Source organism: Pigmentiphaga sp. NML080357, assembly GCF_002188465.1.
Lineage (GTDB): Bacteria > Pseudomonadota > Gammaproteobacteria > Burkholderiales > Burkholderiaceae_B > Pigmentiphaga.
Genome location: NZ_NINW01000029.1, coordinates 224,971 through 282,641, shown reverse-complemented (window position 1 = coordinate 282,641; position 57,671 = coordinate 224,971). Strand labels below are relative to the sequence as shown.

At 60.6% G+C, this 57,671-nt stretch carries 52 protein-coding genes (1 of these 52 running past the window's edge); 41 read left to right on the top strand and 11 right to left on the bottom strand.

Annotated elements, in window-relative coordinates; genetic code table 11:
* Positions 1-140: 140 nt before the first annotated feature.
* The 16 genes from glmM (at position 141) to CDO44_RS12960 (ending at position 19,901) form a co-directional block, all read left to right on the top strand.
* On the top strand, positions 141-1,484 hold the full coding sequence (glmM, locus tag CDO44_RS13020) for a phosphoglucosamine mutase (protein WP_087780624.1): 1,344 nt from the start codon (positions 141-143) through the stop codon (positions 1,482-1,484).
* Between the two features lie 497 nt (positions 1,485-1,981).
* Positions 1,982-3,976 carry a nucleoside-diphosphate sugar epimerase/dehydratase gene (locus CDO44_RS13015; protein WP_233146166.1) on the top strand — a complete coding sequence of 665 codons (1,995 nt, stop codon included), beginning with the start codon at positions 1,982-1,984 and terminating at the stop codon, positions 3,974-3,976.
* A gap of 54 nt (positions 3,977-4,030) precedes the next feature.
* The gene (locus CDO44_RS13010) at positions 4,031-4,627 is read left to right on the top strand and encodes a sugar transferase (protein ID WP_087780623.1); all 597 of its coding nucleotides are present in this window, start codon (positions 4,031-4,033) and stop codon (positions 4,625-4,627) included.
* Entirely contained in the window at positions 4,624-5,259 is a 636-nt protein-coding gene (locus tag CDO44_RS13005) for an acetyltransferase (RefSeq protein WP_087780622.1), read from the top strand. Before CDO44_RS13010 ends, CDO44_RS13005 begins: the two co-directional genes overlap by 4 nt.
* The gene (locus CDO44_RS13000; protein WP_087780621.1) at positions 5,259-6,437 is read left to right on the top strand and encodes a DegT/DnrJ/EryC1/StrS aminotransferase family protein; all 1,179 of its coding nucleotides are present in this window, start codon (positions 5,259-5,261) and stop codon (positions 6,435-6,437) included. Before CDO44_RS13005 ends, CDO44_RS13000 begins: the two co-directional genes overlap by 1 nt.
* 16 nt (positions 6,438-6,453) lie before the next feature.
* The gene (locus CDO44_RS12995) at positions 6,454-7,707 is read left to right on the top strand and encodes a glycosyltransferase family 4 protein (RefSeq protein ID WP_087780620.1); all 1,254 of its coding nucleotides are present in this window, start codon (positions 6,454-6,456) and stop codon (positions 7,705-7,707) included.
* A complete protein-coding gene (gene wecB / locus CDO44_RS12990) occupies positions 7,704-8,834 on the top strand; it encodes a non-hydrolyzing UDP-N-acetylglucosamine 2-epimerase (protein ID WP_087780619.1) in 1,131 nt (376 codons plus the stop codon). Before CDO44_RS12995 ends, wecB begins: the two co-directional genes overlap by 4 nt.
* A 21-nt stretch (positions 8,835-8,855) precedes the next feature.
* On the top strand, positions 8,856-10,142 hold the full coding sequence (gene wecC, locus CDO44_RS12985) for a UDP-N-acetyl-D-mannosamine dehydrogenase (RefSeq protein WP_087780618.1): 1,287 nt from the start codon (positions 8,856-8,858) through the stop codon (positions 10,140-10,142).
* Between the two features lie 119 nt (positions 10,143-10,261).
* A complete protein-coding gene (locus CDO44_RS12980; protein WP_087780617.1) occupies positions 10,262-12,397 on the top strand; it encodes a bi-domain-containing oxidoreductase in 2,136 nt (711 codons plus the stop codon).
* On the top strand, positions 12,394-14,238 hold the full coding sequence (locus tag CDO44_RS12975) for a heparinase II/III-family protein (RefSeq protein WP_087780616.1): 1,845 nt from the start codon (positions 12,394-12,396) through the stop codon (positions 14,236-14,238). The genes CDO44_RS12980 and CDO44_RS12975 overlap by 4 nt, the downstream gene beginning before the upstream one ends.
* Positions 14,235-14,906, top strand: a complete 672-nt coding sequence (locus CDO44_RS27450; protein ID WP_144389517.1) for a hypothetical protein — start codon at positions 14,235-14,237, stop codon at positions 14,904-14,906. The genes CDO44_RS12975 and CDO44_RS27450 overlap by 4 nt, the downstream gene beginning before the upstream one ends.
* Positions 14,907-14,968: 62 nt before the next feature.
* Positions 14,969-16,174: a hypothetical protein gene (locus tag CDO44_RS27445; RefSeq protein ID WP_144389516.1), complete on the top strand. Its 1,206-nt coding sequence runs from the start codon at positions 14,969-14,971 to the stop codon at positions 16,172-16,174.
* Complete coding sequence (locus CDO44_RS27440; protein WP_144389515.1) at positions 16,161-17,285, top strand: glycosyltransferase; 1,125 nt, start codon at positions 16,161-16,163, stop codon at positions 17,283-17,285. Before CDO44_RS27445 ends, CDO44_RS27440 begins: the two co-directional genes overlap by 14 nt.
* Positions 17,286-17,377: 92 nt before the next feature.
* Positions 17,378-18,541, top strand: a complete 1,164-nt coding sequence (locus CDO44_RS12970; protein WP_369824636.1) for an N-acetyl sugar amidotransferase — start codon at positions 17,378-17,380, stop codon at positions 18,539-18,541.
* Positions 18,542-18,543: 2 nt separating this feature from the next.
* Positions 18,544-19,158: an imidazole glycerol phosphate synthase subunit HisH gene (hisH, locus tag CDO44_RS12965; protein WP_087780615.1), complete on the top strand. Its 615-nt coding sequence runs from the start codon at positions 18,544-18,546 to the stop codon at positions 19,156-19,158.
* Positions 19,158-19,901, top strand: a complete 744-nt coding sequence (locus CDO44_RS12960) for an AglZ/HisF2 family acetamidino modification protein (protein ID WP_233146163.1) — start codon at positions 19,158-19,160, stop codon at positions 19,899-19,901. Before hisH ends, CDO44_RS12960 begins: the two co-directional genes overlap by 1 nt.
* 115 nt (positions 19,902-20,016) lie before the next feature.
* On the opposite strand, the gene CDO44_RS12955 is transcribed toward CDO44_RS12960, so the two are convergent.
* The 7 genes from CDO44_RS12955 to CDO44_RS12935 form a co-directional block, all read right to left on the bottom strand.
* A protein-coding gene (locus tag CDO44_RS12955) for an IS3 family transposase (RefSeq protein WP_087780614.1) occupies positions 20,017-21,104 on the bottom strand; the annotation gives its coding sequence in 2 pieces (ribosomal slippage) (positions 20,017-20,852 and positions 20,852-21,104; 1,089 coding nt in all).
* 136 nt (positions 21,105-21,240) lie between these two features.
* Positions 21,241-22,140, bottom strand: a complete 900-nt coding sequence (locus CDO44_RS27435; RefSeq protein ID WP_144389514.1) for a hypothetical protein — start codon at positions 22,138-22,140, stop codon at positions 21,241-21,243.
* 19 nt (positions 22,141-22,159) lie between these two features.
* Positions 22,160-23,293 carry an O-antigen ligase gene (locus CDO44_RS27430; RefSeq protein WP_144389513.1) on the bottom strand — a complete coding sequence of 378 codons (1,134 nt, stop codon included), beginning with the start codon at positions 23,291-23,293 and terminating at the stop codon, positions 22,160-22,162.
* Between the two features lie 216 nt (positions 23,294-23,509).
* Positions 23,510-25,759 (bottom strand): polysaccharide biosynthesis tyrosine autokinase, encoded by a 2,250-nt coding sequence (locus CDO44_RS12950; RefSeq protein ID WP_087780613.1) that lies wholly within the window; start codon positions 25,757-25,759, stop codon positions 23,510-23,512.
* Positions 25,760-25,773: 14 nt separating this feature from the next.
* Positions 25,774-26,922, bottom strand: coding sequence for a polysaccharide biosynthesis/export family protein (locus CDO44_RS12945; RefSeq protein WP_087780612.1), 1,149 nt, complete (start codon positions 26,920-26,922; stop codon positions 25,774-25,776).
* A gap of 50 nt (positions 26,923-26,972) precedes the next feature.
* Positions 26,973-27,422: a low molecular weight protein-tyrosine-phosphatase gene (locus tag CDO44_RS12940; protein WP_255407798.1), complete on the bottom strand. Its 450-nt coding sequence runs from the start codon at positions 27,420-27,422 to the stop codon at positions 26,973-26,975.
* A gap of 86 nt (positions 27,423-27,508) precedes the next feature.
* Positions 27,509-28,960 carry a capsule assembly Wzi family protein gene (locus tag CDO44_RS12935; protein WP_158213278.1) on the bottom strand — a complete coding sequence of 484 codons (1,452 nt, stop codon included), beginning with the start codon at positions 28,958-28,960 and terminating at the stop codon, positions 27,509-27,511.
* Positions 28,961-29,390: 430 nt separating this feature from the next.
* Here CDO44_RS12935 and galU point away from each other — a divergent pair, with 430 nt between their 5' ends.
* The 8 genes from galU (at position 29,391) to CDO44_RS12895 (ending at position 35,620) form a co-directional block, all read left to right on the top strand.
* Positions 29,391-30,233, top strand: coding sequence for a UTP--glucose-1-phosphate uridylyltransferase GalU (gene galU, locus CDO44_RS12930; RefSeq protein ID WP_087780609.1), 843 nt, complete (start codon positions 29,391-29,393; stop codon positions 30,231-30,233).
* A 191-nt stretch (positions 30,234-30,424) separates the two neighbouring features.
* Entirely contained in the window at positions 30,425-31,603 is a 1,179-nt protein-coding gene (gene lptG, locus CDO44_RS12925) for an LPS export ABC transporter permease LptG (RefSeq protein ID WP_087780608.1), read from the top strand.
* Between the two features lie 9 nt (positions 31,604-31,612).
* Complete coding sequence (locus CDO44_RS12920; RefSeq protein WP_087780648.1) at positions 31,613-32,434, top strand: symmetrical bis(5'-nucleosyl)-tetraphosphatase; 822 nt, start codon at positions 31,613-31,615, stop codon at positions 32,432-32,434.
* 24 nt (positions 32,435-32,458) lie between these two features.
* A complete protein-coding gene (gene rfbC, locus CDO44_RS12915; protein WP_087780647.1) occupies positions 32,459-33,028 on the top strand; it encodes a dTDP-4-dehydrorhamnose 3,5-epimerase in 570 nt (189 codons plus the stop codon).
* Positions 33,025-33,906: a dTDP-4-dehydrorhamnose reductase gene (rfbD, locus tag CDO44_RS12910; RefSeq protein WP_087780607.1), complete on the top strand. Its 882-nt coding sequence runs from the start codon at positions 33,025-33,027 to the stop codon at positions 33,904-33,906. Before rfbC ends, rfbD begins: the two co-directional genes overlap by 4 nt.
* Positions 33,903-34,907: a dTDP-glucose 4,6-dehydratase gene (rfbB, locus tag CDO44_RS12905; protein WP_198951358.1), complete on the top strand. Its 1,005-nt coding sequence runs from the start codon at positions 33,903-33,905 to the stop codon at positions 34,905-34,907. Before rfbD ends, rfbB begins: the two co-directional genes overlap by 4 nt.
* Before the next feature lie 81 nt (positions 34,908-34,988).
* The gene (locus CDO44_RS12900) at positions 34,989-35,237 is read left to right on the top strand and encodes a type II toxin-antitoxin system Phd/YefM family antitoxin (protein ID WP_087780605.1); all 249 of its coding nucleotides are present in this window, start codon (positions 34,989-34,991) and stop codon (positions 35,235-35,237) included.
* Positions 35,234-35,620, top strand: coding sequence for a type II toxin-antitoxin system VapC family toxin (locus tag CDO44_RS12895; protein WP_087780604.1), 387 nt, complete (start codon positions 35,234-35,236; stop codon positions 35,618-35,620). Before CDO44_RS12900 ends, CDO44_RS12895 begins: the two co-directional genes overlap by 4 nt.
* A gap of 55 nt (positions 35,621-35,675) precedes the next feature.
* On the opposite strand, the gene CDO44_RS12890 is transcribed toward CDO44_RS12895, so the two are convergent.
* From CDO44_RS12890 to CDO44_RS12875, 4 genes are read right to left on the bottom strand one after another with little or no spacing between them, the layout of a single operon-like run.
* Complete coding sequence (locus CDO44_RS12890; RefSeq protein ID WP_087780603.1) at positions 35,676-37,049, bottom strand: amidohydrolase family protein; 1,374 nt, start codon at positions 37,047-37,049, stop codon at positions 35,676-35,678.
* Positions 37,031-37,786: an aspartate/glutamate racemase family protein gene (locus CDO44_RS12885; RefSeq protein WP_087780602.1), complete on the bottom strand. Its 756-nt coding sequence runs from the start codon at positions 37,784-37,786 to the stop codon at positions 37,031-37,033. The genes CDO44_RS12890 and CDO44_RS12885 overlap by 19 nt, the downstream gene beginning before the upstream one ends.
* The gene (locus CDO44_RS12880) at positions 37,783-38,754 is read right to left on the bottom strand and encodes a tripartite tricarboxylate transporter substrate binding protein (RefSeq protein WP_158213277.1); all 972 of its coding nucleotides are present in this window, start codon (positions 38,752-38,754) and stop codon (positions 37,783-37,785) included. Before CDO44_RS12880 ends, CDO44_RS12885 begins: the two co-directional genes overlap by 4 nt.
* A gap of 29 nt (positions 38,755-38,783) precedes the next feature.
* Entirely contained in the window at positions 38,784-40,679 is a 1,896-nt protein-coding gene (locus CDO44_RS12875; protein WP_158213276.1) for a CocE/NonD family hydrolase, read from the bottom strand.
* A 111-nt stretch (positions 40,680-40,790) separates the two neighbouring features.
* Between CDO44_RS12875 and CDO44_RS12870 the strand changes: the two genes are divergently transcribed.
* The 17 genes from CDO44_RS12870 to CDO44_RS12790 all read left to right on the top strand — a co-directional run.
* Positions 40,791-41,603, top strand: coding sequence for an IclR family transcriptional regulator (locus CDO44_RS12870; RefSeq protein ID WP_087780599.1), 813 nt, complete (start codon positions 40,791-40,793; stop codon positions 41,601-41,603).
* A gap of 41 nt (positions 41,604-41,644) precedes the next feature.
* Positions 41,645-42,388: a FadR/GntR family transcriptional regulator gene (locus tag CDO44_RS12865; RefSeq protein WP_087780598.1), complete on the top strand. Its 744-nt coding sequence runs from the start codon at positions 41,645-41,647 to the stop codon at positions 42,386-42,388.
* A gap of 325 nt (positions 42,389-42,713) precedes the next feature.
* On the top strand, positions 42,714-44,030 hold the full coding sequence (locus CDO44_RS12860; protein WP_087780597.1) for a Rieske 2Fe-2S domain-containing protein: 1,317 nt from the start codon (positions 42,714-42,716) through the stop codon (positions 44,028-44,030).
* 63 nt (positions 44,031-44,093) lie between these two features.
* Positions 44,094-45,062 (top strand): tripartite tricarboxylate transporter substrate binding protein, encoded by a 969-nt coding sequence (locus tag CDO44_RS12855; protein WP_087780596.1) that lies wholly within the window; start codon positions 44,094-44,096, stop codon positions 45,060-45,062.
* 37 nt (positions 45,063-45,099) lie between these two features.
* Entirely contained in the window at positions 45,100-46,386 is a 1,287-nt protein-coding gene (locus tag CDO44_RS12850; RefSeq protein WP_087780595.1) for a CaiB/BaiF CoA-transferase family protein, read from the top strand.
* Positions 46,383-47,564, top strand: coding sequence for an acetyl-CoA acetyltransferase (locus CDO44_RS12845; RefSeq protein WP_087780594.1), 1,182 nt, complete (start codon positions 46,383-46,385; stop codon positions 47,562-47,564). The genes CDO44_RS12850 and CDO44_RS12845 overlap by 4 nt, the downstream gene beginning before the upstream one ends.
* A complete protein-coding gene (locus CDO44_RS12840; protein ID WP_087780593.1) occupies positions 47,561-48,028 on the top strand; it encodes a Zn-ribbon domain-containing OB-fold protein in 468 nt (155 codons plus the stop codon). Before CDO44_RS12845 ends, CDO44_RS12840 begins: the two co-directional genes overlap by 4 nt.
* 30 nt (positions 48,029-48,058) lie before the next feature.
* Positions 48,059-49,177: a CaiB/BaiF CoA-transferase family protein gene (locus CDO44_RS12835; RefSeq protein WP_087780592.1), complete on the top strand. Its 1,119-nt coding sequence runs from the start codon at positions 48,059-48,061 to the stop codon at positions 49,175-49,177.
* 63 nt (positions 49,178-49,240) lie between these two features.
* Positions 49,241-49,930 carry a nitroreductase gene (locus tag CDO44_RS12830; RefSeq protein WP_087780591.1) on the top strand — a complete coding sequence of 230 codons (690 nt, stop codon included), beginning with the start codon at positions 49,241-49,243 and terminating at the stop codon, positions 49,928-49,930.
* A gap of 245 nt (positions 49,931-50,175) precedes the next feature.
* The gene (locus CDO44_RS12825) at positions 50,176-50,964 is read left to right on the top strand and encodes an enoyl-CoA hydratase/isomerase family protein (RefSeq protein ID WP_198951357.1); all 789 of its coding nucleotides are present in this window, start codon (positions 50,176-50,178) and stop codon (positions 50,962-50,964) included.
* A 10-nt stretch (positions 50,965-50,974) separates the two neighbouring features.
* Positions 50,975-52,144, top strand: coding sequence for a thiolase family protein (locus CDO44_RS12820; protein ID WP_198951356.1), 1,170 nt, complete (start codon positions 50,975-50,977; stop codon positions 52,142-52,144).
* Position 52,145: 1 nt separating this feature from the next.
* Entirely contained in the window at positions 52,146-52,565 is a 420-nt protein-coding gene (locus tag CDO44_RS12815) for a Zn-ribbon domain-containing OB-fold protein (RefSeq protein WP_087780588.1), read from the top strand.
* 3 nt (positions 52,566-52,568) lie between these two features.
* Positions 52,569-54,119, top strand: a complete 1,551-nt coding sequence (locus CDO44_RS12810; protein ID WP_087780587.1) for a class I adenylate-forming enzyme family protein — start codon at positions 52,569-52,571, stop codon at positions 54,117-54,119.
* The gene (locus tag CDO44_RS12805) at positions 54,116-55,276 is read left to right on the top strand and encodes an acyl-CoA dehydrogenase family protein (protein ID WP_087780586.1); all 1,161 of its coding nucleotides are present in this window, start codon (positions 54,116-54,118) and stop codon (positions 55,274-55,276) included. Before CDO44_RS12810 ends, CDO44_RS12805 begins: the two co-directional genes overlap by 4 nt.
* A 101-nt stretch (positions 55,277-55,377) precedes the next feature.
* Entirely contained in the window at positions 55,378-56,058 is a 681-nt protein-coding gene (locus CDO44_RS12800) for a TetR/AcrR family transcriptional regulator (RefSeq protein WP_087780585.1), read from the top strand.
* A 186-nt stretch (positions 56,059-56,244) separates the two neighbouring features.
* Entirely contained in the window at positions 56,245-57,219 is a 975-nt protein-coding gene (locus CDO44_RS12795; protein WP_087780584.1) for a tripartite tricarboxylate transporter substrate binding protein, read from the top strand.
* 29 nt (positions 57,220-57,248) lie between these two features.
* Positions 57,249-57,671, top strand: the beginning of a protein-coding gene (locus CDO44_RS12790; protein ID WP_087780583.1) for a CaiB/BaiF CoA-transferase family protein. Its footprint extends 717 nt past the window's final position; 423 of the gene's 1,140 nt are visible here — the first part of the coding sequence; the start codon lies at positions 57,249-57,251; the stop codon falls past the right edge of the window.

Below are 57,671 nucleotides of genomic sequence, written 5' to 3'. Positions count from 1 at the left end.
CAAAAGCCGTATTGGGGAATCATGGCGGCCTCCCGAAGTTTGCGGTACTCCCGATCGCGGGATTACCCAGGGAGTCCCTGCTTCCCCGGCGCTGGGCAAGCGACTGAAGCATGAAGCAATAAGAACGCACGGAAAAAATCATGGCTGCAGCACAAACGAAGTATTTCGGCACCGATGGCATACGGGGCAAAGTAGGCGGGGCGGTCATCAACCCCGCGTTCGCCCTGCGCCTCGGCCACGCCGCCGGCCAGGTCCTCCTGGTCAAGGCCCCGCGCGGGATCCGGCCCTCGGTCCTGATCGGCAAAGACACCCGCATCTCCGGCTACATGCTCGAATCCGCGCTGGAAGCCGGGCTCTCCTCCGCCGGCGTGGACGTCGTCCTCGCCGGGCCGGTCCCCACTCCCGCAGTCGCCTACCTGACACGAGCGCTGCGGATGTCCGCCGGCATCGTCATCAGCGCCTCGCACAATCCCTTCGACGACAACGGCATCAAGTTCTTCTCGGCCCAGGGCAGCAAATTCCCCGACGAAATCGAGCAGGCCATCGAAGCGGCACTCGACCAGCCGATGGGGTGCACCCCCTCCGAAGGGCTGGGCCGGGTCAAGCGCCTGGATGACGCCGCCGGCCGCTACATCGAATTCTGCAAGGCCAGCTTCCCCCCGGAAATGGACCTGAACGGCCTGAAGATCGTGGTCGACGCGGCCCACGGCGCCGCCTATCACATCGCCCCCAACGTCTTCCGGGAGCTCGGCGCCACGGTCATCGCCATCGGCTGCGAGCCCAACGGCTTCAACATCAACGAAAAAGTCGGCGCCACCCACCCCGAGACCCTGGCCGAGAAGGTCCGCGAACACCGCGCCGACCTGGGCGTCGCCCTGGACGGCGACGCCGACCGGCTGCAGATGGTCGACGCCAGCGGCCGCATGTACAACGGCGACGAACTGCTCTACGTGATCGTGCGCGACCGCATGACGCAAGGCCCGGTGGCCGGCGTCGCCGGCACCGTCATGACCAACTACGCCTTCGAGCGCCGGATGGCCGAGCTGGACATTCCCTTCGTCCGCACCCCGGTGGGCGACAAGAACGTCATGCAGGCGCTGCAGGAAAAAGGCTGGCTGTTCGGCGGCGAAAGCTCCGGCCACATCCTTTGCCTGGACCGCCACTCGACCGGCGACGGCGTCATCGCCGCCTTGCAGGTCATGGCGGCCATGCGGCGCAGCGGCAAGGGCCTGCCGGCGCTGACGTCGGAACTGCGGCTGCTGCCGCAGAAACTGGTGAACGTGAAGCTGCAGCCGGACCTGGAATGGGAATCGCATCCCGGGCTGGCCGAGGCCTACCGCGAGGTGTCCGCCACGCTGCAAGGCCGGGGCCGGGTACTGATCCGGCCTTCGGGAACCGAACCCAAGCTGCGGCTGATGGTCGAGGCCGACGAGGAAGTGCTCGCGGCCAGGTGCGTCAACCGGCTGGCGACCAGCCTGGCCTAGCGCCCCATCTCTCCACGGCCCGGGAAAAACCGTAACGGTCGTCCCGGGCCGGCAAATCCGGACTCGAAGAATCCTGGACAGGACCAACCTCGAGGACTTAACGAAATTCGCCCGCTGAATTTGAAACCGCAACGAAGATATCCACGATTCCCGGCAGAAGATCTCTTCGTTTGGTATTTCAAAAACCTGGGGATAACCGTGTCATCCGTGCACAAACCGATGCAATCTTTCTTTCGCCGCGAGTTCAAGCCACGTCATGACATGGTAATCTTTCAGACCGTCTCGAATTCTTCGGAAAGGCAGCACCTCGGCTTTCCGCAATCCCTCGAACAGGGGATTGATCCAATTCGGCGCATTGAACAGAATACCGCCGTCGCACTACCGAGTGCCAACTGTCTTCATTTGCCGGGCAGTCGATGGGGAACGAGTCACGAAGGTGCGTAAAACCCTTCACAACCAGACTCGAAGCTCCAGAATCGAATTGGTACAAGGTAAAAATGCTGAATAAAGCGCGTGATTTTCTTCTTTCGCTGTCCAGGCCGCAAAAAATCGCGGTCATGGTCATCGCCGACGTCATCGCCCTTCCCGCTTGCCTGATCGCGGCATTCTATCTGCGGCTGGGCGATGCGGTCATCCTGCAAAAATACGGAATCAACGCGCCCATTATCATGGCGCTCGCGGCCATTCCGGTTTTCTACCTATGCGGGCTGTATCGCAACGTGGTGCGGTACATGGATATTTCCATGCTCCGGTCCACCGGCATCGGCCTGGCCATCCTGGCCATCAGCACCTACGTGGGCTGCGTACTGTTCAACATCCAGGCTCCGCCGCGCAGCAGCCTGCTGATCTACTGGTTCATCGCGTTCTCGTACGTCGTCATCTCGCGCTTCGGCGCGCGCAGCCTGCTGCGCACGCCGCTGCGCAAGCACATCAAGGCGCCGCGGGTCGCCGTCTACGGCGCCGGGGAAGCGGGCTTCCAACTGGTCAACGCCATGCGGACCAGCCATGCCTATACGCCCATCTGCTTCTTCGACGACGACAAGCGCCTGGCCAACAAGCACGTGGCCGGCCTGCGCGTGTTTCCGCTCAGCCGGCTGGACGAGATCCTGCACAAGCATGACGTCCAGCAAATCGTCCTTGCCATACCGTCGGCCTCGCCCGAACGGCGCCGTACCATCGTCAACCGCTTGTCGCACCTGAGCATCCCCGTCCGCACCCTGCCCACCATGGCCGAAATGGTGGAAGGCAAGGTCCTGGAAAGCGCCATCCGCGAGATCCAGGTGGAGGATCTGCTGGGCCGCAAGCCCGTGCCGCCGCGGCGCGACCTGTTTTCCAAGTGCGTGGCGGGCAAGTCGGTACTGGTGACGGGCGCCGGCGGCTCCATCGGCAGCGAACTCTGCCGCCAAATCGAATCGCAAAAGCCGGATCAGCTCATCCTGCTCGACCATTCGGAGTATGCGCTGTACGCCATCGAGCACGAACTGCGCGAGCGCTTTCCCGGCACGCGCGTGTCGGCCTACATGGGCAGCGTCTGCGACAACGACCTCCTGAGCCGCATCGTCCGCGAACACCGCGTCGATACCATTTACCACGCGGCGGCGTACAAGCACGTTCCGCTGGTGGAAAACAATATGGCGGCCGGCATACGCAATAATGTGCTGGGCACCTGGTCCGTCGCCATGGCGGCGGCCCAGCACAATATCGAAACCTGCGTCCTCATCTCCACCGACAAGGCCGTGCGGCCGCCCAACGTCATGGGCGCCAGCAAACGCTGCGCGGAACTGATTTTCCAGGCCTTCGCCCTGCGGCCGAACAACCGGACCGTATTCAGCATGGTGCGCTTCGGCAACGTGCTGGGCTCCTCCGGCTCGGTGGTGCCGCTATTCCGCAACCAGATCCAGCGGGGCGGCCCCATTACCGTCACGCACGCGGACGTCACCCGCTATTTCATGCTGATTCCCGAGGCGGCGCAGCTCGTCATCCAGGCCGGCGCCATGGCGCGCGGCGGCGAAGTCTTCGTGCTGGACATGGGGGAACCGGTCAAGATCATCGACCTGGCCCGGACCATGATCCAGATGTCGGGGCTGACGGAAAAAACGCCGCAAAACCCCAACGGGGACATCGCCATCAACGTAGTGGGCCTGCGCCCCGGCGAAAAACTCTATGAAGAGCTATTGATCGGCGGCGACACCATACCCAGCGAGCACCCGCGCATTCTTTGCTCCCGCGAACATTATCTGACCCTGGGCCAGCTCGAACCCCTGCTCGAAGCGCTTTATGCCGCTTGCGACAACGGATCGAGCCTGGAAATCCGCATGGCCTTGCAGAAGCTGGTACCGGAATACACCCCGTACTCGCCTCTTGCCGACCGGCCAGCCACCCAATCGGGACCGATGCCTGCCAGGCAGGGAATGCAGGGGGAAAAAGCGCGCGTCGCCCCTTCCTACAAGCGCGGGGAAGACCGGGATATCGCCGTCGGCCACGCCGCGTAAACGGGTACTACTGTTTCCCTTACCAGATCGCCTTCGTTTTGCAAGCATCGCTTCATGGTCAAAAGAGTGTTCGACATCGTCGTAGCGGCGATCACCCTCCTCGTATTGAGCCCGGTCATCCTGGCGCTGTGCGTCGCCATCCGGCGCAAACTCGGGGCGCCGGTATTCTTCCGGCAAACCCGCCCCGGCCTGAACGGCAAACCGTTCCAGATGATCAAGTTCCGTTCGATGCGGGATGCGCTCGGGCCCGACGGACAGCCGCTTCCCGATGAATTGCGGTTGACGCCATTCGGCAAGCTGCTGCGCAGCACCAGCCTGGACGAACTGCCCGAGTTGTGGAACGTCCTGCGGGGCGACATGAGCCTGGTCGGCCCGCGCCCGCTGCTGATGGAATACCTGCCGCTATACGACCAGCACCAATTCCGCCGCCACGAGGTCCGCCCCGGCGTGACCGGCTGGGCCCAGGTAAACGGCCGCAATGCCTTGTCGTGGCAACAGAAATTCGAGCTCGACGTCTGGTACGTCGACCACCGCTCGCTATGGCTGGACCTGAAAATCCTGTGGATGACGGTACGCAAAGTCCTTGTCCGCGAAGGCATCAGCGCCGAAGGACAGGCCACCATGGAACGCTTCCGCGGCAACAACCCATGAAACGGCTCGCCATACTGGGCGCAGGCGGCCACGGCCGCGTGGTTGCCGACGCAGCGGAAGCCAGCGGCGAATGGCGGGAAATCGTCTTTTTCGACGACGCCTGGCCCGAGCGCAAGCACAGCGGCCCGTGGGCCATCGTGGGGAACCAGGCCGCCCTGCTCGGGCAATGCGGGGAATTCGACGGCGTCGTGGTCGGCATAGGCGCCAATCGCGTACGCCTGGCCAACAGCCAGGCCCTGTCGGAGGCCGGCGCGCGCCTGGCCACGATCATTCATCCCCGTGCCACAATCAGCCGCCACGCTAGCGTCGAAGCCGGCAGCGTCGTATTCGCCGGCGCGGTGGTCAATATCGGCGCGCATATCGGGCGCGCCTGCATTATCAATACCGCCGCCACCGTGGACCACGATTGCCAGCTGGCCGACGGCGTGCACGTAAGCCCCGGCGCCAACCTCGCCGGCGGCGTGACGGTCGGCACCTGCAGCTGGATAGGCGCCAACGCCGGCGTGCGTCAACAAATTTCCATAGGCGCCCATGCCGTCATCGGCGTGGGCGCGGTCGTGGTCAGCGCCCAACCCGACGGCGTCACCGCGGCGGGTAATCCGGCAAGAGATTTGAACAGGACAACACCATAATGTTGAATACTGCGTTTTCCCCGTGGCCTTCTTTCAGCGAAGAAGAAGCGGAAGCCGTCAAGCGGGTACTGCTGTCCAACAAGGTCAACTACTGGACAGGACAGGAATGCCGGGAATTCGAAAAGGAATTCGCGGCGTGGTGCCATACGGAATATGCGATCGCGCTGGCCAACGGCACGGTGGCGCTGGACCTGGCCTTGAAGGCGCTGGGTATCGGGCCGGGCGACGATGTCATCGTCACGCCGCGCACCTTCCTGGCCTCGGCCTCGTCGATCGTCAATGCCGGCGCGCGCCCCATCTTCGCCGACGTGGACCTGGACAGCCAGAACATTACCGCCGAAACCATACGCGCAGTCCTCACCCCGAATACCCGTGCGGTCATCTGCGTGCATTTGGCGGGTTGGCCCTGCGAGATGGATCCGATCATGGAGCTGGCCAAGGAAAAAGGCTTCTACGTGATCGAAGATTGCGCCCAGGCACACGGCGCCAAATACAAGGGCCGACCGGTGGGCGGCATCGGGCACATCGGCGCGTGGTCGTTCTGCCAGGACAAGATCATGACCACCGGCGGCGAAGGCGGCATGGTGACCACCAACGACCGCGCCTTGTGGTCAAAGATGTGGTCCTACAAAGACCATGGAAAATCCTGGGAGGCGGTCTACGAGCGCCAGCATCCGCCCGGGTTCCGCTGGGTGCACGATTCGTTCGGAACGAATTGGCGGATGATCGAGATGCAGGCTGTTATCGGCAGAATACAGCTCCGCCGGATGGCGGACTGGACGGCTCAGCGCCAAACCAATGCGAAACGGATCAGCGACGCAGCGCGGCCCTATGCTTGCGTCCGCATTCCCGAACCGCCGTCCCATATCGAACACGCGGCTTACAAGCATTATCTGTTCGTCCGGCCGGAACGGCTGGCCGAAGGTTGGACACGAGACCGTATCGTCCACGCGCTGACCGAGCGCGGCGTTCCTTGCTATCAAGGGTCCTGCTCGGAGGTTTATCTGGAAAAGGCCTTCGACGGCACCGACTACCGCCCCGGACGCCGCCTGCCCCACGCCGTGGAGCTGGGCGAGACAAGCCTGATGTTCCTCGTTCATCCCACGCTTACGCCCGCGGAAATGGACCAAACCTGCAAGGCCTTGTCCGACGTCCTGTCGCAAGCGACCCGCACTTGAACCGCCGCCGCGCCAGATGAAAGTTCTTTACTTCCACCAGCATTTTTCCACCCCCAAGGGAGCCGCCGGTATACGGTCGTACGAAATGGCCAAGCGCCTGATCGAACGCGGCCATGAAGTCTGCATGGTGTGCGGCAGCTACAAAGGCGGCACGACTGGATTGACTGGGCCGTTCGTACGCGGCAAGCGCAGAGGCATGATTCAACCCGGCCTGGAAGTGATCGAGTTCGACCTTTCCTATGGCAACTCGGACGGATTCATCAAGCGCACCGCCACATTCCTCCGCTTTGCGTTGCGGAGCGCGGCTCTGGCTCTGACCGAGCGCTATGACTTGGTGTTTGCCACCACGACGCCGCTTACCGCCGGCATTCCCGGTATCCTGGCTCGCTGGCTGCGAGGCAAACCGTTCGTATTCGAAGTACGAGACCTGTGGCCAGAATTACCCAAGGCCATGGGCGTGATCCGCAACCCGGTCGTCCTGTCCGGCATGTCCATACTCGAATGGGCAAGCTACAAATCCGCACATCGATTGATCGGCCTATCGCCAGGAATCGTGGATGGCATCGCCCATCGGGGCGTACAACGCTCGAATATCGCCTTGATCCCAAATGGCTGCGACATCGATATATTCGGGGCTGAGTCGGAACCATGGCGCCCGGACGGCGTAGCACAGACCGACCTGCTTGCCGTTTTTGCGGGTACCCATGGAAAGGCGAACGGGCTGGACGCAGTCCTTGATGCCGCTGCAGAACTGCAAAAACGGGGGCGCCAAGATATCAAGATCCTGCTTGTAGGCCAGGGCGCCATGAAGCCGGGACTAATACAGAAAGCCGCTTCGCTCCAGTTGAACAACGTCATTTTCCATGACCCCGTCAACAAAGCGCGCTTAGCCGGCTTAATGGCGGCAACCGATGTCGGCCTTCAAACCTTGGCTAACGTACCTGCGTTCTACTACGGAACCTCGCCCAATAAGTTTTTTGACTACCTGGCCGCCGGGTTGCCGGTTCTGAACAACTATCCGGGCTGGCTGGCCGAAGTAATCAAGGAGCATCGATGCGGATTCGCAGTGCCTCCGGACAATCCTCAAGCGTTTGCCAATGCACTCGTACAGGCCGCTGACAACCGTGCTGAACTATCGCAAATGGGGCAGCGAGCCCTGGCGCTTGCCAAAGCACAATTCGACCGCCGGCTTCTCAGCAACCAATTCGCAGACTGGCTCGAATACGGAAAAATTAGCGAAATCGATCAAAGTAGGGAGTTCGTCAAGTGAAAACGCTATGCGTCTTTGGCACGCGTCCAGAGGCTATCAAAATGGCCCCGCTCGTCCAGGCCCTCGCCAAAGACAGCCGATTTGACGCCAAAGTGTGCGTAACCGGCCAGCACAGGGAAATGCTCGATCAAGTCCTTGATCTTTTTGGGATCAAGCCCGACTACGATTTGAACATCATGAAGGCCGGGCAGGATCTGACCGACGTCAGCACCGCTATACTTCAAGGCATGAAGAGCGTGCTGTCCGGATTTAAGCCGGACGTCGTATTAGTCCATGGAGATACCGCGACAACGCTTGCAGTCAGCCTGGCCTCCTATTACCAGCAAATTCCGGTCGGACATGTCGAAGCGGGGCTACGTACCGGCAATCTCTATTCGCCTTGGCCAGAAGAAGGGAATAGAAAGCTGACAGGCGCCTTGGCGCGGTTCCATTTTGCACCTACCAACACCTCGCGAAAGAATCTTTTGAGAGAAGGCGTCGATGAAAGTACAGTTTACGTCACGGGCAATACAGTCATTGATGCGTTGCTAGAGGTCGTAGACAAGCTGCAGCACGACGACGCGTTGCAGCGGACTTTCAATTCACAATTCTCGTTCCTTGACCACTATCCTAGGCTCGTCCTTGTGACTGGACACCGCAGAGAGAGCTTTGGCGGCGGATTCGAACGCATCTGCACAGCACTGGCCCGGATTGCAAAGGAATTCCCTGAAGTGGGCATTCTGTACCCTGTACACCTGAATCCCAATGTTCGCGAGCCCGTGAACAGGCTGCTCTCCGGCATCTCGAATGTTCACCTTATCGAACCGCTCGAGTATCTTCCCTTTGTGTACCTGATGCATCGCTCGACCCTGATTTTGACGGACTCTGGCGGCATCCAGGAGGAAGCGCCGTCGCTGGGCAAGCCGGTGCTCGTCATGCGCGATACGACCGAACGCCCCGAAGCGGTCGAGGCAGGAACTGTACGCCTTGTTGGCACCAACGCGGACACCATCGTGGGTCAAGTCAGTGAACTGCTGCAGGACAAGCAAGCCTACGATCGCATGGCATACGCACATAACCCCTATGGGGACGGCAAGGCTTGTGCGCGCATCGTCGATGCATTGCTTGGGCAGACAACCCAAGCTTAATCTAGGAATGCAGGAAATCGTATGAACTTCGAAACCATTTCAGTCATCGGCCTGGGCTATATCGGGCTGCCCACCGCAGCAGTATTTGCTTCCCACAAGAAGAAGGTCATCGGTGTAGACGTTAACGAGAAGGCCGTCAACACAATTAACCAAGGCGAAATCCATATCGTTGAACCTGATTTGGATATCGTCGTGCGAGCCGCAGTAACAGACGGCTATTTGAGCGCTACCGGTCGGCCTCAACCCGCTGACGCATTCCTGATCGCTGTTCCCACTCCCTTCAAGGCAGACCATGAACCCGACCTGGCCTACATCGAGGCAGCGAGCAAAGCTATAGCGCCTGTCTTGAGAAAAGGAAACCTTGTCGTTCTGGAATCGACGTCGCCAGTCGGAGCCACCGAACAGATGGCGCAGTGGCTTGGAGAAGCACGCCCCGATCTTACTTTTCCTCAAACCCACGGAGAAGACTCCGATATCCGTGTCGCGCACTGCCCCGAACGAGTGCTTCCTGGCCATGTGCTGCGAGAGTTGGTGTCCAATGACCGGGTCATCGGCGGCATGACGCCGAAGTGCTCGTCCGCGGCATGCGATCTCTACAAGATATTCGTAGCTGGCGAATGCGTCATTACCGACGCACGCACTGCGGAAATGTGCAAGCTTACCGAAAACAGTTTCCGCGATGTAAACATTGCATTTGCAAATGAACTTTCGATCATCTGCGAAAAGCTAGGCATTAATGTTTGGGAGCTCATCCGGCTGGCCAACCGGCATCCCCGCGTAAATATTCTCCAACCAGGCCCCGGCGTGGGTGGCCACTGCATCGCGGTCGACCCCTGGTTCATCGTCAGCACAACGCCCGCGGAAGCCCGCTTGATCCGCACGGCTCGCGAAGTTAACGATAGCAAGCCGCATTGGGTACTGGACAAGGTCAAATGCGCCGTTCTTGAACACCTGAACAGCCATACATCGAAAACTGTTAAGGATGTGACCATCGCGTGCCTGGGGTTGGCATTTAAACCCGATATCGACGATCTACGTGAAAGTCCTGCGGTGGAGATCTGCCGCGAGCTGGTCGCTCAACATCCCGGCACAGTACTTGCCGTCGAACCAAATGTCGAAGAGCTCCCTCCGAAGCTACGCGAGTCTCTCAAACTAGTAGAAACCGAAGTGGCTTTGCAACAAGCTGACGTCGTCGTCCTTCTCGTGGACCACAAGCAGTTCAAGGCCATTCCAGTATCGGCACTGGACGGACGCCAGTTTGTCGACACACGCGGCGTATGGACTGGCAATTTGCCTGCGGTGCGCTGAAACTCGTCAGCGACGATATTTTAATAATCCAGGAGCCTGAATGAGGTGACTCATCAGGCTCGTTCTATTCGAACGGCTCAGTGCGTTCGAGTAAAACGCTTCCCGATCAAGGACGGTTAATGAAACAAGTTCTCCAGGACATGGCCAATGGAGGCACCACCGTGGCAACGGCGCCAGCCCCAACAGTCTCCCGTGAGAGCCTTCTGATTGCTACCCGAGTGTCACTAATCTCGGCCGGTACCGAGCGCATGCTCGTGGGCTTTGGAAAAGCCTCCTATCTCGAAAAAGCCAAACAACAACCCGACAAAGTCAAGATGGTCCTTGAGAAGATCAAGACCGATGGCTTGATGACCACCATCGAAGCAGTACGTTCCAAGCTCGCGCAGCCGCTGCCTCTGGGCTACTGCAATGTCGGCATTGTGACTGACATAGGCTCGGGGGTGGAGGGATTCAAAACTGGAGACCGAGTCGTCTCCAATGGTCCTCACGCGGATGTCGTCCGCGTCTCCAAGAACCTGTGTGCATTGATCCCTGATTCAGTCGATGACGAATCAGCGTCGTTTGTAGTCGTCGGCAGCATAGGACTGCAAGGCATACGTTTGGCGCAACCAACACTTGGCGAGGCTTTTGTCGTCACTGGAGTAGGTCTCATCGGGTTGATTACGGTCCAGCTTCTACGCGCTCACGGCTGCCGAGTCCTGGCTATCGATTTTGATGATCGGAAGCTCGAATTGGCCCGGCAATTTGGGGCGGAAACGTGCAACCCCGGCAGGGGCGAAGACCCTGTTGCAGCTGGCCTTGCTTTCAGCCGCGGTAATGGCGTAGATGGAGTAATCATCACTGCCTCGACAAAGACCACCGATCCCGTAACTCAAGCGGCAAGGATGAGCCGCAAGAGGGGCCGTATCATCATGGTCGGTGTCACGGGGCTAGAGCTCAACCGGGCGGATTTTTACGAAAAAGAACTGACCTTCCAAGTTTCTTGCTCGTATGGCCCTGGACGGTACGACCCCAACTATGAAGAAAAAGGGCAAGATTATCCATTTGGCTTTGTTCGCTGGACAGAAAAGCGCAACTTCGAAGCCATTCTCGATATGCTTGCTAGCGGACAATTGAACGTCAAGCCGCTGATATCCCATCGCTTCTCGTTCGATGACGCACCTCGAGCTTATGAAACACTGACGGAGGACAAGAGCGGCCTAGGGATCCTTTTAAAATACACTTCCGAAGATTCCTCTCGCTTAATCAAGCAGGTCCAACTCACACCAAACCTCACATTCAATACCAGCGAACCCGTGCTAGGATGTATCGGCGCAGGTAATTATGCGTCTCGAATGTTGATCCCAGCGTTCAAAGCAGCGGGAGCGCAATTCCACACCATCGTCACATCGGGCGGCGTCAATGGCGTAATCCATGGCCAAAAAGCGGGATTCGCAGAAGCATCGACCGATATTGATCAAATGCTTCGCAGTGCGACGATCAATACGATAGCGATTGTCACCCGACACGACACTCACGCCTCTTTCGTCAAACTTGCGCTTGAAGCTGGGAAACATGTCTTCGTCGAAAAACCCCTTGCTATTAACCATGACGAATTACAAGAAGTAGAGGACGCTTATAGGCTAGCACACGCATCGAGACAAAGTCCTCAGTTGATGGTCGGTTTCAATCGCCGATTCTCACCTCATGTCCAAAAGATGAAATCACTGCTTCAATCGGTGAAAGAGCCCAAGTCTTTTATAATGACCATGAACGCTGGAGCGATTCCCCCTGATCATTGGACGCAGGATAATTCAATCGGCGGTGGTCGAATTATTGGGGAGGCGTGCCATTTCATCGATTTGATGCGATTTCTTGCGGAAAGCCCGATCGTTTCAGTTCAAGCCAGGCGCATGGGGAACGCTCCAGGCATCAATATTACGGAAGATAAAGCATCTATCACACTGGGCTTTGCAGACGGCTCGTTTGGAACGATTCTTTACCTTGCCAATGGCGCAGCCAGCTTCCCGAAAGAACGCGTGGAGGTATTTGTGGCGGGCCGCGTTCTACAATTGGACAATTTCCGCAAACTAACCGGTTTTGGCTGGCCTGGTTTCAAGAAAATGGGTTTATGGAAGCAAGACAAAGGGCAGACAGCCTGCGCTGAGGCCTTCCTCAATGGAATTAGGAGCGGAACTCCTGCAATTCCCTCGGAGCAAATTTTCGAAATCGCCCGTGTAACAATTGACGCAGCCGAGATTCTTCGTAAACAATGAAACTGCAGTCATACATAGGCACGGCACTTGCGCTCGGTCCAGTCAGTATATTTCGAGCTCTCCGATATCGTTTCGGTTTAAAAGCCGGAATCAATCCTGTCAGACGCCTAAAAGCCACATCAACACAAGGCCCATATTTCCGCATTCCTTCAGAAATCAATCTGAAGCTTACTTCTAATAGTAATTGGCGTACCCACGCGTATGCCTTTGGCCATATCCCTATTGCAATTTCCGATAAGGCACCAAACTGGCATACAAACGTTCTTAGCGGCCAAAAGGTTCATGAGCCCATGCGGCCGTGGTGGAAAATATCCGATTTCGATCCTTCCATCGGAGATATCAAAGGAGTGTGGGAACTCTCTAGATTTGACTGGGTCCTCGCCTTCGCACAGCAAGCCTCGACTGGAGAAGAAGCGTCGCTGGAACGTCTGAACCACTGGCTAGAAGACTGGTGTCAGCAGAACCCCCCGTACCATGGGCCGAACTGGAAGTGCGGGCAGGAAGCCTCTATTCGTGTCATGCATCTCGCAATGGCAGCCTTAATACTTCGCCAAGCAGACAGCCCTCTCCCCTCTCTTCTCTCGTTGATAGGCCAGCATCTTGACCGCATTGCCCCCACGATTACCTACGCCATAGCGCAAGACAATAACCATGGAACATCTGAGGCAGCGGCTCTTTTCATCGGCGGCAGTTGGTTGGCCGTCAATGGAGACAGACGTGGGCTGCGACTCCAACGAATTGGAAGGAAATGGCTAGAAAATCGTGCCATCCGCTTGATTGAGGCAGACGGCACATTCAGTCAATATTCAGTGACATATCATCGCGTCATGTTGGATACATACAGCATGGTAGAGCTATGGCGGCAACATCAAAATCTTCCTTCCTTTTCTCCGAAGCTGTATGAAAAGCTATGTAGAGCCACGGAATGGCTATACACAATCACTAACCCCACGAACGGAGACGCTCCGAACATCGGAGCGAACGACGGCGCTCGCCTTCTTCCTTTAACAGATACAGATTATCGAGATTTTCGCCCAACCTTGCATTTGGCGGGCAAACTATTCAGCGGTGCTTCGGGATACTCTCCGCCCACTCCCTCTGAGGATCCTTTCTGCTGGCTCATATCAGCTTCGCACTGTACAAAATCTGGTAGCAATCCAGGGCCGCCTAAATCAAAATTATTTGACAATGGCGGCTTTGCTGTGCTCCATGCAAAAAACGCAATGGCAGTATTACGATACCCTCGTTTCCGCTTTCGCCCAAGCCACGCGGATTGCTTACATATTGATTTGTGGGTAGGAGAGGAAAACCTCTTACGGGACGGAGGCACTTATAGCTATAACACGGCCAATGAATGGCTATCCTATTTCCCTGGAACAGCGAGCCACAACACCGTCCAATTCGATGGCAGGGATCAGATGCCAAAGTTGAGCCGTTTTCTCTTCGGAAATTGGATTCGGACCAAGCATATAGACCCATTCGTCGTGGACAAAGACGTACTTTCTTTCGGCGCAGAATATAATGACGAATATGGTGCGAGTCACCGCAGAAGCTTGAAACTTAGCGACAAGGATCTGTATGTTGAAGATCAAATAGCAGGTTTCAAGGAAAGTGCGGTATTACGTTGGCGCCTTACACCTCACCGAACATGGCGTTTACAAGACAATATGGTCACGGACGGCGTGCATTGTCTTACCATAACAAGCACGACTCACATTTCGTCTATAACATTGAAACACGGGACAGAATCTAGATATTATGGCTCCAAATCTGATCTATCTGTGCTCGAGGTGGAGGTCCGTTCAAATTGTAGAATAACTAGCCACTATAGTTGGCGATGATTCGGCTTGACGGCATCTGGCCGACCTATTTGGTCTTCGCAACGGTTTCTATCGTCTTTGGTCTTTTTTTGCTGTTCATTGGAACCGGAATAAAAATAATAAATAGAAAGATGTTGGTTGCTATCTTTGGTGCCGCTGCTCTTTATGTGTTTATGACAGGACAGTATCAAGGTGAAGGCCAAGGTTTAGGCGAGGTTATGTTTCTTTCTTTACGCCGAATTTTCTTTGCCCAACAATGGGCTGGTTTGGAAGCTTTTCGATATATTTATGATCGGCCGATCGTATGGTTCCATGAGTGGGCGGAGTCTATTGCCGGGATCTTGCCCGGGAATCGTGGTAGTACCCTTGCGAACGAGATTCATAACGTGATGTTTGGCTCGTTCGGGGGTACGGCCCCACCGACCGTTTTCGGATCTGCATATTACAACGGCGGATTCCTTGGCATAGTATTGTTCTTCTCCGCCGCGGGGTTTTTGTATACGGGGATTTATGCTCGTTTCTTGTCTGGACCACGTACAGCATCTCGCGCGATGACCTATGGCGCTATATTTTTCTATTTGACTACTTATTTTGTGGGGTCGCCGAAATATCTTTTTGATAATGGCGTAATTACCCTTTTGGTGTTGTTGCTAATCTATAGATTCACTCGGCGAGTGAGGCTAGCCTAGGAGCGATCTGTGGGAAAAGAAATTTTTTCCGCAAATTTTAAAACGCTAGCTAAGCGGCGATAATGATAAAAAAATTAATACCTCTTTTAATTTATGGTTTTGGCATTGTCTCTCTAACGGGAGTGGATGTTGTAGTTACCAAATTCTTTGGTGTACAAGATATTTCCGATTGGGCGGAGGTGCGATCTCTAATAGGTTTGGCCAGCATCTTGTGCTTGGTTGGGCAAGAGCAGGTCTTCATGCGCAGTCCGCAATCTTCAGCTCGAATTTTTAAGGCGTTATCTCTACAAATCCCACTGTTAGCTACAATTGTAGGGTGGGGTATATGGGCGTTAGGTTATGTAAGTAGTTGGATTTACGGGATATTCCTCGTTGCTGGAGCAGCGGTGGCACTGGCGGTGTCTCAGTATTTTCGGTCTCATCGCCTACTTATTCAATCCCAAATCGCGCAACAAGGGTGGAGAGTTCTGGCGCTCGTGGCATTTGGTTTCATGGCAATAACCGGAGTGCGAGTCCCAGTCGACCCATTAGTGACTGGTCTGGTCGTCGGGGTCGCTATTACGCTCGGGCTCTTGACTATGCGTCACGCTCCCTCATCGTTAAGCCGTCAAGATCCTGAACCGTCTCGAGCCTTGTACGCTATAGGCGTGCGATTTATGGCTACGTCGCTATTTTTGGCGTCGGCTATTTATGCAGAGCAGCTATTGGTTAACGGCGTAGGAACCGCTGAAGAGGGAGCAAGCTATTTTGCACATGCTACCTATTTCCTGTTCCCTGCTTCTGCCGTGAATGGCTATTTAGGTTTCGTAATCGGGCCTTGGATTCGCGATCATCATGACAAAGCGATTGCCCTCACCGAACACAAAAAGTGGCTGATTGGTGCGGCGTCGGTTGTATACGCGCTCGCAGCCAACATAATAGGCTGGATTGCTTGGAAAGTGGTTAGCCCAAGCGTCGGTTCAGTCGATGTTGTTTTGCAGGGTCTATTTTTTTGTACCTGCGTGGCTACGACTTTGTATACCTTTCCTAGCGCTTATAACGGAATTTTTGGACAGCCGCGTCAGCATGATTTCTTGATACTTGCTCAAGTGCTCTCCCTTATTGCAGCGGGCGGGCTTTTCAGCGTCTTGTATGGTTTCGCGAATCTACCTCTAACGCATGCGGTGGCCATCGCTAGTTCTGTCAATTGGATCGGACGAGTGGGAAGTGGCTTTTGGATGGTTCGCATAATTTCCTCATATCGCAGGTCTAATCATGACTTCGGATGAAATAATATTCCTCGCTCCGCTCCCTGCATTTCGAAAGCGCACTCGATTAGCCAAAATGGTTAAGGTTTTTCATGGTAGAGGGCTTCGATCTACCTTGCTTGGTTGGGAGCGGCGGTCCGGGGAGTTGGAAGTGCTTCGCTGGGAAGGAGACGGTGTTTCCGAACACACGATACTCCGCGGCGGGGGTTACGTATCGGCCAAAGCACGGGCGATGTATCCGCTATGGATGATAGTAGTTTTTTTTACTGTGTTGAGGCTTGGCAAAGGAAAGACACTTTTTTGCTTAGGTTGGGAAACCGCATTTCCCGCAAGGGTCGCCGCTATGTTTACCAAGGCGAGGATTGTTTTCGATGACGCTGATCGTTTTTCAATGTTAATTCGGCTGCCTCGTTTGTTGAAACAACTGCTAGTCGGGTTGGAGAAGTGGACGTCGCGAAAATCATTTCTGCATGTGGTTCCAGGTTGGTCGCGCTATGAATGGCGGGTTCCTAGTATGTTGCTGCTCAGGAATACGCCGCTACGGGAAGATTTTGAAGCGGCTCGTATTGCCGCTCCTCCACGTTTGGATGTCGATCTAGTCATTTACGTGAATGGCTGGATAAACTGGGATACAGGGTCACCTATTTTCTTGAAGGCGCTCGATCGGTTGTGCGAGATGAAAGTGAATGTTGTCATGCACATTGCAGGTCGAGTCGTTTCAGAATCTGGTGAAGCTCTAATCCGGCATCCCAATGTCATTTTTCACGGAGAACTGAAGCAGCGGGAGGCTCTGGCTCTGTATCCAGCAAGCGACATTGTTCTGACTTACTACGATCCGGTTGTAGCAATCAATCCACATGCGGAGTCGAACAAATGGGGCGATTGTATTTATTTTGGCACCCCTTTCATAGTAAACGAGGAAGTTGAAACAGCGAAACATTTTGCGGAAGCCAAAGCGGCATGGCAAGTGCCTTATCAAGACGCCGATGGCTTAGCTTCGCTGCTGAAGAAAATATCGGAGCGTCGGGATTTGCTTGATTCAGCGCGCCGAGCGTTGCATACATTTCGAGATGCATATCCTCCCTACGATGTGCAGTTGAGCGAAATTTTGACTAGGTTGGGCATAAAGTGAAACAGATACTGTAGAATCTTTCTACTGGACAAACTGAGTTAGTTGAAGCGCCTGTCCCAGTCGTAAAATCCAGGCTGCTTTGAACGTGATGAATGATCCATTTTGACTACATTAAGATGAACAAGAGACCGTATCAGATTTGCAAAAACTGTGTAATGGACACGAGTGACTCCCAAATTACATTCGATGCAGAGGGAGTGTGTGACCATTGCCACGGTTTTAAAAGCGACGTCCTACCGACTTGGGATACAGGTTCTAATGGAAGAGCAAAGCTCAACGCCATCATAGAAAAAATAAAGATCTCGTCGAAAGAGAAAGAGTTCGATTGCATTCTCGGACTATCCGGCGGTTTGGATAGCTCGTACATGCTACACCTCCTCGTGACGGAGTTTGGGCTTCGGCCGCTGGTATTTCACGTCGACGGAGGGTGGAATACCGATCTTGCTACCAATAATATTCAAATGCTTGTGGAAAAACTCGGGCTTGATCTATATACCGAGGTCATTAACTGGAACGAAATGCGAGACTTTCAACTCGCGTTCTTCAAATCCGGTGTCCCGCATCTGGATATTCCTCAAGATCACGCATTTATTGCGACTCTCTATCATTTTGCAAATAAACACGGCATTAAGTACATCATGAACGGTGGTAATTACGCCACTGAATGTGTGCGTAACCCCCTTGAGTGGTTGTATTATGGAACTGATTTGGCACAGATCAGAGATATTCACGGAAAATTCGGATCTATACCTCTAGATAAATATCCGCTGAGTTCGATCTTCTTTCATAAGATCTATCTGCGTTACATAAAAAATGTCAAAGTGATCCGCCCGCTTAATTGTCTTCCATACAGCAAGAAATTGGCAATTGATACCCTATCCCAGAAGTACGGGTGGAGGGCATATCCTCAAAAGCACTTCGAAAGCCGTTTTACTCGGTTTTTTGAAGCGTATTGGCTGCCAACTAGATTTGGCTTTGATACACGTCGAGTTCAGTATTCCTCGCTTATTCTGACCAATCAGATGAGTAGAGACGATGCATTGGAGCAATTAAAGAAGCCGGCCTATGATCCCCGTACTATTGACGAGGAATTTGAATATATAGCGACCAAGCTAGGTATTACTGTTGATGAGTTACGTACTTATCATCAGATGCCTCTGAAAAGCTACAAAGACTATCGTAACCAACAATGGATTTTTGATTTGGGCGCCAAGACATTAAAAGCTCTTGGAATTGAGCGATCCATCAAGCGCTAATCATGATAGCAATAATAGATTACGGATCTGGAAATGTGGCAGCGATTGCCACGATCTTAAAGCAGGCAAAGATTCCGCATCAAATTACCCGAAATCACAAGGAGTTGCAGACAGCCACTCGGTATATCTTGCCCGGCGTTGGGGCCTTTGACGCGACGATGAAGGAGCTTGAATCCTCAGGAACAGTCGAGGTTCTCAACGAAGAAGTTCTCGGGAAGGGAAAGAAAATCCTCGGTATATGCGTCGGCATGCAAATTTTGGCAGAGTCCAGCGAAGAGGGTAGTCGATCTGGACTGGGGTGGATTGGGGGGCGAGTTCGTCGTATCGATGAACGCTCTATAGAAAGGCCACCGCGTCTGCCTCATATGGGGTGGAATTCTATTGATGTTAAAGGTGATAGCTCTTTGTTCCATGGGGTAGATGCTAAAGTCGGCTTTTATTTTCTTCATAGCTATTACTTCGATGCATCAGATCCGTCGGTCGTCGCCGCTACCGTAACGCATGGGTCAAACATGACGTGTGCGGTAGCGAAGACGAACGTGTATGGCGTTCAATTCCACCCCGAGAAGAGCCACGATAACGGGGTACGCCTATTGTGCAACTTTGCGGAAATGTAATGATGCTGCGTCCTCGAATAATTCCAAGCTTGTTGATACGCAATGGGGGGTTAGTCAAGACACGAAAGTTCGGCGATGAAAAATATGTCGGCGACCCAATTAACGCCGTTAAAATTTTTAACGAAAAGCGGGTCGATGAACTAATGATTTGTGACATCGACGCCACTGTAAATAAACGGGCGCCCGATATGAAGCTACTACGGAATATAGCCGTAGAGAGCCGGATGCCTCTTTGTTATGGTGGTGGGGTCACCTCTGCAAGAGAGGCTGTCGAAATTATTTCGCTTGGCTTTGAAAAGGTATCCGTAAGTGCTGCTGCTATTCAGCGTCCGCAACTGATAAGAGAAATGGCCGATTCAATTGGCAGCCAGAGTGTTGTTGTGACGTTTGACGTGAAGAAGACGGGGTTCTTCGGTGATGTGGCAATCCATACGCATAACGGCACAAAAAAGCATACAAAAAAATTGATGGAAGCGTTAGTCGAGGCGGAGAGTTTGGGGGCTGGCGAAATCGTATTGAATTCGATAGAACGCGATGGAACGATGGGCGGATACGATATTGACCTTGCACGACGAGTCCGTGAGGCGGTAACAATTCCGCTCACCATGCTTGGCGGTGCTGGAAGTACGGATCACATGCGCCAGTTAATCGATGCAATCGGAGTGTGCGGCGCAGCTGCCGGAAGCATGTTTGTTTTTAAGGGCATTTATCGCGCAGTCCTTATTACGTACGCTCGTCCCTAAAACACTACCGGATCGGACGGATGCATCTTCAGCTCGATGCCGACCGACGATCGGCTTAATAAATATGGCAAAATGGTAATCCCCCCGTTTTAAGCGATTGTCAGAAGTAGACACGCTATGCGGCCATGGCCAGCCGCTGTTTTGGGGTGATGCCGCCCAATGCCATGTTTGGGCGTTCGTGATTGTAGGACCACATCCACTGGGTGGCAGCCTGTTGAACGTGCTCCAGGTCGTCCCAGTGATACTGGGAGAGCCACTCATAGCGGGCTGTCCTGTTGAACCGCTCGACGTAGGCGTTCTGCTGCGGCTTGCCAGGTTGAATGTATTCAAGCTTGATGCCCCACGTTTTTGCCCACTGCACGATGGCTGCGCTCAGGTACTCCGGACCGTTGTCGCAACGGATGGCAGACGGCTTGCCGCGCCAGCCGATGATCTGTTTGAGTGTGCGGATCACGCGCGCCGATGGCAATGAGAAGTCGACCTCGATACCCAGCGCCTCGCGGTTGAAGTCGTCGATCACGTTCAGCACCCGGATGCTGCGCCCGTCGGCGAGCTGGTCCTGCATGAAGTCCATCGACCATACCTGGTTGACGCCGGTGGGCACGCTCAAGGGCTCCGGTGCCTGCCGAACCAGCCGCTTGCGCGGCCTGATGCGCAGGTTCAGTTCGAGCTCGCGGTAGATCCGGTACACGCGCTTGTGGTTCCAGCCAAAGCCCCGGACGTTGCGCAGGTACAAAAAGCACAGGCCAAACCCCCAGGTGCGGTGATTGTCTGTCAGGCGCAGCAGCCAGTTGGCGATCTCCTCGTTCTCGGCGTGCGTCTTGGCAACATATCGATAGCAGGTCTGGCTGATACACATCACCTCGCACGCCAGGCGCACCGAGATCCCTTGCTCGCGCACCATCGTCTGGGCCATCTCGCGTCGGCAAGATGGCCTCACCACTTTTTTTCGAGGGCCTCCGCGCGCAGTTCCGCCTTGAGCTTCTCCTCGACGTACATCTTGCGCAGCCGGGCGTTCTCGGCCTCCAGCTCCTTCATGCGCGCCATCAGCGACACGTCCATGCCGCCGTACTTGGAGCGCCACTTGTAGAACGTGGCCGTGCTGATGCCCAGTTCCCGGCAAAGCTCGGGCACCGCCAGACCCGCCTCCACTCGCTTGAGCGCCTCGATGATCTGGCTGTCCGTGAACCTCGACTTCTTCATTCTGTAGAACTCCTCAATGAGAAAATTCTACTTCTGACTGCATCGCTTTTGCGGGGGGATTACCAAACTTTTGCAAAACTAAGTTCAGAAGAAACACCATTCAGGCTAAAGATGAAAATACCTATATCGTCAGCTTCTATTTGGCGTTATTTTGCTGGAGCTTTTGCAAGACTTCCTGCCCCATCACTTTGCTGTTCTCCACGCACTTCTCACGACGAGCCGACGAGCAAATGCGGGGTCTCGACCAGGCATACCACGAATTTTCCTTACCGAAGAACCCCGGATAAAACTCTAGTCCATCTACCTGTCCCGTCTTAAACAAATCCATTTGAAGATCTAGAGCTTCCCGAAAAAGTTCGAGCTCTTCGTTATCGGAGCAATTTCGTCTTTCCGATTGAGAGCATCTAAGGTAATCGACACGATCATAGTGATAAACACCGGCATAGATCTTCGCATTTGGAAAAAGCTTCCTTAACCTATTTAGGTAATTTGTATAGGTTTTATAATTAGCCCGGTGGTGGAGGTAAAATGCGATTCGATCAATTTTTCCTCGAACCTCATTTGGCAAAATTGCCGACTCTTTCTCCAGTCGGTTAATTTGATCCTCGTAAATCGTTAACCCAAATAGTAGTCCCGAGTTATTGCTTTTTGCTTTATTGACCAGCTCTGTCAAATAGGCTGCGCGATTCGATACAGGCACTTTAGTAATAAAAGCGAGAAAATCGTCAATTCCTACTTCCTTTAAAACGGGGAAGCGAGACGCAATCTCCGCATATTCGGCCGCATTGTCTAGATTTTTCTCCGCGGATCGATAATCAGTAAACGATATTGCTATTGCTTTGATAGACGGCTTAATTTCAAATTTCTTTATGCAGACTTCTGGGGCTTCCGCGCAAGTATATCTCAAGCCACCGACATATGGCGCAGCACTTTCCGAGACACTTAATCCCCATGAGGTTATTCGCGCATCTGAAGCCAAAGCGGGCATGACTACGATTAAATAAGATATTACCAAACCTTGAAAAAATCGTATCATCAGTACACCTTTCTTTAACTCAAGCAATCTTGTTAAGATGGGTTTTTCGTGGACCCCACATCTCGCTAAGTGCTGTTTGTCTTCTCGATAGGACGAAACCCAGCGCTGCAGTCAGATAAAGCTCCTTTGCGCTTGCCATATCGCCGCTAAACATTGAATTCACAAACGCATATATGAACAGCGCATAGAGAATTTGCGTCTCAATAGATATGAACTTTATTCTCACCAACCTTTTCCAGCAATAAACCAATCCAATTACCGCTACTCCACCTGCTAGCCAGCCAAGCTCAACCACAGTTTCCAGGATGAGATTATGTGGGTAATCAAAATACCCGAGAGTACTAAACCCACCAACCCCTATACCTGAGGGTTCGGCAAATATCGCTTCCAACGCAAGTTGATATAAGCCTAGGCGCCCACTGTCCTCCAAACTCCACACTCTATCAACCCATTCGGAGGCGAACAAGGCAGTCCCTAGCGCGGCAAGCCCCAAGGCTCCGCCAATTAATAATAGCCTTCCATTAAATAGATAGCCCCCACGTCTTCGCCCTAAAATTGATAAGACCAGGGCAATAAGAAGCGCTAAAAATGGTCCTCGCGACCCTGTAGCGAATACAACGAGCAGTGAAATACCGCCACATGCTGCGGTTAGCCAAAAAGGAACCTTCTTATTAATGTAAAGAAGTGTGAAATACACGACCACAAAACCCGCAGCGCGAGCTAACCATATTGGGTTTCCGTCGTCCCCGAGAATTAATCTCTCTTGACTTAGACTACCAAGCTGTGTAGCCGCAGCGGCCACCACGACAAGGCTAATAAATATATAGATTCGAAAGAAAAAACGGAGGTGTCGTTCTGAGCGAATAAGAATGATAGGAAGTAAGACACAAAATGCAAAAATTATTAGTACTTTATTTGCTTTAATAGAACTGTAGGCTGTAGAGATAGGTACTGCAGGAGCGGTATAAATGAAAAAGCCAAAAGCTGCTGTAGCCGCCAACGCCCAAAATATCTCATAAGAGGCGCGAACCAATAAAATTGGCATCATTGCAAACATGGCCGCCAAAATCGCTACCACCCACTGAGATTGAGTTGGTAACGCCAAGCCGGGAATAGCAAGCAAATTTCCGCTCATAAGGAAAAATGCAAGCATAGAAATTCCGGCGAAACGAATATAAATCATCTAAAGCTAGCAGCCAATATATCTACGAAAATCTTCTGGATATAAAGATCTTGAGACGTTTACAGCAATGGCATTAGGAGAATCTCAACACCAATTTTCTACTTTTGAGAACTTACAATCTATGCTTCAGACTTCAAATTCTCTTTGTTGGTAATTCCCAGCATCTGACACGAAATCACTATCGAATCAAGCTTTACCACCATACCCGTAGTAGTAACGATACGCATATCCGTATCCGACACGACGGCGTTTAATTCCGTTAAAGATAATACCTTTGACATGCCCACCAGCAGACTCTAGTTTGCGGATGGCATCCTTAATTTCCGCAACCGTACTTACTTCAGACCGAACGACTAAAAATACCGTTGCAGCGTGGCGAGCTACGGCAAGCGTATCGCCTACCGGAAGAATAGGGGCTGAATCCAATAAAATATGGTCGTACATCGGCTGAATTTGCTCAAGGAGTTGTGCAAACCTATCTGTCAACAACAACTCTCCCGGATTAGGCGGAGTTTGGCCGGACGGTAGGACGTCCAATCCATTCACTAACGCCGCGTCTTTTAATAGAACTTGATCAAGCGTATTTTGGCCAGCCAAAAAATTAGATAAACCGGGCCGCGACTCATAGCCAAAATACGTTCCCAATTGCGGGCGGCGCATATCAGTTTCGATTAACAGTACACGTTTACCTGCTGAGGCTAAAAGTGCGCTGAGGTTTGCAGAGACAAAGCTCTTCCCTAACGCAGATGTAGCCCCGGTAATCACGATATTCTTGTTGCTAGCGCCCAGTGTTGCAAATGAAAGACCAGTTCTTAACGAACGAAGACTTTCAATCGCCGGGTCGTCTGGTTGAAGAACGGCTAACAATTGGCTACGACCGGCAATAACTGCTTGACGACCGCGATCATCGCGCTTACTTGAGTCGAGTTTTTCCTGGGACAAACTTTCGGGGATACTTGCGAATGAGACAAGCCCTGTCGCCCGTTCCACTTCTGAAACCTCACGGACGGTAGGTCTCAGCATATGAACAACAAATGCGGCTATTCCACCGAGCAATAGGCCTAGCATCGCCGCCACGGCAACTACCAAGGCTTTCTTTGGCGCTACAGGCTTGGTGTCGCGCACAGCAAAGTCTATGATGCGTACATTTCCGACAGTTCCAGCTTTAGCCACCTTCAATTGCTGCGCATTATTCAGCAGAGCAACATAGAGCTCATTGCTGACCTCGGCATCCCTCTGTAACCTTAGAAGATCACGCTGTGCAGCCGGCAGACGGTTGACCTGATCGTCAATAGAGGAACTCTCCCGATTTATAGCCGAAAGTTGTGCCTCAATAGCCTTTAGCTCAGGATGCTCGGGTCGATACCGCTGACGCAACTCATCTCGCTTTAATTGAAGTTGCATCCGTTCTTTTTCTGCTTCCACTGCCTGCTGCAGTAGTGTATCTGTCGACTTTTCAACGTTAATCGTATTGGTTTTAGTGCGAAATGCATTAAGAGCATCTTCAGCACGAATTACACTCTGTTTGATTTCAGGTAATTGTTGCTCCAGGAACCGTAGGCTCTGGTCCGCTTCCGCGCTACGTCGCTCAACATTTTGGGTGAGATAGGCCCGTGCAAGGGCATTAACTAAATTTCGCGCAAAATCGACGTCTTCATTAGTGTAGCTAACTCTGATTACGCTGCTTTGCTTTCCAACCTCGCCTACAGTAAGGTCTTGAAGAATATCTCGATAAACATCAACTAAAGCTTTGCGAATGACTCGAAATTCAGTACCAGGGCGAGCCTCAATATTTTTTATTTGAACGCTAGCCGCCTTTCCCCCAATCTCAAAATCGAGTTTTTTATTCGCAGGCCCCGATCCTAACAAATTGCCATCTTCATCTTCAACTTCATATCCAGCTTCCGTGGCTCGGACCGTAAAAACCGTACCATAGCTAGTTTCGGGAATTGCGAACTCTTCCAATACTAATCTTTCACCGCCCCACGCATAGCTATCGAACCCTAGAACTGGCGCTGAAACTCCAGTACCTTCATGACGGCGAGCCCACCAAGCACCGATAAAGGGAAAGCGCTTTGGCTCTACCTTTATATCGGCACGAGTCGCAGCAATAGCTTTCGTAATTACTTCTCTCGACCTGAGAATTTCGACTTCACCACTAACCGGATTGGAGCTAGTCCCTAGCGCACTCGCAATATCCTCAAGGCCTCCCAGAAGCGCACTAGGTTTTTTGTCCTCTACTTGGATGAGAGCATCAGCTTGGTAAATTGGTGTGGCTAGAATCGCGTAAGCAATGCCAATTCCTAAGGCAATAACAAAAAACGCCAGAATAAGCCATATATGCTGCAAGCATGTATCGATCAAATCGGAGAGGTTAATTCGATCCGATTCAATCGAATCACTATCTCGCATTATCGGATTATTCATCACCGTCATAGTAGGACCATTTTTTAGTTCTGCACCGTAGCGCGAATTACCGTCGCCGACGGAATAATATTGTTCACCACGCGACCGAAGCGTGCTACTCCAGCGGGATCAACGTAAACTATGTCTCGAGATTGCAAATCGAAACGATCAGCTAACACGAGGGCATCGGGAGCAGCGGCGTTCAAGTGCCAAATTTGAGGCCTCCCGTTTGCGCCCGAACGTATCACATATAGCTGACCCGCATTAGCGCTGAGGGGATTAAAACCTCCCGAGTCGGAAACCGCTTCTGCGAGACTGAGGCGACCACGAGGCATTACCAGTGATTGAGGTTTAGTAACTTCGCCCAACACGAAAACCTTGTTATATCGATTTTCGGGAACGGTTAGAATATCGCCAGGCTGAAGGCGTAAATTTTGAGAGATATCGCCCTGATAGTACAACGCGTAGAGATCGACAGGAGTCGACTTTCCGTCCCTCATTAAAGTAGCGCTGCGGAGATCGGCTTCAGGTTTTAACCCACCTCCTTGGCCAATCAAATCGGTAATGGTGAGCGGAACGTCTGTAATGGGCACTACACCGGGTTTCTCCACTTGTCCCATTACAAAGGCGCGTTTACCCCGATAAGTTAAGACTGAAACATCAACTTGCGGCTCAACCAGAACGGCCGAGAGCTTCTTGGCAAGTTCGTCGCGAATTTCGCGCACAGTCCGACCAGCCGCCTTGACCTGACCTGCATAAGGGTAAAAGAAGTAGCCGTCGTTATTAATTACGCGCCCTTGCAAATCATTCAGCACTCCGGAGGGATTATTAAGCTCCGGATGATTCCATACTGTGACTCGAAGTATGTCTTGAGGTGCCACCGTGTATGTGTACGGTGTCGAAGAGTCTGCTGTTGCCCCCGCCCGCAAACTCAATAACTTCGCTTCGGCCAACTCGCGTTCACGTATTTGTTGAGCAATAACAGCGGGAGTAATTGCATAAATATCCGCCCTATCCTCGACAGCCTCTGTATCACTTGAGTCGTAGACGTAAGGTTGATCAGTTTCGTTAACTTTGGGGGTAACCCCCAGGTACTGCCCAGGAACTAGGGAGCACCCGGCCATCGCAGTTACACTAAACAAGCCAACCCAAACTCGCACGGCACAGATTGATAGTGGAAGAAGCGGCTTCATAAAGTCGGAAACTCCTGTCGTTTTTTTTCCAATTGAGCACTACCTCAGCCTTAAGCAGCTGCTCTCAACATGCCGGCTTCGTGCAACCTCTTTACCCACTCTTGAGCACCCTTCTCGCACTGCTGCCATGCCCGCTCAAAGGCAGGAAGTGGTTCATTAATCGGATCGGCAATATCCTCTCCTTGCCATTGTCCCAATAGAAAGGTTTTGCCGCTAGCCGTAGGAAAACGCTCCTGAACTTCTCGTCGGTGACTACCATCCATTACAAAAACAACCGCTGCTAGTGCCATCTCAGCACTGCTGACTGCCACCGCGCGTTTTTCGGGATGTAAGGGGACCCCGTGCGCCTGCGCAACTGCAACGGCATGCGGATGTGGCGGACGCCCGACCGGAGCTGCGAGGCCACGCGAAATAACGGTAGCGTCTAAACCGAGGTGTGCCACGTAATGAACTAGCAGTGCTTCTGCCATCGGACTGCGGCAGACATTGCCGGTGCACATTACAAGCAGAACCGGCGAATGTGACTTTAACAACATGATGAATCTGAATTAAAATTAATAAACTTGCAGTGGTATCGGCAATTAAATTATCTAGCGCCGCCCAGAGGCACATTCATAGAAAGCATGATGCTAAAGCTATTGTCCATATCGCCAGATGTACGCCTTAACAAGGCCAAGCCAGCTCGGAATGTCGCCGGCCGAAGTCGCCAACTGTAGGCCAATTCTGCAGCATACCATTTAGCCTGTTTCGGAAAAGCTAAATTAATGTCCTGATTTGCGCCATTAACTTGCGCTTGCATAATACGAAAACTGTATCGCGAAAAATAACGAAAATCATCAGGCGTCACAGCGATTCCGGCGCTTAGCAGTCGACCAGATCCTCCAATAGGATGGCCGATAGGCAAGCCGTCGTGATACAGCCCGTTCCGATAAGTTCCGTGGTTATACGCTGTTCCCGTTAACCCGTCACTTAGTCCAAATATTCTTTTTGCAGTGGTATCGGCTGCTTCCGCATGCCATTGCAATCGCGTAGAACCAACCGTATTTTTAAATTGTATGCCGAACTGGGCTAAGTAATGCGACGGGAGCCCTCCAGCTTCATCCTCGCCCGCTAGCTGCCCATACAACGTAAGTGGGTTCCCAGCTAAACCTATGGTATATCGAATATCAAAACCAGATAACTCATTGCTAGGGTCATTTCCAGGGTTATTGGAATTTCCCTTCAGCGCATTCCAAAGCGAACTCCAACCATTATCTCGCCCCCTTCCTCCCCACTCGATGAACCGGGAAGCACCAAGCTCCAACCCTTGCAAGGGTCGTGCAAACACCCGCATATTAATTACTCGCGCACTAGGTACGGCCGTGTCATGCTGCAACTGCCCCAAAAATACTTCATACCCCCAGGGGCCGACCCATGAAAGCCATTTGCTTTCAGGTTGGGTTTGCTTGGCGCGCTGCAGACCGATGCCAGGGATAGCTGTGCCCGCATTGCCCCAATTCAGACTGCCGTCGACTCCCGGCCCCCAGTAATGGGCAAGCTGGCCAACATATAAGGCCTGTCCAAGAAACCGCGCCGAAACATAACTACCTTCCAAGTTAGCCTTCGACTGTTTGCTTGTGATCGGATCCAACAACCCATTGACTTGTAGCTTTCCCGCCACAACGTCATTTCCACCCTGAATATAAGCCCCCCCCGTAGCCGCCGCACGACTCTGGCTGGCAAAGCCCAACTGAGGTATCGAATCGGTGTTGACCTGAGCAATCAAGCCATACCGCGCGTTCTTCTGATCATCCAGATACCGCCTGACTGCAAGAATGGCATGCACGTCCGCCCGCGTAAGGCCGGTCTTCTTGCGGGCTTCTAGAGCCGTCTCGAGCACCGAAACAGGAATGGGCCAGGTAGAAGTAGAGACAAAACCGATGATGCCCCGATCCACGAGCCATTGGACGTCGTCGCGGAGCTCCTGGTTGCCCGCCTCGATCATGGCGGCGTTCTGTGCATGGGCGGCCCCGGACGCCAGGGCGCCGAAGACCAGCATGCTGGCGACGAGAGCTCGGACTAGAGGCTTGCCAGCCGGCGCATCCAAAGGAAGTAGGCCACTCTTGTACACAATAGGCATGAGGATGGAAGGTTTGGACCACGGCGTAAGGTCTAGTCTAGGGGTAGTTACCTAGTTCCGCGGACGGTAGAAAGGCGAGCAAACATACCACGAAACGTCAAGCGCCCCTATCGCCCTTAACTTCTATAACAAATTTGCGATCTTCCCGCGGTGGCGGGTTTCATGAAGTGTGGTGACGTTTTCCCCAGTTGGAGATGATAGCCCTGGTTACGAGTTTTTTTGCAACGGTAACAGTAGCTTTTTCCTTTGTCCTTTTCCTTTTCTATTCCCTTCAATCGGGGGCGGGACGCGATCCGTCGAGTAAGATCGTAGCAACGTTGCGTTTTTACCTTCTTCTCGAGAATCCATTATGAAACCCGTCCGCACTGCCGTCTTCCCCGTCGCCGGCCTTGGCACCCGCTTCCTCCCCGCCACCAAGGCCATGCCCAAGGAAATGTTGCCTGTAATCGACAAACCCCTCATCCAGTACGCCGTGGAGGAAGCGGCGGCGGCCGGCATCACCACGATGGTGTTCATTACGGGCCGGAACAAGCGGGCGATCGAGGATCACTTTGACACCATCCCCGAGCTGGAGGCCGAGCTGGTCGCCAAGCACAAGGTCGAGCTGCTGCGGACGGTGAAGAACATCATCCCGCCGTCGGTGAACTGCATCTATATTAGGCAGCCGGCGCCGCTGGGCCTGGGTCACGCGGTGCTGTGCGCCGAGCCGGTGGTGGGTAACGAGCCGTTTGCGGTGCTGCTGGCGGACGACCTGATCGATGCGGACGTGCCGGTTACCAAGCAGTTGGTGGACGCGGCCATGGCGAACGACGGTAGCGTGCTGGGCGTCCAGGACGTGAACCGGGAGGATACGTCCAAGTACGGGATCGTCGACACGCATGACGAAACGGGCCGGACGGCGCAGGTGTTCAATATGGTGGAAAAGCCGGCTCCGGAGGATGCGCCTTCGACGCTGGCCGTGGTGGGCCGTTATGTGCTGGAGGGCGAGATCTTCGATCACCTGCGCAACCTGGGCAAGGGCGCGGGCGGCGAAATCCAGCTGACCGATGGGATCGCGGCCTTGATGCAGGCCAAGCGCAAGGTGTTTGCGCATCGCTACGACGGCAAGCGGTACGACTGCGGCAGCAAGACGGGGCTGTTCGAGGCCACGCTGGCGCTGGGCCAGAAGTATCACGGGTTCAAGGTGAACTGAGGCCCGGGCTTTCCGGTTTCGAACCGGGATCTGGCGCCTTGACTATATATAGATAGTAAACAAGCAATAAATAGTAGGCGGTGCGGCCTCCGGACGCTCCCGGGGCTGGCCGCCGATCGGCCAGCAGGGTCATGGCCGGGACTGCCCGCCCCTTCCTTTACACTAACGGCCTGCTTTCCTCCCTATACGCCGTGAAGACCGCCCGCCGCTACCTGGCCACTGAAATCTACCGTTCCTCGTCCATCGTCCTCGCGGCGCTGGTCGGGCTGTTCTCGTTCTTCGCCATGGTGGACGACCTCGACCAGGTCGGCCGCGGCGGCTTTAAGCTGTACCACTTGCTGTTCCTGGAAGTGCTGGCGCTTCCCACCCGCATCTACGACATCCTGCCGATCGGCCTTTTGATCGGCGCGATCCTGGCGTTGGCGGCGCTGGCGCAGCGCCATGAGCTGGTGATCCTGCGCGTGTCGGGGGTGAGCGGCATGCGGCTGCTGGCGATGCTGTGGATGGTGTCGGTGCCGGTGATGATCCTGGCGCTGATCCTGGCGGAGTGGCTGACGCCGGTGGCGGAGGTCAAGCTGAACGAGACCAGGCTGACGATTACCGGGAGCGCCGGAGGGCGGTCGTCGGGGGTGTTGCGCAGCGGGTATTGGTTCAAGGAAGACACGGCGGCCGGGGAGCGCATCATCAACGTAGCCGCCTTGCAGGCGGGGGGCGGCGCTTCGGAGGTGACGCTGTACGACTTTACGCCGGAGCGGCGGCTGGCGTCGGTGATCCAGGCGAAGACGGCGAATTTCGGGACGAACGAGCTGCGGCTGCACGACGTGGCCGTGACGACGATCGCGCCCACGCTGGAGTCGTCGCTGCATGGGGGCACCCGCGTCACGGAGGCGCCGGTCAAGGTGACGCGGGAGGCGGAGCGTACGGTTTCGACGACGCTCACGCCTGAGCTGCTGCTGGCGCGCGTGCTGACGCCGGAGCGGATGTCGTTTACCGATCTCCTGGACTACGTGGGGTATCTGAACAGGAACCACCTGGTGTCGGACCGGCAGATCGTGGCGATCTGGCGCAAGCTGATCTATCCGTTCACCTTGCTGGCGATGATTACCATCGCGGCCCCGATCGGTTTCATGCAGACCCGCCGCGGCGGGGTGGGCGTGAAGGTGTTCCTGGGGATATTGCTGGGCGTGGGCTTTTTCATGCTGAACCAGCTTGCGCTGAACGTGGGCATGCTGAACCGCTGGCCGGCCTGGGTGACGGCGGTGGCGCCGAATGCGCTGGCGCTGGGCCTGGCGCTGCTGGCGATGCTGAACATGGAGTACGGCAATCTGCTTCGTGCGCGCTGGCGCCAGCCGGCGGGCAACGCGGCGTGAGTGGCGGCCATGAGCATCTGGATGATCGGCGACCTGCAGGGCTGCTGCGAATCGCTTGACGCCCTGCTTGCCCGGCCGGAGATCGCCGGCGATGCCGAAGCGAGGTTCTGGTTCGCGGGCGATCTGGTGAACCGCGGGCCGGCTTCGCTGGCGACGATACGCCGGGTGATGGCGCTGGGCGAGCGTGCGGTGGCGGTGCTGGGCAATCATGACTTGCACCTGTTGGCGGTGGCCGCGGGGCTGCGCAGGCCCGGAAAGTCGGACACGATCCAGGAGATCCTGGATGCGCCGGACGCAGCCGAGATCCTGGACTGGCTAAGGCATAGGCCGCTGGCGCATTTCCAGCTCGGCCACCTGCTGGTGCATGCGGGGGTGCTGCCCGGCTGGACGGCGGCGCAGACGCTGGCGCTGGCGGGCGAGGTGGAGGCCACGCTGCGCGGACCGGATTGGCAGGCTTTCCTGGCGCAGATGTACGGCAATACCCCGGCCGCCTGGGACGATGGCCTGGAAGGGGCGGACCGGCTGCGGGTGATCGTCAATGCGTTGACGCGCATGCGTTTCTGCACGGCGGACGGCACGATGGAGTTCGCCGCGAAGGATGGCGCCAAGCATGCGCCGGAGGGGTTCATGCCCTGGTTCGACGTGCCGGACCGGGCGACCGAGTCGGTGACGGTGGTGTTCGGCCACTGGTCGACGCTGGGCCTGCTGGAGCGCCCGGGCCTGCTGGCGCTGGATACGGGCTGTGTCTGGGGCGGGCAGTTGACGGCGGCGCGGCTGGAGGACCACAAGCTGGTCCAGGTGAGCTGCCGGCAGTATCGGGTGCCGGGCTGACGCGCCCGCACGGGACCATTGATCGTGAAAATTCTGCAGACCCGCTTGCCGGAAGTCCTGGTGTTCGCGCCCGAGGTGCTGCGCGACGCGCGCGGCTATTTCGTGGAGACCTTCCGGGCGAGCTGGCTGGACGAGGCGGGCATTGCCGCCGGTTTCGTGCAGGAGAACCAGTCGCTGTCGCGCCGGGGGGTGCTGCGCGGACTGCATTTCCAGTGGCCGCAGGCGCAGGGCAAGCTGGTGCGCGTGGCGCGCGGCAAGGTGTTCGACGTGGCGGTGGACGTGCGCCTGGGATCGCCGGATTTCGGCGCCTGGGTCGGTACGGAGCTGGATGGCGACACGCACCGGCAGGTCTGGATTCCGCCGGGCTTTGCGCACGGCTTTTGCGTGCTGTCCGAGGAGGCGGAAGTCGTCTACAAGTGCACGGCCTATTACGAGCCTGCCGCGGAGGCCGGCATCCGGTGGGACGATGCCGACCTGGGCATCGCCTGGCCGCGGGCCGGCGGCCCGTTCACGCTGTCCGCCAAGGATGCCGCGCTGCCGCGGCTGGCCGACTTGCCGCGGGACCGGCTGCCCGTCTACCGGGGCCGCCCATGACGATCCTGGTTTCCGGGGCGGGCGGCCAGCTCGGGCGGGAGCTGGTGCGGCGCGCCGGCCGGCGAGATCTGGTGGGGCTGGATCGCGCGCAGTGGGACGTTGCCGATCCGCAGGCCACGGAAGAGGCGCTGGACAGGCACCGCCCCGTGGTGGTGATCAACGCGGCCGCCCATACGGCGGTGGACCAGGCGGAAAGCGAGCCGCAGCGGGCCTTTGCGGTCAACCGCGACGGGGTCGCCCAGCTCGCGCGCGCCTGCGCGGCGCGGGGCATCCCCTTGCTGCACCTGTCCACCTGCTATGTGTTCGACGGCCAGAAACGATCGCCGTATACCGAGGACGACCCGCCCGCGCCGCTGAATGCCTATGGCCGCAGCAAGTGGGAGGGGGAGCAGGCTTTGCGCGCCGCCCTGCCCCGCCATGTGACGCTGCGGGTATCCTGGGTGTTCGGGGCCCACGGGGACAATTTCGTGGGCGCCATGCTGCGGCGGGCGCAGGCCGGCGCCCCGTTGCGGGTGGTGGCGGACCAGATGGGGACGCCCACGCATGCGGGGGCCATTGCGCGGGCCTTGCTGGCGCTGGCCGGCCGTATCGAAGCCGGCGAGGAGCTGGCTTGGGGCACCTGCCACTATCCGGGCGGACCGGCGGTGAGCTGGCATGCGTTTGCCCAGGCCATCCTGGCCGAGGCGCACCGGCTGGGGCTGCTCGACGCGGCGCCGGAGGTGGCGGCCATTACGAGTGCCGAGTACCCGGCGCCGGCCCGCCGTCCGGCCTATTCCGTGCTGGACGGTACGCGTGCCTACCGCCGCCTGGGGCTGCCCGCGGCGGACTGGCGCGCCGGACTCGAGGAGGTGTTGTCCACATGGAAGCAGGCGACGTGACCCACCGCCCCCATCGGGTCCTGGTGACCGGCGGCGCCGGCTTCATCGGCGCGAATTTCGTGTCGTACCTGCTCGGCGGCGATCCCCGCGTGCGCGTGGTGAACCTGGACCTGATGACCTATGCGGCCGATCCGGCGATACTGCCGCGCTTCGACGCGACCGGCCGCCACGTGTTCGTGCGGGGCGACGTTTGCGACGCCGCGCTGGTGGGCCGCCTGCTGCGCGAGCACGACATCGACACCATCGTCCATTTCGCGGCCGAAACGCACGTGGACCGGTCCATTACCGGGCCGGGCGATTTCGTGCGGACGAACGTGGACGGGACTTTCGTGCTGCTGGAGGCGGCGCGCCAGGCCTGGCTGGTGGAGCGGGGCTCGGCGGACGGCCGGCGTTTCCACCATATTTCCACCGACGAGGTGTACGGCTCGCTGGGGTCCGGCGATGCGCCCTTCACGGAGGCATCGCCCTACGCCCCCAACTCGCCCTATTCGGCCAGCAAGGCGGCCTCGGACCACCTGGTGCGGGCCTATTACCGGACCTACGGGCTGCCGGTGGTCACGACGCATTGCTCCAACAACTACGGCCCCTACCAGCACGACGAGAAGTTCATTCCCACGATCATCCGCAACTGCCTGGGCGGCACCCCCATCCCGGTGTTCGGCTCCGGCGGCAATTCGCGCGACTGGCTGTACGTGGACGACCATTGCCGCGGCATAGACCGGGTGCTGCGGGCGGGGCGGACGGGGGAGACCTACAACATCGGCGGCGGCTGCGAGCTCACGAACATCGAGGTGGCGGAGCGGCTGTGTGCGCTGATGGATGAATACCATCCCGAGGGGGCGCCTCACCGGCGGCTGATCCGCTTCGTGGCCGACCGGCCGGGCCATGACTGGCGATATGCCATCAACGCGGGCAAGATGCGCGACGAACTGGGATGGTCGCCGCGGGAACAGTTTGAGGAAGCGAGCCGCAAGACCGTGCGGTGGTATCTGGAAAGATAGAGGAATGGGTCTGGATATATAGGCTTGACTAGCCGAGTTAGCCAGACTAGACTAGACCAAACTGATACTTAGGAGGAATCCATGCAAGCGGTCAACATGCTGGAGGCTAAATCCTCGCTGTCCCGTCTGGTCGAAGCAATTGAACAAGGCCAAGAACGAGAGATCATCATTGCGCGCAACGGCCGGCCGGCCGCTAAGCTGGTTCCGATAGATGCCACGCCGGTCGGCCGGAGGATCGGGGTCGCCAAGGGCAAATTTGAGGTACCGGACGACATCGACGTTCACAACGATGACATCGCACGCTTGTTCCTCGAAGGGGAACAACCTTGAACTTGCTGCTGGATACGCATGTCGCATTGTGGGCCATTACAGACAGCCCACGGTTGCCGCAACATGCTCGCAACTTGATCCAGTCAAGCCGAACAACGGTCTGGGTCAGCGCGGCAAGCATCTGGGAAATTGCCATCAAGCACTCCCTTGGCCGTGGACACATGCCGGTGTCGAGTCCGGACGCAATACGCTACTTCAACGACGCCGGTTATCGGTTTCTCGCCATAGAGGCCGAACATGCCGCCGCAGTAGAGGACTTGGCCGCTCACCACCAAGACCCGTTTGATCGGCTGCTCGTCGCGCAAGCGCTGATCGAACCGATGCGGTTGATGACGCACGATGCCTTGGTGGCACGCTATAGCGACACGATCATCGAAATTTGATCCTTGCCAGGCGTCAGGCCGCCGCAAATTCCTCGCAGAGGGAGCGCTCCGAACGCTATCGCCGCACGATCGCTTCCGCCGCCGCCCTCGCCTCCCGCACGAAACGCTCGCGATCCAGATCCACCGCTTGCCCGCCGCGCACGCGCAGCCGTCCTTCCACGTACACGTCCAGCGGCGCCACGCCGCCGCTGCGCATCCAGGCCAGGAGCGGGTCGGCGAAGGGCGCGAAGCGCGGGCTGTCGGTATCCACCAGCACCAGGTCGGCGGTCTTGCCGGGGCTGATGGAACCGCGCCCGGCCTCTTGCGCGCAGGCCCTGGCGCCTGCCAGGGTGGCCATTTCCAGCACCTCGTCCGGAGGGAATACGGCGTCGTCGCCCAGGACTTCCTTGTGGGCGTAGTAGGCCAGGGACATCTGTTGCGGCAGGTCGGGCCACTGGGCCGAGTCCGTGCCCAGGGCGACGGGGATGCCGGCGCGGCGCATGGCGGGGATGGCGCCGCGCTCGATGATCTGCTTGCCCGAGCCCATGGAGGTGGCGGGACAATGCGCCACGTGCGCGCCGGTGGCCGCCAGGGCCGGCCAGTCTTCTTCCGCGACGAAGCCCATGTGGGCGCCGATCCAGTGCGGGCCGAGCACCCCGAGGTCGAGCAGGCGCCGCACCGAGTCGCGGCCGTAAAGGCGCCGGGAGGCGGCTTCGTGCCGCAGGACCGTCGAGGAGTGGGTGTTGATGCCCACGCCGTCGCGCCGGGCCAGCCGGGTCGTTTCGACGTACAGCTCGTCGCTGGCGTTGAGGTCGCACAGCAGGTTGTACCAGCACTGCATGCCATCGCGGCCGTGGTGGCGGGCGACGATGGCCTCGGCGCGGGCGAGCAGTGCGTCCGCCTGGGCGATGCGCACCGGCATGGGAGGATCGCGGCCGAGATCGAAGCCCAGGTCGGCGCCGAAATCGTAGGTCACGACGCCGCGCACGCCGGTCTCGCGCGCGGCCTCGGCCAGCGCGTCCGTGTCGCCCGCGGCGGCGTCGTTGAAGTAGGTCACGCCGGATTCCAGCGCGCGCAGCAGGCTGGCGCGCGCGGCGATGCGGGTCTGGCCGGGGTCGAGGCGCAGGCCGCCGGTCAGCAGGTTCAGGAAACGCTCGATCTGCCCTCCCCGGGCCAGCAGGCCCGGCCGTTCGGGGGTAGGCGCGGGTGCGAGGCGGGCGAAGAAGAACAGGCCGGGATGCACGTGCGCGTCCACCAGGCCCGGCACCATGAGCGCCCGCGGATGGCGGTGGACCTGGCCGGCGCGCCACCGGGCATGCAAGGCCTCGCGCGGGCCCACCGCGGCGATACGGCCGGCCTTGACGGCCACGGCGCCGTCCCGGATGCGCCCGAGCGTGGCGTCCACCGTGGCGATGTGTCCGGCTTCGATGATCAGGTCGGCCTGCTGCATGGCTCGTCGTCGTCCTGTGGTGGATCGGCCTCTGCCGCGGCGAGCAGGGCTTCGCAGTGAATCGGTACGGTGTCCCACAGCCGGAAGGGCAGCGGGCGGCGCGCGATGGCGAGCGGCAGTTCGGTGCAGGCAAGCACCACGTCGCGCGCGCCTTCGGCCCGGAATGCGGCTTCGATCTCGTCGAGCACGGCCAGGGTGCGGGGGCCGGCCTCGCCGCGTTCGAGCTCGCCGAAGATGGCTTCGTCCAGGCGCTGCATGACCGGTTCGGAGGGAATGCGGGTGCGGATGCCGGCCGCGTTCAATGTGTCGTGGAACATGGGATGCACGAGGGTGCGCCGCACGCCGAGCAGCCATGCGTCGGTCACGCCATGGGTGCGCAGATGGTCGGCCAGCGCGGCGTCCACGGGCACGAAGCGCATGGCGGTGGATGCGCGCAGCTCGCCGCAGAACAGATGGCCGGTGTTGGAGCAGACGCCCAGCACCCGCGCGCCGGCGGCATGCAAGTCGTCGGCCGCCTGCCGCATGATGGCTTCGACGCGGCCCGGCGTATCGGCCGCGGCGTAGACCTGGGCGAAATCGAGCGAGCGCAGCGCCAGGTCGGCGCTGGCCAGGCCGCCTCGCCGTTCGCCGACGAGGCGGTTCAATCGTTCGTAATAGTCGCGCGTGGAGGGCCAGCCTATGCCGCCGATGAGGCCGATGCGGCGGGGCGCCCGGGCGCAGGAGGATGCTCGCGTCATTCGGGCGTCAGCCCCGTGCTCTGGATGAGCTGGTTGACCAGCGGGAACTCGCGTTCGAAGTCCTGCCTGAACTGCGCCGCGGTGCTGCCCACGGGTTCGGCGCCCAGCGAAGCCAGAAAGCCCAGGAAGCCGGGATCCTTCAGCGCCGCGCCGACCTGGCGATGCAGGGTGTCGATGATCGCCGCGGGCGTGCCGGCGGGGGCCAGCAGGCCCATCCAGGCGGTGAGCAGGAAGGGTGGCGTGCCGTATCCCTGTTCGGCGAAGGTGGGCACCTCGGGCAGCAGCGACGAGCGGCGCTTGCCGGTCACGGCGATCACGCTCACCTGCCCTTTCTGGGCATATTGGGCGGCGAGGTTCGCCGGCCCGAAGGCGAACCCGATCTGGCGGCCCAGCAGGTCCTGCAGCGCCGGCGCCGCGCCGCGATAGGGAACGTGCACGAAGTTCACGCCGCTTTTCTGCACCATGGCCTGGCCGATGACGTGCGGCAGTGAACCCGGCCCCCAGGATCCGAACGACAGGCCCGAGGCGTGCGCGCGGCCGGCGCGCTCCAGGTCGGACAGGGAACGGGCCTTGAGGTCGGGATTGGCCATCAGCACCACGCCGGTCGTGGCGACCTGGGTGATGAAGGCGAAATCCTTGTGCGGATCGTAAGGCAGCTGGCGCAGCGTGGAGGCCGCGTTGATCAGCGGATCGGGAATGGTCAACAGCAGGGTATGGCCGTCGGGCGCGGCCTTGGCGACCGCGTCGGCGCCCAGGCTGCCGCTGGCGCCGCCGCGGTTGTCGACCAGGAAGGGCTGTCCGGTCTGGGTGCGCAGCGATTCGGCCAGCCGCCGGGCGAGCGCATCCACCGGGCCGCCGGCGGGATAAGGCACGATGATGCGCACCGGCTTGGACGGATAGGCCTGGGCGAAGGCGGCCGGCGCGCAGGCGAACGCGGCCAGCGCAAGAAGCAGACGTAGGGAACGCATGATGGGGTTTCCAGGCAGGGTGGACATGGTCAATAGAGCAGGAAGTCGAGCCATGAGCCCGCGGCGCCGCCGGTGTGCACCACCAGCGGCGGCGCGTCGGCGCCGGCGTAGTCGTCGAAATGCGTGGTGTCGCGGTCGGCCAGGCAGAGCGCCAGCCGGTGGCCGGCGGGTATGCGCACCGAGGTGGGCAGCAGGTCGAGCTGCAAGGTGAAACGCTCGCCCGGCACCGGCGGCAAGGCGTCGGCCCGCGCGAAGCTGCGCGGGATGCGCAGCGGCCGGCCGGGCGGCTCGGCCGCGGCGCGGCGGCGGTGGATCAGCCGCAGGTTGCCTTCGGTGACGTAGGTGACGCCGCCTTGCGGATCGATGGCCTCGAGGTAGGCGATCAGCGTGCCGTCGCCGCGGCCGGCGGTCAGTTCGAGCTGCAATTGCAGGTGGCCCGTGATGCGGCCGTCGGCCGCGAAGGGCGCGCTGACGAAGCGGGTCAGCCCGCTCGAACCCGAGCGGTCCACGCGGACGCGTTCGCCGTTGCCCACCGTATCCCACCGCGCGCGGGTGCCGGTATTGGCGTCGGGATCCTGCACGACGACCGTATCGGCGGCATCGGCGGGCGCATCGGGCGACAGGACCGCGCCGCTTCCCAGGTGCAGTCGCGTCGGCGTGCCGCCCGCGGGCGGCCAGGTCTCGGTGCTGCGCCACACGCCCGGTTCGCCCAGTGTCACGTAATGCAGCCGCCTGGCCGGCTCGGGCGCCGCCGCGTCGGTGGCCAGATGGCGCTGGAAGAACGCCATCAGCAGGCGGTCTTGTTCCTGCGCCGGCGGATCGGGCGGCGCATCGGCGGCGCCGAAGGGGTCGCTGCCGTAGTCGCCGCCATGGCTGGTCGCGCCGATGTACACGTCCTGCGGATTGCGCTGCGTCACGAAACGGGCCAGCGCGCCATCGGCCGACCCGCCGTCCAGCCACGAGGCGCGCACGTGGTAGGGCACGTTCCGCGCCTGCAGGGCATCCAGGTACGTGCGCGACGACATGTTGCGCCACGCGACCTCGCCCAGCGCGTCGTCGCGGAATAGCAGGCCGCGCGCATCGACCGTGCCGGGAAAGCTGACGTTGCCCTGGTGCTCGCGCTGGGCGGCGGCGAGCAGCGCGGCGCCTTCCGGGCCATCCACCGGCTTGACCGGCGGGAAGGATTCGGCGAAGGCATCGCAATCGGACACGCCCATGCTTTCCCCCAGCTTGCAGATCGCGCCGTCGACCCGGTCCAGCGCCGCCACGTAGTCGCGCCACAGGTCCATGAAGCCGCGCGAATACAGGCCGCCCGGCATGGACAGATGCTCATAGACGTCGTAGTAGCTGAACATGGGCGCGGCCGCGACGAGATGGGGATTGCCCAGCCGCACCGCGAGCTCGGCATTGCCGCCAGGATAGGAAACGCCGGTGGTGGCGCAGCGGCCGTTCGACCAGGGCTGCGCCGCGATCCAGTCGAAGATGTCGCCGAAGTCCTCGATTTCGGCCGGCGTCTGCTCGCCGCCGCGGGCTCCGAAAGAGGCGCCGGTGCCGCGCGCATCGACATACATCCACGCCAGTCCGGCCTCGAGGAAGCGCTGCGCATAGGCGTAGTTCGGATCGTCCTCGGGCCGGGGCGAGCCGGGTCCGGTGGAACGCACGTAGCGCGTGAGCATGACCACCGTGCCGATGCGCGCCGTGCGCGCGGCGTCCGGCAGCCACAGGTCCGCCGCGATGCGCGTGCCGTCCCGTGTCTCGAGGTAGAAGCTGGACAGGCGGCGCACCTCGCGGTCGCCGTCGCCGCCATCGCCGTCGTCATTGCCGTCGCCGCCGCCACAGCCCGCCAGCCAGAGCGCCGGCACGGCCGCGGCAAGTTTGACCACGCGTCGCCGCGCAGGATCGAAAGCGCGTTCCTCGTTCACCATTTCCGTCTCCCTCGCCGGCATCGGGCGGATTGCCTGCCGGAGCGAAAAAAGTATTGGACGGCCGCAACGCGGCTTCGACAGCCAAGCGGAACTCTTGCCATAATTTGCACCATGGTCAAAAACTCGCATGCCCCCGCGCGGCGCACCATCGGCGCCGTGGAGAAGGCGGCCGCCATCCTGGCCGAGGTCTGCGCGCATCCGCAGGGGCTCTCGCTGAGCGAGATCGCGGGCGCGCTGGCGCTCGATCCCGGCCTGGCGCACCGCTACCTGAATTCGCTGACGGCGGCGCGGCTGCTGCACCGCGACCTGCGCACGCACCTGGTCACGCCGGGGCCGGCCCTGCTGGCCGCGCGCCATGCCGCGGCGGGGCACTACACCCGGCAGTCGGCCGAGTTCGTGGCGGCGCTGCAGCAGCTGCACGGGGGATTGCGCGAGACGCTCAGCATCCTGCGCTGGACCGGCAGCGGCCCGCACGCGGTGTGGGTCAAGGACAGCCCCGATACGCTGGCGCTGACCTACCGGCTGGGCGCGGTACTGCCGCTGCTGAGCACGGCCTCGGGACACGTCTGCCTCGCCTTCGCGCCGCAGGCCGAAGTGCGGCCCCTGCTCGAACGGGAATGGCCGCGCCGGCGCGCCGAAGTCGGCCCGCAGCTGAATCGCTGGAGCCTGCAGGAACTCGTGGCCGAGGTCCGAAAGCGGCGCCTGGCCAGGGGCCGCAATTACCTGCATCGGGTCAGCGCGATCTCGACTCCCCTGTTCGACGCGGACCGCCGCTTCTGGGGCGTGCTTACCGCCCTCGGGCCCACCGCGCGCTTCCCCTATGGGTGGCGCAGCCCGGTTGCGCGCGGGCTGCACGCGTTCAGCCTGGAACACGCGGTGCCGGAGCATTTCGTGGACAGCCTGCAGGCGATGCCTGCGGGATGAGCAGGTAGAATGCTTGGGCCACTGACCCAATCCCTTTCTTCATGAAATCTCCCACCGCCGCGGTCGAGTTCGCCGCCATCGCCGCGCCCCGCGCCGTCGACGAGATCGAAACACAGATACGCGACATGGTCGCGCAGGGCCGGCTCAAGCCGGGCGACCGCCTGCCTTCCGAACGCGAACTGGCCGCGCGGCTGAACGTGAGCCGCAATACCTTGCGCGAAGCGCTGCGTACGCTCGAACGCGCGGGCATCCTGGAGATGCGCAAGGGCGCCACCGGCGGCGCCTATATTCTTCATGGCAGCTCGGATGCCATCGTCGACGGCTTGAGCAATCTCTATCACCTGGGCGCGATTTCTCCGCAGCAGTTGACCGAGGCGCGGATCTGGCTGAGCGAGATCGTGGTGCGGGTGGCGTGCGAGCGGGCCACCGAGGAAGACCTGAAGGCGCTGGACGAGAACATCCAGGCCGCGCGCCGCGCCATTGCCGAGGACCGCTTCGACATCCGGCAGAAGCTGCACCGGGAATTCCACCTGATCCTGGCCCGGGCCACGCGCAATCCCATCATCGAAGGCACCATGGCGGGCGTGATGGAAGTGATGGGCTTGTTCATCGAACGCATCGGGCCGAGCGAGAACGCGTTCACCGAACCGGCGCGGGACCGCTTGATGAAGCACTTGCGCAAGCGCGATGCGGATGCCGCGGTGAAGGAAATGACGAGCTACCTGAAGCGGCTGCAGACGCGCTACCTGGACCAATGGGCCGAGCGGGAGAAACCCGGCCGCTGATACCCTCCGCCGCAGACATGCCCGCACGAACGCCCTCGCTGTGAACAGGCACCGGGCGGGCGCTTTCCGGCACCCTCCTTCTCCGCAACGCCCCCTCCCTCCGGATTCCGGCTGCTAGCCGATTCGCTCCCCTTTCCTGCTCATCCATGACCATGGCGGCCTGGCGGGCTCGTGCAGCCTGGCGCCGACGGCGCCGGCCGCACAGCCCTGGCTTCGCGCGCCTCCCGTCGGCTGGGGATTCTCCCGACACCTTCCCCCTGGACATCGGCCTTGGATCTCTGGTAGATTGCTTGAATGGTTGAACCAAACTTTCAGGAGACAAGGCATGTTGTCGCACGAGGATAACGAGCGCCTGGTCCGGGTAGGCCCCGGCACGGAAATGGGCAATCTGATGCGGCTGTACTGGATTCCCTTCCTCGCTTCCAGCAACGTGAAGGCGGACGGCCAGCCCTACCGGGTCCGCCTGCTGGGCGAAGACCTGGTGGCTTTCCGGGACAGCAGCGGCCGCGTGGGACTGGTGGACCACGCCTGTCCCCACCGGGGCGCGCAGATGGCATTCGGGCGCAACGAGGAAAACGGCCTGCGCTGCATCTACCACGGATGGAAGTTCGGCGTGGACGGGCAATGCCTGGAGATGCCGGCCGAGCCCGCCGGATCCGCCATGCCGTCGCGCATGCGGATCAAGTCGTACCCGGTGCGTGAACGCCATGGCGTGCTGTGGACCTACATGGGGCCCGATGCCGACGACCCGCCGCCCCTGCCCGGCCTGGAATGGAACCTCGTGCCCGAAAACCAGTCGGTGGTGACCCTGCGCGTGCAGGAGTGCAACTGGCTGCAGGCGCTGGAAGGCGAGATCGATTCCGCCCATGCGGCCATCCTGCACGGCCGGGTGGATGGGGGCACCGTGAACCAATGGCGCCAGGCGCAAGACCTGATGCCCACCTTCGAATGCCAGCAGCACGATGCGGGCATCAGCATCGCCGCGCGGCGCAAGGTGGACGGAGACAGGAATTACGTGCGGGTCAACCAGTTCCTGATGCCGTTCTGGACCCTGGTGCCGCCGCAGTCGCAGTACCCCGAGCTGAGCGGACACGCATGGGTGCCGATCGACGACGAGCACACGCTCTGCCTGATGTTCTCGTACCACCCCACGCAAACCTTCTACGAGAAAAGCCGCAAGGTCTTCAAGGAGGGCTACAAGGGCCGCGAAACGGGCCATGCCTCCGAGCACTCCTTCGAGCGCCGCGCCGTGACCGTGCCCTATCACACCTACTGGAGCAAGTTCAATCGCGGCAACGCCTACCAGTTCGACTATCAGTCGCAAGTAGAGAAGTACAAGGCCGGCCTGCCGGGGCTATGGGTGCAGGACGCGGCTTGCCAATCGGGCGTCGCGGCCATCTACGACCGCACCCGGGAACACCTGGGCACCACCGATACCGGCATCGCCCGCACGCGTCGCTTCCTGCTGGAAGCCTTGAAGCGGCTGGCCGCCGAGCAGGCGCGCCCCGCGTCGGTCCACGCTCCGGACCTCTTCATGGTCCGCGCCATCTCGGTCACCCTGCCGCGGGGCGGGGACTGGATGGAAGCGGGCCGTGAGTTGATGAAGGCCCGCCTGGGCCAGGACTTCGGCTACATCCCTTAGCAATCCCGCTCATCCACAACGAGCGCGGGGCCCGGCGGGCGATCCGCGCCAAGGAGACGAATCATGATCCCGCATCGACTCGATTGGCGCCTGCTGGCGGGCGCGGCCTGTGTATCGCTTGCCCCTGCGGCGCAGGCGTCGGACTATCCTAGCAAGCCCATCCAGATCATTGTCCCGTACGCGCCGGGCGGCTCCACCGACCAGCTCGCGCGGGCGCTGCAAAAGCCGATGAGCGACGCGCTGGGCCAGCAAGTGGTGGTGATCAACAAGCCGGGCGCCGGCGGCACCATAGGCACGGACCAGGTGGTGCGCGCCGAGCCGGACGGCTACACGCTGGTATTCGGCAACACCGGCCCCAACGCCATCGTGGCGCTGACCCGCAAGATCCCGTACGACCTCTTCACGGACCTGCAGCCCATTTCCACTGTAGCGCTGACGCCCATGATCCTGGCCGTGCCCGCCGACAGCCCGGCCAAGACGCTGAAGGACTTCATCGCCTACGCGAAGAAGCAAGGCAACACGATGAACTTCGGCTCGGTGGGCGCGGGATCGCTTTCGCACCTGACGGGCGAATACTTCAACGAACTGTCGGGCCTGAAGCTGCAGCACGTGCCCTATACCGGCGGCGCGCCCATGCTGCCGGCTTTCATCGGCGGAGAGATCCAGGCGGCGTTCGTGACGGGGCTGGACGGCGCCACCATGCTGGCATCGGGCAAGGTCCGCTACCTGGCCGTGGGCACCGAGAAGCGCACCGACGTGGCCCCCGGCCTGCCCGCCATTGCCGAGGACGTGCCGGGATTCAAGAGCGTGGCCTGGTTCGGGGTGCTGGCGCCTCGCGGCACGCCGGACAACATCGTGAAGAAGCTCAACCGCGCGGTGGCGGCGGCCGTGGCGAATCCCGAGGTGAACAAGCTGTTCCGCGATCGCTGGATCGAGCCGCACAGCAGCACGCCGCAAGAGTTGACCGACATCATCAAGAGCGAAGTCGCCCAATGGAAACCCGTGGTCCAGAAGGCGAACATCCAGAACTGACGCCGGCCACGACCTGCGTACCCAAGGAATCCCATACATGCTGCAGAACCTGGAAGCCGATTTCCCCGCGCACTCGCCGCGCCCCGCGCAGGCGCCCCACGCGCTCGAGGGCATGCGGGTGATCGACTTTTCGCATTTCATCGCCGGGCCGTTCGCGACCATGATCCTGGCCGACATGGGGGCGGAGGTCATCAAGATCGAGGCGCCCCAGCGCGGCGACGACTTCCGCCAGTATCCGCCCGTGCATCCCGATATCGGCCAGGGCGCCCCCTTTCTCTGGAGCAACCGCAACAAGCGCAGCGTGGCCCTGGACCTGAAATCGGCGGAAGGATTGCGGATCGCGCGCGAGCTCATCGCCACCGCCGACGTCGTCGTGGAAAATTTTTCCACCGGCGTGATGGAGCGGCTGGGGCTGGACTACGCGAGCTGCCGGCACGGCAACCCGGCGCTGGTGTATTGCTCGGTGTCGGCCTACGGCCGCGAAGGCGCGTTCGCCGACCGGCTGGGCTTCGACCCCATCGCCCAGGCGGAAAGCGGCTTCATGTCGATGAACGGCTATCCCGACCGCGAGGGCGTGCGCGCGCTGTCGCCCGTCATGGACATCGGCACCGCGATGATGGCGGCCAATGCCATCCTCGGCGCGCTGCTCGCCCGGGCGCGGACCGGACAAGGCCAGGCGGTGGAAGTGGCGCTGTTCGACAGCGCGGTGCTGATGACGGGCTACGCCACGCTGCAGCACGTGTTCAGCGGCGAGGAACCCCGCCGCCACGGCAATACCAGCCCGGATACCTGCCCGTCCGGCGCCTTCCGGGCCCGGGATCGCTCGTTCTACATCAACTGCGGCAGCAACAAGATCTTCCAGAGGCTGATGGCGCAGGTACTGGAACGGCCGGACCTGGCCGAGCATCCGGACTATGCCAGCGGCGCGGCGCGCAGCGCGAGGCGCGAAGAGTTGTTCGCCATCCTGGACGAGGCCTTCGCCAAGGAGCCCTGGACGCATTGGCAGGCGCGCATGCGGGTGGCCGGCGTGCCGTGCGGGCTGGTCCGTACGGTAGGCGAGGCGGTGCGGTCGCCCGAGGCCCGCGAACGCAAGCTGCTGACCCGCATCCCCCACGACCGGCTGGGATGGGTTCCCAATCTCGCGCTGCCGATCCGCTATTCGGCCACGCCGCTGGCCGATCCCGTGCCGGCTCCCACGGTGGGGCAGCACACGCGCGAGGTCTTGGGCGCCGTGCTGGGATACGGCGCGGACCGCCTCGACGCGTGCGCCGCCGCGGGCGCCTTCGGCCCGGCCCCTCTCGCGCGCGAAGCAGCGCCATCATGACCGGCCGCAGCCTGAAAGGCCGCGTAGCCGTGGCGGGCATAGGCGAGAGCCGCTACTACCGGCACGGGCAATCGCCGGATCCCGAATTCAAGCTGGCGCTGCAGGCCATCCTGGCCGCCTGCCGCGACGCGGGCCTCGCGCCCACGGAGATCGACGGCTTCGCCTCGTACGGCAACGAGCGCAGCGACGCTTCCCGGCTCGCTGCCGCGCTGGGCATTCCGCAACTGCGTTCGGCCACCATGCAATGGGGCGGCGGCGGCGGCGGATGCTGCGCCGCCGTCGCCAATGCGGCCGCCGCCATCCGCGCCGGGATGGCCGAATGCGTGGTGGTCTTTCGTTCGCTGGCCCAAGGCGAGTACGGGCGCTTCGGACAATCCGCGGACCTGGCCACGGTGTCCGGCGAACGGGCCTACCTGATGCCCTATGGCGTATTGGCCCCGCCCCAGCGCTTCGCCATGCGGGTACGCCGCTTCATGCACGATCACGGCATCCGGCAGGAGGCGATGCGCGCCATCGCGCTGGCCTCGTATCGGCATGCGCAGTCGAACCCGCGCGCGGTGATGCATGGCAAGCCGCTGGACGAAGCCGGCTACGACGCCTCGCGCTGGATCGTGGAACCGTTCCGCCTGTACGACTGCTGCATGGAGAACGACGGGGCCGCGGCCCTCATCCTCGTGGATGGGCAGCGGGCGCGCGACTTTCCCCACAAGCCGGTCTACCTGCTGGGCGCCGCGGCAGGCTCGGGATACCGCGCGGGCGCAGATCCGCACAACGCGCCCGGCTACGCCGGCGCCAATTTCGGCACGCTGGCCCCCGAGCTCTACCGCATGGCCGGCGTCAGCCCGCAGGACGTCGGGGTGGTGCAGAGCTACGACAACTTCACCGCGGGCGTGGCCATGGCGCTGATGGAGCACGGCTTCTTCCGGCCGGAAGAAGCCAACGAGTTCCTGACGCCGGACAACTTGTCCGCGCCGTCGGGCAGGCTGCCGCTCAATACCAGCGGCGGCAACCTGGCGGAATGCTATATGCAGGGATTCGAACTGGTGCTGGAGGCCGTGCGCCAGGTGCGGGGCACGGCAACCGCGCAGGCCGACCGCGCCGACGTCGCGCTGGTCACCGGCGGGCCGATGGTCACGCCCACCAGCAACCTGCTGCTGGGATCGGAGGCCGCCTTATGAACGCGCGAAAAACCGGCGATGCCCGCTATCTTCCCGCCGGGCTGCCCATTCCCGTTGCCGAGCCCGACGGTCTGTCGGCGCCCTATTGGCAAGGGCTGCGCGAGGGCCGGCTGCGCGTACAGCGCTGCCCCGCTTGCCAGGCCTGGCAATTCGGCCCGGAATGGCTATGCCACCGCTGCCATCGGTTCGATCCCGAGTGGCGTGACGTGGAAGCGAAAGGACTCATCCACAGCTGGGAACGCGTCTGGCATCCGTCCCATCCGGTACTCAGGCGACATGGGCCATATCTGGCGGTGCTGGTCGAACTGCCCCACGCGGGCGGCGTGCGCATGGTCGGCAATCTGCTGGGGGATCCCATGCAGGAGGTGCGGATAGGCGCGGCGGTCGATGGCGTGTTCGAGCACCATCCCGATGCGGCCCCGCCTTATTCGCTGCTGCAGTGGCGCATCCGCCGGAACGGCTGACGGCGCTTTATCCTGAACGCGAGACTGGCGATGAATCATCACGATGACGAGGCCGCACCCTGCCGGGGCCCTCTTGCCGGCCTGCGGGTAGTCGAGTTCGCGGGCCTGGGCCCCGCTCCTTTCGCCTGCATGCTGCTCGCCGACATGGGGGCGGAGGTCGTCACCATCGCCCGCCCCGGGACGCCGGCCACCGACGCGCGGCAAATCGCCGGGCGCGGCCGCCTGGTGGTGCGGGCCGACCTGAAGGACGCCCACGCGCGCGGCGAAGTGCTGCGGCTGCTCGACGCGGCAGACGTGCTGGTCGAAGGTTTCCGGCCGGGAGTCATGGAGCGGCTGGGACTGGGGCCCGATGCCCTCGCCGCGCGCAACCCGCGCCTGGTCTACGGCCGCATGACGGGTTGGGGCCAGGCGGGCCCGCTGGCGCAGACCGCCGGACACGACATCAACTACATCGCGCTCGCGGGCGCCCTCCATGCCATCGGCCCGGCGGACGCCGCGCCCGTGCCGCCGCTCAACCTGGTGGGAGACTACGGGGGCGGCAGCCTCTACCTGGTGGCGGGCATCCTGGCCGCGCTGTACGAATCGCGCCGCTCGGGACGCGGCCAGGTGGTGGATGCGGCCATTACCGACGGCGTGCTGTCGCTGATGAGCCAATGTATGTCCGGGGCGCTCAAGGGCACCTTCCGCGAACGCCGCGGCGCCAACATGCTGGATGGCGGCGCGCCCTACTACGGCGTCTATGCCACCGCCGACGGCGGCCACGTGGCCGTCGGCCCGATCGAACCGCCGTTCTTTGCGGAGCTGTGCGAACGGCTGGACGTCGATCCGGTCCTGCGCGACGCCCAGCACGATCCGGCGCGGTCGGCGGCCTTGCGGGCCGAGCTCGCGGCGCGTTTCGCGCGCCGGACGCGGCGGGATTGGGAAGACATCTTCGCCGGCAGCGACGCCTGCGTCACGCCCGTGCTGAGCCTGTCGGAGGCGCGGGCGCATCCCCACCATGCCGCGCGCCAGGCATTCGTCGAAGTGCAAGGCACGCCGCAGCCGGCCCCCGCTCCGCGGTTCTCGCGCACGCCTTCCGCCGCGCGGCCGGCGCGGGAAACCGGCATCGCGGCGGTCGCCAGGCGCTGGGAGCGGCCCCAGCCCGTATGATGCATGCATGGATCCGCGCGCGCATGCCGCGAGCGCGGGTGCCCCGCAAGGAGAAACGAGCGCATGGTTAATCCCGGCGAAGACAACGCATCGATCGAACAACTGCTGCACGAGCGCTGGAGCTGCCGCGGCTTCCTGCCGCAGACACTGCCCCGGGCGACCATTACCCGGATACTGGCGCTGGCGCAGCGGACCGCCTCGTGGTGCAACACGCAACCCTGGCAGGTGGTGGTGACCTCGGGCAACGGTACCGAGCGTTTTCGCCAGGCGCTGAGCGCCCACGTGGCCAGCCGTCCGCAGGCGCATCCCGACTTCGACTTTCCCAGGGAGTACGCCGGCGTCTACCGCGAGCGGCGCCGCGAGTGCGGCTTCCAGCTCTACGACAGCGTGGGCGTCCAGCGTGGCGACCGCGAGGCCTCCGCCCGCCAGGGTGCGGAGAATTTCCGCTTCTTCGGCGCGCCGCACGTCGCCATCGTGAGCACGCCGGAGGCGCTGGGCGTGTACGGCGCCGTCGATTGCGGCGCATATGTGAGCAATTTCATGCTGGCCGCCCGCAGCGTGGGCGTGGCGACGATCGCCCAGGCGGCGCTGGCGGAATACGCCGGCTTCATCCGCGAGCACTTCGACATCGGGGACGACCGCCGCATCGTGTGCGGGATTTCGTTCGGCTATGCCGATCCCGCGCATCCGGCCAACGGCTTCCGGACCAGCCGGGCGCGGATCGACGAGGTCGTGCGATGGGTGGAGGAATAGCCCCCCCCGGTTCGTAAGGCCCCATAGCGGCCGGGTGCGCCCGCGAGGGGCGCATCGCCGGCGCCCGAACCGCGGCGCCGCGCACTCCTCAGAAAAAATGACGTGGCGCGACGAAAACTCACGCGCCCGCCTTCGCTCGTCTTTTCTTATTGCACGATCGTGCGATTAGAGCCAGAATCCCCGTACGGGCATCAAGCATCGGCATGCGCCGTGAACGTGCCTCCACCATTCGGAGAAAGAAGGCGATGGAAGACATTCTTGTGGAATCTCGTGCCAGTTGGCTTGAGATCACCATCAACCGGCCTGACAAACTGAACGCCATACGGGAGCAGACCGCGGCGCAGATCCTCGGCCAGCTTTCGTCGGCGGAGGCCGACCGCCAGTGCCGGGCAGTCATCCTGCGCGGTTCGGAAAAGGCGTTCTGCACCGGCGTGGACACCAGCGAACAGGTGCTCGCACCGGACGAGATTTTCGAGCTCTGGCGCCGGCGCAAGCGCGAGCGCAAGGTCAACCAGTTGTTCAAGGCGCTGCCCGAATTCACCAAGCCGGTGATCGCCGCCGTGGAGGGCTACGCCCTGGGCGGCGGCTTCGAACTGGCGCTGCTATGCGACATCATCGTGGCCGCGGACGGCGCGCAGTTCGGGCTGCCTGAGGCGCGATTGGGGCTCATGCCGGGAGGGGCGGGCACGCAGACGCTGCCGCGCCTGATCGGCAAGCCGCTGGCGAAGGAATTGATGTGGACCGGCAGGCGCATTCCCGCGGCCGAAGCGCTGTCGCTGCGCCTCGTCAACCATGTGGCCGAGCGCGGCCATGCGATCGACAAGGCGCGCGAGCTGGCGCAAAGCCTGTCCGCCCAGGCCCCGCTTTCGGTCATGTTCACCAAGCAGGCGGTGGAACGGGGTTTCGACACCACCTTGAGCGAGGGCATGAACATCGAGGCCGACGCGTTCTTCGCGCTGGCCTTCTCGTCGGACAAGGAAGAAGGCCTGGCCGCCTTCCGGGAAAAACGCGCCGCCAACTTCACCGGGCGTTGAGGAGTCTATCTTGGGCAAGAAAAAAGACATCGCGATCGTCGGATACGGCGAAACGCCCGTGGTCCTGCGCGGTGGGCGCAGTTCCTACGAGCTGGCCGCGGACGTGCTGGACCAGATCCTCGCCGCCACCGGCCTGGAGAAGTCGGAGATCGACGGCATTGCCGTTTCGGAGACCATGAGCGAGACGAGCAATCCGTTCTGGGCCGTATTCCTGGCGGAGCACCTGGGCCTGCAGACGCAATGGACGCAGGTCAACGGCCTGGGCGGCGCATCGACCATCGCCGGCATCGCGCGAGCGGCTGCCGCGATCCGCGACGGGCAATGCCGGACCGTGCTCGTCATCGCCTCGGACGCCCAGTCGAGCTACCCTCCGGCCGAACAGGGCGGACAACGCTGGGAGTTCCAGTACCCGGTGGGGCTGCGCGGGCCGACTGGCGTATTCGGCATGCTGATGCATCGCTACGAGCACCAGCATGGGCTGGATTACGGGGCGCTGGCCAAGCTGGCGGTCACGCAGCGCAATCACGCCCTGCTCAACCCCAATGCGTCGGCCAAGCTCAAGACGCCGCTGACGGAACAGGACTACCTGTCGTCGAAGTTCGTGTCCACGCCGCTGCGCGTCCTGGACAGCGTCATGGTGTGCGACGGCGCCAACGGCGTCCTGGTCACGTCGGCGGAGAACGCCGCGCGCCTGGGCCTGAAGAAGGCCGTGTATCCCGTCGGCTACGGAGAGGTCTCCAACTACAAGGTCGATGACCTGACGGCGGACATCACCGAAAGCGGCTTCACCCTCGCGGGCCCGAAGGCGCTTGCCCAGGCGGGCATGTCGGCGCGCGACGTGCGCATGTTCCACCCTTACGACGACTTCCTCATCGCGATTCTCCTGCAGCTCGAGCAAATCGGCTTCTGCGAGCGAGGCAAAGGCAGCCGGTTCATCCTGGATACGGATTTCAGCTACCGCGGCGACCTGCCCCTGAATACGGGAGGCGGGCAGATCTCGGCGGGACAGCCGGGATTGGCCGGCGGCGGTTTGAACCTGGTGGAGGCGGTGCGCCAGATGTTCGGCGAGGCCGGCGAGAGACAGGTCGAGGATCCGCGCAATGCCATGGTCACGGGCATAGGCGTCATTCCCTTCGGCAAGAACTGGAGCGTCTCCAACGTACTGATTCTGGAGCAATGACATGACCGAAAAGAAATTGCCGCCCCGCCCACTGCCCCGCCCGGACATCTATGCGAAAACCCGCCCGTTCTGGGATGCCGCGAACGAGGGACGCCTCCTTCTCCAACGCTGCAAGGACACGGGAAAGTGCCAGTGGTTTCCGCGTTCGGGATCGGTCTATACAGGAAAGCGCAATATCGAGTGGGTGGAGTCGTCCGGACGAGGCACGGTCTATTCATGGACGCTGTCCGTCGCGCCCTGGCCCGGCCACGAAAGCAGGGCGCCCTATCTGTGCGCCTATGTCGAGCTGGAAGAGGGAGTCCGCATCCTGGCGAACCTCTTCAACGTCGAGCCGGAAGGCGTGCGCATAGGCATGCCGGTCAAGCTGATGTGGGAACGGCTGTCCGACGAGTTCAACTACCCTGCTTTCGAACCGGCCTGAGCAATGAAATTCGCCACCTTCCTCGCTTCGCACGCGGCAACGATGGGGGCCAAGGATGCCGTCGTGTGCGGCGACCGGCGGCTGTCTTTCGCGGAACTCGATGCATGCACGACCCGCCTGGCCCATGCGCTGCGCGCGGCGGGCGTGCAAGTGGGAGACCGGGTCGCCGTACACCTGCCCAATGGCATCGATTTCGTCCTGGCGTTCATCGCGGCCATCAAGGCCGGCGCGATCGCCGTGCCGATCAATCCGCCCCTGTCGCCCGCCGAGGTGGCGCATATCGTGGGCGATTGTTCTCCCCGGGCGATTTTCTTCGACGCCCGTACCGAGGCAACGCTGGAGCAGGCTTGGCGGCATGCCCCTGGCGCCCTCCGCATAGCCGCCGACGCCCGCGGCGGCGCGGATCTCTGCTTGCCGGACCTGGTGCGCTCGGGCAGCCGCGCCCCCGTAGAGGTCCCGCACGACCATGATGCCTGCATGATCGGCTATACGTCAGGCACGACCGGGCGGGCCAAGGGTGTGGTGCTGACGCAATCGAATTATCTGTACGTGAACGGCTACCTCAATGGCTATCACTGGGGCCTGGGCGCGGCGGACCGGCATTTGTGCACGACGCCGCTGGCGCATCGCACCGGCATGGCGCGCCTCATGAACATGATCCTCCACGGCGCGACGATGGTGGTCATGCCGAAGTTCGACGCCGCCCAGGCGGCGGAGCTGGTGGAGCGCGAACGCATCACCGTGTTCGGCATGGTTCCGACCGTGGGCAGGATGATGCTGCCGGAAATCGAGGCGGCGCCGCAACGGTTCGCCACCCTGCGCGTCATGCTGGTGACGGGCGAGGCCTTTCCTTACGACGTGAAGCGGCGGCTGCAGGACGCGCTGCCCCACGCGAAGCTCTATTCGTTCTATGCCATGACCGAGGCGGGCGCGATCGCCGGGCTGAACGCCGGGGAGCAATTCACCCACCCGGACTCGGTCGGCCGCCCCTGGCCGGGAATCGAGCTGAAGCTGGTGGACACGGACGGCAACGAGGCGCCCGCCGGCGAGGTGGGAGAGATATGGGTGCGCAGCGGGCGACCTGGCGTCTACTCCACGATGCGCGAGTACTTCGGCCGTCCGGAGGCAACCGCGGAAACCTTGCGCGACGGCTGGGTGGTGACGGGCGACATGGGGCGCCTGGACGCCCAGGGTTATCTGTACCTGGTCGATCGAAAGAAGGACATGGTCCTGTCGGGGGGCTACAACATCTACTCGAAGGAAGTCGAGCTTGCGATCGCGTCCTTTCCCGGCGTGGCGGACGTGGCCGTCGTCGGCGTACCCGATGCGGTGTATGGCGAGGCCGTTGCCGCCTATGTGCAGCTGGCCGGCGGCACGACCCCGGACGCGGCCGCCATCGTCGCCCACTGCCGCGGCCTGATCGCCAGCTACAAGAAGCCCAGGCACGTTTTCTTCGTCGACGAGCTCCCGCGCACCAGTACCGGCAAGGTGCAGAAATCGCGCTTGCGAGAGCAGTTCTGCCAGGTTTCCCGGCACTCCGGGGCGGCGCCATGATCGCGCCCTATCGTCCCTCGTGGTTGACCCACGAGCTGCAGATGCTGCAGGATGCGGCGCGGCGCTTCTTCGTCGAGCGGTTCGCTCCGCGGGAAGAGCATTGGACGAAGTCCATGCTGATAGACCGCGAAGCCTGGAACGAGGCGGGCGAGATGGGCCTGCTGTGCGCGAGCATTCCCGAGGAGTATGGCGGAGGAGGCGGCACGCTTGCCCATGACATCGTCATCTTCAGCGAGCAGGCGCGCGCGCTCATCGGCAGCTTCGGCAATACCGTGCACAGCGGCATCGTCGCCAATTATGTGCTGCGCTACGGCAGCGAGGCGCAGAAGCGGCGCTGGCTTCCCGCCATGGCGCGCGGCGAGATGGTGGGCGCCATCGCCATGTCCGAACCCGACGCGGGGTCCGATCTGCAGGCCATCCGCACGCGCGCCGATCGCCGGGGCGACGCCTACCTGTTGAACGGAGCGAAGACCTTCATCACCAATGGCTACCACGCCGACCTGATCCTGCTGGTGGCCAAGACCGACGTCCATGCGCCGGGTTCGCGCGGCACCTCGATCATCTTGGTCGAGACCCGCGGGCTTGCGGGTTTCCGCAGGGGAAAGCTGCTCGAGAAGCTGGGCAACAAGGGTTCGGACACCGCCGAGTTGTTCTTCGACGACGCGGCGGTGCCCGTCGACAACCTGCTGGGAACCGAGGAAGGCCGGGGATTCGCGCAGCTCATGGCGCAATTGCCGACGGAACGCCTGTACATCGCCGCGAACGCCGTGGCGCACATGGAGACCGCCGTCGCGCTGGCGAAAGACTATGTCTGCCAGCGGCAGGTGTTCGGAAAGCGGCTGTCCGAACTGCAGAATACGCGTTTCAAGCTGGCCGAATGCCAGACCCGGGTCCGCCATGCGCGCGTGTTCGTGGATTACTGCATAACCCGGGCGCTGGCGAACGAGCTGGTTTCCGAAGAAGCGGCCATGGCGAAGTACTGGGCCACGCAGCAATGCAACGAGGTGGTCGACGAATGCCTGCAATTGCATGGCGGCAATGGCCTCATGATGGAGTTCCCCATTGCCCGGCTTTACGCCAATGCGCGTATCGGCCCGATCTACGGCGGTTCGAACGAAATCATGAAGGAGATCATCGCCCGCGGCGTGTTGCGCTGAGCGCCGGCCGCGCCGCGGCGCGGGCCGCCGCACGGTATGATCGGTTGCGTGCCCGTTGCCGGGCACGCGCAGCAATTCGTCCGCCTTCATTCCGCACCGACATGCCTGCATCTCCGCCACGAAAGAAGTCCGCAGCCTCCTCTCCCGCCCCCTCGGAACCGGCGAGCGCCGAGGAAGGCCTGCCCGAACGCGAACGCCGGTCGCGCCGCGGGCAGGAACTGACGCGCAAGCACCTGCTCGGCACCGTCTACGAGTTCATTTCCGAGAACGGGATCGAGAATCTCAGCATGCGGAAGATCGCCCAGGCCGCGGACCTGAGCACCGGCACCATCAACTACTACTTCGGAAACAAGCAGCGGCTCTTGATCGCCGCGCTCGAGAGCGCCTACGAGTTGCCCGACGACTGGGAACAGTACAAGGGCTCGCCGCTGAAACAGCTGCAGCGCCTTCTCGAAGGCTACGTCTGCCGGTCTCCCAAGGACCGCTTCTGGCGTTTCTGGATCAACTACCTGGCTTCGAGCACCCGCAACGACGAACTGCACGCGCACCAGGCCGATCGCTATCGGCGCCAGCATCGCTTCTGGGCCAAGCTGATCCGGGACGGCCAACAGGCGGGCGAATTCCGCAACGACATCGATCCGGACCAGAAGGCCGAGGAGCTGCTCGTGCTGGCTCACGGGCTGCTGGTCCGGCAGTTGGCCGGCCCCGAAGCGCGCAGCCGCGAAATTGCGCACGCCATGCTGCTGGCCCAGATCGAGCAGATGCGGCCGGCAAAGCGGTAGACACCCGCTCGCGTCTCGAGCGAGCCTCCTACGCCCTCGATCGCAGCGTGACCCCAGGTCGCGCCGTGTGAGGAAACCTCTATTGTTCGCACGATCGTGCGGTAGCAGAATGACTGCCACCGGGAACGCCCCGGCAGGTTCGCGAACCTGCGCGGGCCGGGCCGGCCAAAACAAAGAGGAGACACCATGGTCACCATGAGAAGCGTAGGAGCAGCACTGGCGGCGCTCGCCAGCACGGCGTCCTGGGCGGACGCGCCGCCGGCGTATCCGAGCCGCCCCATCAAGATCATCGCCTCGCAGCCTCCCGGCGGCGCATTCGACATGATGGCCCGGCTGACCGCCGAAGCCTTGCAGAAGGCGTGGGGCCAGGCCGTCGTCGTGGAGAACAAGACCGGCGCGGGCGGCCTGATCGGCACCGAAGCGGCGGCGAAATCGGCGCCCGACGGCTACACCCTGGTCATCGGCTCCACCGGGCCGTTCGCCGTCAGCCCCAGCCTTATCCGCCAGATGCCCTACGATCCGGTCAAGGACTTTGCTCCCATTGCGCGGCTCGCCGTCATGCCGAGCTACCTCGTGGTACATCCCGACGTGCCCGCCACGAACATGCAGGAGTTCCTGGCGTACGCCAAGGCGAATCCCGGCAAGCTGACCTATGCGTCGACCGGCAACGGGCTCTCGCAACACACCAACGTCGAACTGCTAAAGGAAATGGCGGGCATCTCGATCCTGCCCGTGACCTACCGGGGCAGCAGCCAGGCCTTGCTGGGATTGCTGGGCAAACAGGTGGACATGATGATCGAATTGGGTCCGCAAGCCATCCCCCAGATCCAGGCCGGAAAATTCCGCGTGCTTGCGACGACCGCGGGCCGCCGCACCCATGCCATGCCGAACGTCCCGACACTGGCCGAGAGCGGCGTACCCGGCTACGAGGCCTACACGTGGTTCGCGCTCTACGCGCCGGCGGGAACGCCGGCTCCGATCGTCAAGAAGCTCCATGCGGAAGTCAGCAGCGCCTTCCAGGCGCCTCAGGTGCGCTCGAAGCTGGCGGAGATAGGCGCCGAGGTCGCGTTGACCACGCCCGAGGAATTGGCCGCCTTCCAGGCCTCGGAAACAAGGAAATGGCATACCGTCATCCGGCAGGCCGGCATCAAGGCTGAATGAAGACGGCGGCCCCGACAAGGAACCCCGAGATGGCAGGTCCGCTGGAAGGATTGCGAGTGCTGGAGTTCGCCGGCATAGGCCCGGCTCCTTTTGCCGCGATGGTGCTGGCGGACATGGGAGCCATCGTCACGCGCATCGATCGCCGGCATGGCCGCCCCCGGGCGGCGTCGGGCAACGCCGATGTCCTGCAGCGCGGCCGCCGCAGCCTCGCGATGGACCTCAAGCATCCGGACGCCCCTTCGGTGGTCATGAGCCTGGTCCGCCGATCCGACGTACTGATCGAGGGTTTCCGGCCGGGCGTGCTGGAGCGGCTGGGACTGGGTCCCGACGAATGCCTTCAGGCCCGGCCCGCCCTGGTCTATGCGCGCATGAGCGGCTGGGGCCAGTCCGGCCCGCTGGCGCACCAGGCCGGCCACGACTTGAACTTCCTGGCGCTGTCGGGCGCGCTGCAC

Excerpts from the sequence above, each read along its gene's own strand:
- CDO44_RS13015 (WP_233146166.1), top strand. The coding sequence starts at position 1,982 with ATGCTGAATAAAGCGCGTGATTTTCTTCTTTCGCTGTCCAGGCCGCAA.
- CDO44_RS27450 (WP_144389517.1), top strand. The coding sequence starts at position 14,235 with ATGATTCGGCTTGACGGCATCTGGCCGACCTATTTGGTCTTCGCAACG.
- CDO44_RS12810 (WP_087780587.1), top strand. The coding sequence starts at position 52,569 with ATGAAATTCGCCACCTTCCTCGCTTCGCACGCGGCAACGATGGGGGCC.
- CDO44_RS12850 (WP_087780595.1), top strand. The coding sequence starts at position 45,100 with ATGCTGCAGAACCTGGAAGCCGATTTCCCCGCGCACTCGCCGCGCCCC.
- CDO44_RS12870 (WP_087780599.1), top strand. The coding sequence starts at position 40,791 with ATGGTCAAAAACTCGCATGCCCCCGCGCGGCGCACCATCGGCGCCGTG.
- CDO44_RS13000 (WP_087780621.1), top strand. The coding sequence starts at position 5,259 with ATGTTGAATACTGCGTTTTCCCCGTGGCCTTCTTTCAGCGAAGAAGAA.
- CDO44_RS12815 (WP_087780588.1), top strand. The coding sequence starts at position 52,146 with ATGACCGAAAAGAAATTGCCGCCCCGCCCACTGCCCCGCCCGGACATC.
- CDO44_RS12875 (WP_158213276.1), bottom strand. The coding sequence starts at position 40,679 with ATGGTGAACGAGGAACGCGCTTTCGATCCTGCGCGGCGACGCGTGGTC.
- CDO44_RS27435 (WP_144389514.1), bottom strand. The coding sequence starts at position 22,140 with ATGATACGATTTTTTCAAGGTTTGGTAATATCTTATTTAATCGTAGTC.
- CDO44_RS27440 (WP_144389515.1), top strand. The coding sequence starts at position 16,161 with ATGACTTCGGATGAAATAATATTCCTCGCTCCGCTCCCTGCATTTCGA.
- CDO44_RS12950 (WP_087780613.1), bottom strand. The coding sequence starts at position 25,759 with ATGACGGTGATGAATAATCCGATAATGCGAGATAGTGATTCGATTGAA.
- CDO44_RS27445 (WP_144389516.1), top strand. The coding sequence starts at position 14,969 with ATGATAAAAAAATTAATACCTCTTTTAATTTATGGTTTTGGCATTGTC.
- galU (WP_087780609.1), top strand. The coding sequence starts at position 29,391 with ATGAAACCCGTCCGCACTGCCGTCTTCCCCGTCGCCGGCCTTGGCACC.
- CDO44_RS12940 (WP_255407798.1), bottom strand. The coding sequence starts at position 27,422 with ATGTGCACCGGCAATGTCTGCCGCAGTCCGATGGCAGAAGCACTGCTA.
- CDO44_RS27430 (WP_144389513.1), bottom strand. The coding sequence starts at position 23,293 with ATGCTTGCATTTTTCCTTATGAGCGGAAATTTGCTTGCTATTCCCGGC.
- hisH (WP_087780615.1), top strand. The coding sequence starts at position 18,544 with ATGATAGCAATAATAGATTACGGATCTGGAAATGTGGCAGCGATTGCC.
- glmM (WP_087780624.1), top strand. The coding sequence starts at position 141 with ATGGCTGCAGCACAAACGAAGTATTTCGGCACCGATGGCATACGGGGC.
- CDO44_RS12885 (WP_087780602.1), bottom strand. The coding sequence starts at position 37,786 with ATGACGCGAGCATCCTCCTGCGCCCGGGCGCCCCGCCGCATCGGCCTC.
- CDO44_RS12960 (WP_233146163.1), top strand. The coding sequence starts at position 19,158 with ATGATGCTGCGTCCTCGAATAATTCCAAGCTTGTTGATACGCAATGGG.
- CDO44_RS12835 (WP_087780592.1), top strand. The coding sequence starts at position 48,059 with ATGAATCATCACGATGACGAGGCCGCACCCTGCCGGGGCCCTCTTGCC.
- CDO44_RS12805 (WP_087780586.1), top strand. The coding sequence starts at position 54,116 with ATGATCGCGCCCTATCGTCCCTCGTGGTTGACCCACGAGCTGCAGATG.
- CDO44_RS12920 (WP_087780648.1), top strand. The coding sequence starts at position 31,613 with ATGAGCATCTGGATGATCGGCGACCTGCAGGGCTGCTGCGAATCGCTT.
- rfbD (WP_087780607.1), top strand. The coding sequence starts at position 33,025 with ATGACGATCCTGGTTTCCGGGGCGGGCGGCCAGCTCGGGCGGGAGCTG.
- CDO44_RS12830 (WP_087780591.1), top strand. The coding sequence starts at position 49,241 with ATGGTTAATCCCGGCGAAGACAACGCATCGATCGAACAACTGCTGCAC.
- CDO44_RS13010 (WP_087780623.1), top strand. The coding sequence starts at position 4,031 with ATGGTCAAAAGAGTGTTCGACATCGTCGTAGCGGCGATCACCCTCCTC.
- CDO44_RS12860 (WP_087780597.1), top strand. The coding sequence starts at position 42,714 with ATGTTGTCGCACGAGGATAACGAGCGCCTGGTCCGGGTAGGCCCCGGC.
- CDO44_RS12935 (WP_158213278.1), bottom strand. The coding sequence starts at position 28,960 with ATGCTGGTCTTCGGCGCCCTGGCGTCCGGGGCCGCCCATGCACAGAAC.
- CDO44_RS12890 (WP_087780603.1), bottom strand. The coding sequence starts at position 37,049 with ATGCAGCAGGCCGACCTGATCATCGAAGCCGGACACATCGCCACGGTG.
- CDO44_RS12795 (WP_087780584.1), top strand. The coding sequence starts at position 56,245 with ATGGTCACCATGAGAAGCGTAGGAGCAGCACTGGCGGCGCTCGCCAGC.
- CDO44_RS12975 (WP_087780616.1), top strand. The coding sequence starts at position 12,394 with ATGAAACTGCAGTCATACATAGGCACGGCACTTGCGCTCGGTCCAGTC.
- CDO44_RS12980 (WP_087780617.1), top strand. The coding sequence starts at position 10,262 with ATGAAACAAGTTCTCCAGGACATGGCCAATGGAGGCACCACCGTGGCA.
- wecC (WP_087780618.1), top strand. The coding sequence starts at position 8,856 with ATGAACTTCGAAACCATTTCAGTCATCGGCCTGGGCTATATCGGGCTG.
- CDO44_RS12865 (WP_087780598.1), top strand. The coding sequence starts at position 41,645 with ATGAAATCTCCCACCGCCGCGGTCGAGTTCGCCGCCATCGCCGCGCCC.
- CDO44_RS12825 (WP_198951357.1), top strand. The coding sequence starts at position 50,176 with ATGGAAGACATTCTTGTGGAATCTCGTGCCAGTTGGCTTGAGATCACC.
- CDO44_RS12995 (WP_087780620.1), top strand. The coding sequence starts at position 6,454 with ATGAAAGTTCTTTACTTCCACCAGCATTTTTCCACCCCCAAGGGAGCC.
- CDO44_RS12845 (WP_087780594.1), top strand. The coding sequence starts at position 46,383 with ATGACCGGCCGCAGCCTGAAAGGCCGCGTAGCCGTGGCGGGCATAGGC.
- CDO44_RS12945 (WP_087780612.1), bottom strand. The coding sequence starts at position 26,922 with ATGAAGCCGCTTCTTCCACTATCAATCTGTGCCGTGCGAGTTTGGGTT.
- CDO44_RS12800 (WP_087780585.1), top strand. The coding sequence starts at position 55,378 with ATGCCTGCATCTCCGCCACGAAAGAAGTCCGCAGCCTCCTCTCCCGCC.
- CDO44_RS12855 (WP_087780596.1), top strand. The coding sequence starts at position 44,094 with ATGATCCCGCATCGACTCGATTGGCGCCTGCTGGCGGGCGCGGCCTGT.
- CDO44_RS12840 (WP_087780593.1), top strand. The coding sequence starts at position 47,561 with ATGAACGCGCGAAAAACCGGCGATGCCCGCTATCTTCCCGCCGGGCTG.
- CDO44_RS12970 (WP_369824636.1), top strand. The coding sequence starts at position 17,378 with ATGATCCATTTTGACTACATTAAGATGAACAAGAGACCGTATCAGATT.
- CDO44_RS12880 (WP_158213277.1), bottom strand. The coding sequence starts at position 38,754 with ATGCGTTCCCTACGTCTGCTTCTTGCGCTGGCCGCGTTCGCCTGCGCG.
- CDO44_RS12900 (WP_087780605.1), top strand. The coding sequence starts at position 34,989 with ATGCAAGCGGTCAACATGCTGGAGGCTAAATCCTCGCTGTCCCGTCTG.
- CDO44_RS13005 (WP_087780622.1), top strand. The coding sequence starts at position 4,624 with ATGAAACGGCTCGCCATACTGGGCGCAGGCGGCCACGGCCGCGTGGTT.